The sequence below is a fragment of the Candidatus Hydrogenedentota bacterium genome (genome assembly GCA_019637335.1).
Classification (GTDB): Bacteria; Hydrogenedentota; Hydrogenedentia; order Hydrogenedentales; family JAEUWI01; genus JAEUWI01.
The window spans coordinates 1-57,671 of the sequence record JAHBVV010000035.1; the positions used below are offsets into that span (position 1 = coordinate 1).

At 64.3% G+C, this 57,671-nt stretch carries 41 protein-coding genes and 2 pseudogenes; 21 read left to right on the forward strand and 22 right to left on the reverse strand.

Annotated elements, in window-relative coordinates; translation table 11 throughout:
- The first annotated feature begins 281 nt into the window (after window positions 1-281).
- The 4 genes from KF886_24160 (at window position 282) to KF886_24175 (ending at window position 4,955) form a co-directional block, all read left to right on the forward strand.
- On the forward strand, window positions 282-1,517 hold the full coding sequence (locus tag KF886_24160; GenBank protein MBX3180456.1) for a hypothetical protein: 1,236 nt from the start codon (window positions 282-284) through the stop codon (window positions 1,515-1,517).
- Between the two features lie 74 nt (window positions 1,518-1,591).
- Window positions 1,592-2,059: a bifunctional nuclease family protein gene (locus KF886_24165; GenBank protein MBX3180457.1), complete on the forward strand. Its 468-nt coding sequence runs from the start codon at window positions 1,592-1,594 to the stop codon at window positions 2,057-2,059.
- A 606-nt stretch (window positions 2,060-2,665) separates the two neighbouring features.
- Window positions 2,666-3,838 carry a Gfo/Idh/MocA family oxidoreductase gene (locus KF886_24170; protein ID MBX3180458.1) on the forward strand — a complete coding sequence of 391 codons (1,173 nt, stop codon included), beginning with the start codon at window positions 2,666-2,668 and terminating at the stop codon, window positions 3,836-3,838.
- 151 nt (window positions 3,839-3,989) lie between these two features.
- Complete coding sequence (locus KF886_24175) at window positions 3,990-4,955, forward strand: sugar phosphate isomerase/epimerase (GenBank protein ID MBX3180459.1); 966 nt, start codon at window positions 3,990-3,992, stop codon at window positions 4,953-4,955.
- 36 nt (window positions 4,956-4,991) lie between these two features.
- Here the strand turns inward: KF886_24175 and KF886_24180 are convergent, their stop codons facing one another.
- The 6 genes from KF886_24180 to KF886_24205 form a co-directional block, all read right to left on the reverse strand.
- Window positions 4,992-5,642, reverse strand: coding sequence for a response regulator (locus KF886_24180; GenBank protein ID MBX3180460.1), 651 nt, complete (start codon window positions 5,640-5,642; stop codon window positions 4,992-4,994).
- A gap of 10 nt (window positions 5,643-5,652) precedes the next feature.
- On the reverse strand, window positions 5,653-6,099 hold the full coding sequence (locus tag KF886_24185; GenBank protein MBX3180461.1) for a response regulator: 447 nt from the start codon (window positions 6,097-6,099) through the stop codon (window positions 5,653-5,655).
- 20 nt (window positions 6,100-6,119) lie between these two features.
- On the reverse strand, window positions 6,120-7,622 hold the full coding sequence (locus tag KF886_24190) for a PAS domain S-box protein (GenBank protein MBX3180462.1): 1,503 nt from the start codon (window positions 7,620-7,622) through the stop codon (window positions 6,120-6,122).
- A 548-nt stretch (window positions 7,623-8,170) separates the two neighbouring features.
- Window positions 8,171-9,673 (reverse strand): PAS domain S-box protein, encoded by a 1,503-nt coding sequence (locus KF886_24195; GenBank protein ID MBX3180463.1) that lies wholly within the window; start codon window positions 9,671-9,673, stop codon window positions 8,171-8,173.
- 193 nt (window positions 9,674-9,866) lie between these two features.
- Complete coding sequence (locus tag KF886_24200; protein ID MBX3180464.1) at window positions 9,867-10,619, reverse strand: YebC/PmpR family DNA-binding transcriptional regulator; 753 nt, start codon at window positions 10,617-10,619, stop codon at window positions 9,867-9,869.
- Window positions 10,620-10,786: 167 nt separating this feature from the next.
- Window positions 10,787-12,331 (reverse strand): hypothetical protein, encoded by a 1,545-nt coding sequence (locus KF886_24205; protein ID MBX3180465.1) that lies wholly within the window; start codon window positions 12,329-12,331, stop codon window positions 10,787-10,789.
- A gap of 1,166 nt (window positions 12,332-13,497) precedes the next feature.
- Here KF886_24205 and KF886_24210 point away from each other — a divergent pair.
- Window positions 13,498-14,448 (forward strand): hypothetical protein, encoded by a 951-nt coding sequence (locus KF886_24210; protein MBX3180466.1) that lies wholly within the window; start codon window positions 13,498-13,500, stop codon window positions 14,446-14,448.
- A 383-nt stretch (window positions 14,449-14,831) separates the two neighbouring features.
- On the forward strand, window positions 14,832-17,732 hold the full coding sequence (locus KF886_24215; GenBank protein ID MBX3180467.1) for a carboxypeptidase regulatory-like domain-containing protein: 2,901 nt from the start codon (window positions 14,832-14,834) through the stop codon (window positions 17,730-17,732).
- A gap of 898 nt (window positions 17,733-18,630) precedes the next feature.
- Here the strand turns inward: KF886_24215 and KF886_24220 are convergent.
- Together KF886_24220 and dapB are read right to left on the reverse strand one after the other, a co-directional pair.
- Window positions 18,631-19,530 carry an alpha/beta hydrolase gene (locus KF886_24220; protein MBX3180468.1) on the reverse strand — a complete coding sequence of 300 codons (900 nt, stop codon included), beginning with the start codon at window positions 19,528-19,530 and terminating at the stop codon, window positions 18,631-18,633.
- 504 nt (window positions 19,531-20,034) lie between these two features.
- Window positions 20,035-20,832 (reverse strand): 4-hydroxy-tetrahydrodipicolinate reductase, encoded by a 798-nt coding sequence (gene dapB / locus KF886_24225; protein ID MBX3180469.1) that lies wholly within the window; start codon window positions 20,830-20,832, stop codon window positions 20,035-20,037.
- A gap of 250 nt (window positions 20,833-21,082) precedes the next feature.
- Here dapB and KF886_24230 point away from each other — a divergent pair, with 250 nt between their 5' ends.
- The 5 genes from KF886_24230 to KF886_24250 all read left to right on the forward strand — a co-directional run bounded on the left by KF886_24230 (window position 21,083) and on the right by KF886_24250 (window position 26,126).
- Window positions 21,083-21,790: a hypothetical protein gene (locus KF886_24230; protein MBX3180470.1), complete on the forward strand. Its 708-nt coding sequence runs from the start codon at window positions 21,083-21,085 to the stop codon at window positions 21,788-21,790.
- Between the two features lie 345 nt (window positions 21,791-22,135).
- On the forward strand, window positions 22,136-23,074 hold the full coding sequence (locus KF886_24235) for a radical SAM protein (protein ID MBX3180471.1): 939 nt from the start codon (window positions 22,136-22,138) through the stop codon (window positions 23,072-23,074).
- A 20-nt stretch (window positions 23,075-23,094) separates the two neighbouring features.
- Window positions 23,095-24,249 (forward strand): iron-containing alcohol dehydrogenase, encoded by a 1,155-nt coding sequence (locus tag KF886_24240; GenBank protein MBX3180472.1) that lies wholly within the window; start codon window positions 23,095-23,097, stop codon window positions 24,247-24,249.
- A gap of 136 nt (window positions 24,250-24,385) precedes the next feature.
- The gene (locus KF886_24245) at window positions 24,386-24,712 is read left to right on the forward strand and encodes a flagellar biosynthesis anti-sigma factor FlgM (GenBank protein ID MBX3180473.1); all 327 of its coding nucleotides are present in this window, start codon (window positions 24,386-24,388) and stop codon (window positions 24,710-24,712) included.
- A 196-nt stretch (window positions 24,713-24,908) separates the two neighbouring features.
- Window positions 24,909-26,126 (forward strand): hypothetical protein, encoded by a 1,218-nt coding sequence (locus KF886_24250; GenBank protein ID MBX3180474.1) that lies wholly within the window; start codon window positions 24,909-24,911, stop codon window positions 26,124-26,126.
- Between the two features lie 27 nt (window positions 26,127-26,153).
- Here the strand turns inward: KF886_24250 and KF886_24255 are convergent, their stop codons facing one another.
- From KF886_24255 to KF886_24265, 3 genes are read right to left on the reverse strand one after another with little or no spacing between them, the layout of a single operon-like run.
- The gene (locus KF886_24255) at window positions 26,154-27,395 is read right to left on the reverse strand and encodes an HDOD domain-containing protein (GenBank protein ID MBX3180475.1); all 1,242 of its coding nucleotides are present in this window, start codon (window positions 27,393-27,395) and stop codon (window positions 26,154-26,156) included.
- Window positions 27,373-28,485: a response regulator gene (locus KF886_24260; protein ID MBX3180476.1), complete on the reverse strand. Its 1,113-nt coding sequence runs from the start codon at window positions 28,483-28,485 to the stop codon at window positions 27,373-27,375. The genes KF886_24255 and KF886_24260 overlap by 23 nt, the downstream gene beginning before the upstream one ends.
- Before the next feature lie 13 nt (window positions 28,486-28,498).
- Entirely contained in the window at window positions 28,499-29,752 is a 1,254-nt protein-coding gene (locus KF886_24265) for a PAS domain S-box protein (GenBank protein MBX3180477.1), read from the reverse strand.
- Between the two features lie 206 nt (window positions 29,753-29,958).
- On the opposite strand from KF886_24265, the gene KF886_24270 reads away from it, so the two are divergent.
- The 4 genes from KF886_24270 (at window position 29,959) to KF886_24285 (ending at window position 35,787) form a co-directional block, all read left to right on the forward strand.
- The gene (locus tag KF886_24270) at window positions 29,959-31,134 is read left to right on the forward strand and encodes a radical SAM protein (protein MBX3180478.1); all 1,176 of its coding nucleotides are present in this window, start codon (window positions 29,959-29,961) and stop codon (window positions 31,132-31,134) included.
- A 44-nt stretch (window positions 31,135-31,178) separates the two neighbouring features.
- Window positions 31,179-32,105 (forward strand): ribokinase, encoded by a 927-nt coding sequence (locus tag KF886_24275; protein ID MBX3180479.1) that lies wholly within the window; start codon window positions 31,179-31,181, stop codon window positions 32,103-32,105.
- An 18-nt stretch (window positions 32,106-32,123) separates the two neighbouring features.
- Complete coding sequence (locus KF886_24280) at window positions 32,124-33,557, forward strand: DUF1501 domain-containing protein (GenBank protein ID MBX3180480.1); 1,434 nt, start codon at window positions 32,124-32,126, stop codon at window positions 33,555-33,557.
- Window positions 33,558-33,636: 79 nt separating this feature from the next.
- Window positions 33,637-35,787 (forward strand): hypothetical protein, encoded by a 2,151-nt coding sequence (locus tag KF886_24285; GenBank protein MBX3180481.1) that lies wholly within the window; start codon window positions 33,637-33,639, stop codon window positions 35,785-35,787.
- A 152-nt stretch (window positions 35,788-35,939) separates the two neighbouring features.
- Here KF886_24285 and KF886_24290 read toward each other — a convergent pair whose 3' ends face one another.
- Window positions 35,940-36,134, reverse strand: coding sequence for a hypothetical protein (locus KF886_24290; protein MBX3180482.1), 195 nt, complete (start codon window positions 36,132-36,134; stop codon window positions 35,940-35,942).
- Between the two features lie 363 nt (window positions 36,135-36,497).
- Here KF886_24290 and KF886_24295 point away from each other — a divergent pair.
- Window positions 36,498-36,915 (forward strand): annotated as a pseudogene (locus tag KF886_24295) (MGMT family protein).
- On the opposite strand, the gene KF886_24300 reads toward KF886_24295, so the two are convergent.
- The 8 genes and pseudogenes from KF886_24300 to KF886_24335 all read right to left on the reverse strand — a co-directional run bounded on the left by KF886_24300 (window position 36,867) and on the right by KF886_24335 (window position 44,440).
- Entirely contained in the window at window positions 36,867-38,273 is a 1,407-nt protein-coding gene (locus tag KF886_24300) for a TonB-dependent receptor (GenBank protein ID MBX3180483.1), read from the reverse strand. The pseudogene KF886_24295 and the gene KF886_24300 sit on opposite strands and share 49 nt — an antisense overlap.
- A 196-nt stretch (window positions 38,274-38,469) precedes the next feature.
- Window positions 38,470-39,495, reverse strand: coding sequence for a Holliday junction branch migration DNA helicase RuvB (gene ruvB, locus KF886_24305; protein ID MBX3180484.1), 1,026 nt, complete (start codon window positions 39,493-39,495; stop codon window positions 38,470-38,472).
- Window positions 39,496-39,501: 6 nt separating this feature from the next.
- Entirely contained in the window at window positions 39,502-40,107 is a 606-nt protein-coding gene (ruvA, locus tag KF886_24310; GenBank protein ID MBX3180485.1) for a Holliday junction branch migration protein RuvA, read from the reverse strand.
- A gap of 105 nt (window positions 40,108-40,212) precedes the next feature.
- The gene (locus KF886_24315) at window positions 40,213-40,464 is read right to left on the reverse strand and encodes a DUF2442 domain-containing protein (GenBank protein MBX3180486.1); all 252 of its coding nucleotides are present in this window, start codon (window positions 40,462-40,464) and stop codon (window positions 40,213-40,215) included.
- A gap of 5 nt (window positions 40,465-40,469) precedes the next feature.
- Window positions 40,470-40,727, reverse strand: a pseudogene (locus tag KF886_24320) (DUF4160 domain-containing protein).
- A gap of 1,349 nt (window positions 40,728-42,076) precedes the next feature.
- Window positions 42,077-42,301, reverse strand: a complete 225-nt coding sequence (locus KF886_24325) for a hypothetical protein (GenBank protein ID MBX3180487.1) — start codon at window positions 42,299-42,301, stop codon at window positions 42,077-42,079.
- Window positions 42,302-42,554: 253 nt separating this feature from the next.
- On the reverse strand, window positions 42,555-43,538 hold the full coding sequence (locus KF886_24330) for a metallophosphoesterase (GenBank protein ID MBX3180488.1): 984 nt from the start codon (window positions 43,536-43,538) through the stop codon (window positions 42,555-42,557).
- A complete protein-coding gene (locus tag KF886_24335) occupies window positions 43,538-44,440 on the reverse strand; it encodes a sugar phosphate isomerase/epimerase (protein ID MBX3180489.1) in 903 nt (300 codons plus the stop codon). Before KF886_24335 ends, KF886_24330 begins: the two co-directional genes overlap by 1 nt.
- Window positions 44,441-44,638: 198 nt before the next feature.
- On the opposite strand from KF886_24335, the gene KF886_24340 reads away from it, so the two are divergent.
- Complete coding sequence (locus KF886_24340; protein ID MBX3180490.1) at window positions 44,639-45,919, forward strand: L-rhamnose isomerase; 1,281 nt, start codon at window positions 44,639-44,641, stop codon at window positions 45,917-45,919.
- A 9-nt stretch (window positions 45,920-45,928) separates the two neighbouring features.
- Here KF886_24340 and galK read toward each other — a convergent pair whose 3' ends face one another.
- A complete protein-coding gene (gene galK / locus KF886_24345; GenBank protein ID MBX3180491.1) occupies window positions 45,929-47,056 on the reverse strand; it encodes a galactokinase in 1,128 nt (375 codons plus the stop codon).
- Between the two features lie 170 nt (window positions 47,057-47,226).
- On the opposite strand from galK, the gene KF886_24350 reads away from it, so the two are divergent.
- Entirely contained in the window at window positions 47,227-49,527 is a 2,301-nt protein-coding gene (locus KF886_24350; GenBank protein MBX3180492.1) for a DUF4838 domain-containing protein, read from the forward strand.
- A gap of 53 nt (window positions 49,528-49,580) precedes the next feature.
- Here KF886_24350 and KF886_24355 read toward each other — a convergent pair whose 3' ends face one another.
- Window positions 49,581-51,494, reverse strand: coding sequence for a DUF1080 domain-containing protein (locus tag KF886_24355; GenBank protein ID MBX3180493.1), 1,914 nt, complete (start codon window positions 51,492-51,494; stop codon window positions 49,581-49,583).
- A gap of 1,458 nt (window positions 51,495-52,952) precedes the next feature.
- Between KF886_24355 and KF886_24360 the strand changes: the two genes are divergently transcribed.
- The 3 genes from KF886_24360 to KF886_24370 all read left to right on the forward strand — a co-directional run bounded on the left by KF886_24360 (window position 52,953) and on the right by KF886_24370 (window position 57,320).
- Complete coding sequence (locus KF886_24360) at window positions 52,953-54,047, forward strand: hypothetical protein (GenBank protein MBX3180494.1); 1,095 nt, start codon at window positions 52,953-52,955, stop codon at window positions 54,045-54,047.
- 348 nt (window positions 54,048-54,395) lie between these two features.
- Window positions 54,396-55,454, forward strand: coding sequence for a hypothetical protein (locus KF886_24365; protein ID MBX3180495.1), 1,059 nt, complete (start codon window positions 54,396-54,398; stop codon window positions 55,452-55,454).
- Between the two features lie 639 nt (window positions 55,455-56,093).
- Window positions 56,094-57,320 (forward strand): hypothetical protein, encoded by a 1,227-nt coding sequence (locus KF886_24370; GenBank protein ID MBX3180496.1) that lies wholly within the window; start codon window positions 56,094-56,096, stop codon window positions 57,318-57,320.
- Window positions 57,321-57,671 lie beyond the last annotated feature (351 nt).

The window sequence follows — 57,671 nt, forward strand, 5'->3', positions numbered from 1 at the left end:
GAGTGCGTTGGCATCCAGTTCTTCTTCCGAATATATGGTCTGCACTACCGACAAGGCTCAAGGAATCTCGCATCCGCTCATAGCGTCGCCGCCCAGAAGTGAGAACCGAGCAATCGACTCCTATTTGCCGTCATTGTTGCCGATGTACCTGCAAACCGGATGAGCCGCTTATGCGATTGCCCCGCCGCGCCAGCACGTTCTCGCTAAAGCCTCCCCGCCGTGATGCCGATAAAGCCGTTGCGACGGATTCTGAACAGACGACAACCGGGGAGTGCGCTGCCATGGGAATTCTGGCGATTTCTGGCGGGCTGCCGCCGCTCGGCATGCCCAATACGATACCTTCACGCTTGTTCGCGGGCGCCCAGGCCGCCAAAGGGGCCCCGCCACCCTCCGGACGCCCCCAACCCGAGCGCGCCGCGGTCAACCTTCCCGATCTGGCCTACTCCGCCCGAGAGACCCGCCAGCGCTTGAGCGCCAGCCTTTCCGCGACCACGTTGGCCGGCGATGCCGCCGGAAACGCCGAGTTTACCTCGCTGCAGCTCGAATTCGATTTTTTCCGGGAGACCCGCGCCGAGGAGCTCGCGTACTTCCGGCGCCGGACCGACGCCGCGGGCGATCGGCTGGAGGCGGGGCAGCGGGCGGACTTCTTCGCCGCGCGCGAGGAGATTTCGGCGCGATTCTCGTTCTCGATCGGCCTGTCCGGCGCCGCGCTGAACGGTTTCGCCGGGGCGGCGGAAGGCGCGGTGGACGCCCGGGAAATCATCGAAAGGCTCCTTGAAATCGCGCGGGGCCTGCTTGAAAAGGCGGACGAACTGTTCGAAAAGTTCTTCGCGCCGTTGGACGGCGGCGATCCGGCCTATGCGGCGCGATCTCTGGATGCGCTGTTCAGCGCGTTCGCCTCGGAGATCCAGGCAATCTTCTCGGGTGAACGCGGATTGCCGTTCGCCGGCGCGCGCCAACTCGAGTTCCGGTTCGAGTTCAGCGCCTCGGTCACGGTCACCCAGGCCACCGTGCAACAGGGCGACCCCATCGTGCTCGACCTCGATGGAGACGGTATTGAGCTGACCACCTACCAGCAGGGGGCGCGCTTCGACCTGATCGGCTCCGGCCGCGCGCAGCAGGTGGCCTTCGTCCACGGCGGGGACGCCTTTCTCGCGCTTGACCGGAACGGCGACGGCGTCATCAACAGCGGCCTGGAGCTCTTCGGCGAACAGCACGGCGCCCGCAATGGGTTCGAGGAACTCCGGCGCTTCGATGACAACGGCGACGGGGTCATCGACCGCCGGGACGCGGTATTCGATTCGCTGCTGCTGTTCCGAGACAACGGCAATGGCGTCACCGAGCCGGGAGAGTTGTTGTCGCTTGCCGAGGCCGGAATCGTCTCGATCAGCCTCGACTACGCGGAGGTGGACAAACGCGCCGCCGGGGGCAACCGGATCACCCAGATCGCGTCCTTCGCGCGCGCGGACGGCAGCCGGGGCGTCGCCGCGGACGCACTGCTGAATTATATCGTCTGATCGAGACGCTTTTCCGGAAAGCGTGGGGATCCTTCGCCATTTCCTGTATAATCAGGTGAACGAAGGAGGTCCGTATGCTCGAAGTCGAGATCCTGGGGGTCAGCCAGGCCGAGGAACACCAATACCCGCTCGTATTGCTGCGCCACGAAAACAAGGTGCTGCCGATACTGGTGGGGCTTCCGGAGGCCAGCGCAATCCAGATTGGCCTCCTGGGGGAAAAGACCGCCCGCCCCATGACGCACGACCTCATCTGCAACCTTCTCGTCGGGTTGCGCGGTGAGGTGACGTCGGTCAACATCTACAAGCTCGAAAACGAAACCTTCCTCGCCCACCTGAACGTCGAGCAAAAGGACGCGGACGGCCAGGTCGAGCAGATCCTTCGCGTCGACACCCGCCCGAGCGACGGAATCGCCATTGCGGTGCGGGTCGGCTGCCCCATCATGGTGGCTGAGGAAGTTATGGAAAGCGCGGCCCAGGACGCCTCCATCCTCGGCGACGCCGACGACGACGACACCGACAGCGACGACGACAGCCCCTTCTGACGCGCCCGAAGAAAGCGGTATTCGGCGGCTCGCCTCCGGCGCGTTGCGGGCGGGCCGTCCGCCCGCATCGCGCCGAAGGCGCGAATCGTATAAACGGCGGTGATCCGGGTTCAGTCGTCTCCCCGCTCTAAGGCGCCGATATCGCAAACACGCCATGCACCTCCGGTGCATTGCAGGCGGGGACGCCTGCGCTCCCAGCCTGGCGCGCTCTCGTCGTAGTATCTCGGCATGACAAGAATGGGCTGGCGCTACTTCAGACCGCTAAAGTGTTACCAATCCGCCAAAGTCTTTCACGGCTTGCAACGTCGCCCGAGGCAGAATCACCCTGTGAATCAAGCGTAATCTGCCGGTAATCCTCCTGCGACCGATATCAATTTCTCTCCGGTTGCGGCCGAATGCCGCCCGGCGCCAATTCGAGGTTCACACCCTCATGCGCCGCCACCGGTTGCGTCTGGAACCAGTCGCCCGCGCGCGAACACCGAGCGCGCTTGCTTTATTCCCGCCAAAGCGCTACATTTAAGGCGGGGAACGGGGAAGGGGAATGTCCGCGTCCAAGTTGAATTCGTCGGGCTCGAATACCACACAACGTATTGCCGGAGGTGTATTATGGCAAAGAAAAAAGAAGTGAATGTGGCGGTTGTCGGCGCAAGTTTTATGGGGAAAGCCCATAGCAATGGCTGGCGCAAGGTCGATATGTTTTTTGACGCGCCGGTGAAACCCGTCATGAAGGTGCTCTGCGACAAGGAGCAGAGCCTGCTCGACGCCAACGCGGAGAAGTGGGGCTGGCAGGAAACCGCCACGGACTGGAAGGCCCTGCTGGAGCGCGACGACATCGACATCATCGATATCTGCACGCCCAACTTCCTGCATCCGGAAATCGCGGTCGCCGCGGCAAAGGCCGGCAAGCATATTGTCTGTGAGAAGCCCCTGGCGAGTTCGCTGAAGGAAGCCGAGGCCATGCAGAAGGCCGTGGACGCCGCCGGCGTCAAAAACATGTGCGCATTCAGCTACCGCTTCGTGCCCGCCATCCAGACCATCAAGAACCTGATCGACAAGAACCAGCTCGGCGAGATCTTTCACTTCCGCGCGGCCTACCAGCAGGACTGGATCGTCGATCCCGAGTTCCCGATGGTGTGGCGCCTGAAGAAGAAGCACACGGGTTCCGGCGCCCTGGGCGATATCGGCGCCCACATCACCGATCTCTGCCAGTTCCTCGTCGGCGATATTGCCGAAGTGACTTCCGCGCTCGAAACCTTCATCAAGAAGCGTGTGGTCGCGGAGAGCGACACCGGCGCCTGGGAAGCCAAGGGCAGCAAGAAGTCGAAGCAGTACGACACGGTGGACGTGGACGATGCCGCCATTTTCCTCGCCCGGATCAAGAACGCCAATACCCTCGCCACCTTCGAAGCCACGCGCTTCGCGCCGGGCCGCCGCAACTACAACAACATCGAGATTTACGGCAGCAAGGGCTCGGTGATCTGGAATCTGGAGGACATCAACTACTTCCAGTATTTCAATCGGAGCGACCCCGATCTGCTCCAGGGCTTCCGCCGCGTCTCGGCCTGCGATATCGGCCATCCCTTCACGGCCGCCTGGTGGCCCCCGGGACACACGATCGGCTACGAGCACCTTTTCGTTCACGAGTTGTATGAGTTCGTCTGCGGCCTGAACAAGAAGAAACCCAACTTCCCGACCTTCGAGGATGGGGTGAAGTGCCAGCGGGTTCTCGAGACCGTCGAGAAAGCCGCCAAGACCCGGAAATGGGAGAAAGTGGAATAACGTTGCCCCGGGGCGCTACCTTGGAGAGCCCGCCGTTTCCAGGGACACGAGAGACGGTGGAGACGCCGGCGTGGGTGCGCTGGTTGTCTCCGCTGTCGCTGCAATAACGCGCCACGGCGACGGCCCAAATCTAACCGAAGGAGAAAACACGATGAAACTCGGACTGCTGACCGTCATGTTCGGGAAGGAGCCCCTCGAGAAGGTGCTGGAAATCATCCGGCCCCTGAACCTCGACACCGTGGAGCTCGGCACCGGAAATTACCCGGGTGACGCCCACGCGCCCCTTCAGGAACTCCTGAAATCCAAGCCGAAGCGCGACGCGCTGCTCGATCTGCTCAAGCGCGAAGGCAAGGAAATCAGCGCGCTGAGCTGCCACGGCAACTGCCTCCACCCCAACAAGGCGTTTGCGAAAAAGTGCCAGCAGGTCCAGACGGACACCATCAAGCTCGCCGAAAAGCTCGGCGTCAAGACCGTCAACGACTTCTCCGGCTGCCCCGGCTCCGATCCGAAGGCGCAGCAGCCCAACTGGGTCACCTGTGCCTGGCCGCCGGAATACCTGGACATCCTCGATTACCAGTGGAACCAAATCGTCATCCCTTACTGGAAGAAGCAGGCGAAGTTCGCGAAGGACCACGGCGTGCGCATCGCCTTTGAGGCCCATCCCGGCTTCGTGGTCTACAACACCGAGACCCTGCTTCGCATCCGCAAGGAATGCGGGAACAACCTCGGCGCCAACTTCGACCCGAGCCACTTCTTCTGGCAGGGTATGGAGCCCATCGAGGCCGTCAAGGCGCTCGGCGGAAGCGCCATATTCCATGTCCACGCCAAGGACACCAAGGTGGATCCCGCCAACGCCGCCGTCAACGGCACGCTCGACACCAAGCACTACGGCCTCGAGGCGCAGCGCAGCTGGCTCTTCCGCACCTGCGGCTATGGCCACGGCCACGAATGGTGGAAGGCCTTCTTCTCCGCCCTCCGCGTCGCCGGCTACGACGGCCCCGTCAGCATCGAGCACGAAGACAGCCTCATGTCCAGCATGGAAGGCCTCACCAAGGCCGTCACCTTCCTGAACGAGTGCCTGATCCGCGAGAAACCCGGCGCCATGCACTGGGCCTGAGGTCGCCAATGGATACACGATACGGGGAGCGCCGAGTTATGGGCGCTCCCCATTTTCGTCATCCAGCCTCGCTTGGTCTTCCTGCGCGAACTTTTCCAACTCTATGTCCAGGCACGACGGGCACAGTCCGTGTGTGAAACGGGCGCCGGTGTGCTGGCTCACATAGGCTTCGATTGAGTGCCAGCAACCTGTGCGATCACGAACTTTCCTGCAATAGGCGCAGATCGGGATGATGCCGCGTAGAGCCTCATTGTTACTCAGTGCCGTCCGCAAGAGTCGGCTCAATGATTCCGATTCCGACACCTTCAACCTCAATTGAGTCCGCAGCTGGGACTGCTTGATCGCGCAGCGGACCGCCCGCCGCAGTTCCCGCCTGCCGAGACCTCGCTTCACCAGGTAGTCTTCCGCACCGGCTTTTATCGCCTTGACAGCCAGTGCTTCGCTGCCGTGAGCCGTGCACAGGATCACCGGGACTTCCGCATTCACCGGTTGCGGGAGAAAATCGATCCCGTTCCCATCGGGAAGCCGATGATCGAGCAGGATACAATCGGGAATGTGTGATTGAAGCATCTCGGCGGCGCCCCGGAGCGAATCCGTGAATACGAGCATATAGGCATCCCCGAGATGCCTCTCCACAAGCTCCCGGTAAATCTCATCGTCTTCGACAACCAGAACCGTATTCTGCATGTCTTAACTCCTACGCTAGTTCCACAACGTCGATATATCGGCTGAGCATCTGGATAACCGGGCCGAAATCGCCGCCAGATTGATATTTCGGTATGTATCCCGCGACAAACTTATCATAGGCCGCGCGCCGGTCCTCGTCACTGTGCGACGTAGTCATTACGAAGACTACGATACCGCGGAACGCGCCGTCCTTCCGGAGTTCCCCGAGGAATTGCAGGCCGCCCATCTGCGGCATTCTCAGGTCCAGCAGCACAATAAGCGGGGGCGTTATAACGGGCGGAATCTCGCCCCGCAGCACGGCAAGCGCTTCCACGCCATTGCTGGCGCGACGTATGATGAAGGGGGCTCCGGCCCGCTGCGCCGCACGGATTACACGTTCCGCATCCACATCGTCATCCTCCACCAAAAGCAGGGTTGGCGTTGCCTTCTTGTCCACTTCTATTTCTCCGCTGGCCATGCCCGTGTTCGGCGCGACACCTAAACGCCGCCCGTCCTGGGCCATTCAACTTCGAATGCCGCACCCGCGCCGGGGACCGACTCGAGGTGTATGCTACCGCCAAAGGTGTCCAGAATCTTCTTGACGATGGCCAGGCCCATACCGCTGCCCTCCACCTGATCGCGCGACCGCAACGTTTCGAACATCATAAACACACGGTCGTGAAAGGCCGGGTCAATGCCCGGCCCGTCATCCGCCACCGTAAAACGGTAGCAGTTCTCTTCCTCAACGCAGAGGACCCGAATAAGTCCGCCGGCTCGATTGTGGTGCTTGATTGCGTTGCCAATAAGGTTTTGGAGAATGTGTCGCAGCGGAGTTTTGAGCGTATAAAACACAGGCAGATCCGGGTCGTACTCGACCCGGAAGCCGGGTGGTGCGTTTAAATCCGTGACGATCTCGGCGATGAGTTGGCTCGTGGAAACTTGCTCCGCGTCCTCCAGCTTTCGGCCTGCCCGGGAGTATTGCAGCAAGTCGTCCAGCAGCGTCCGCAGCCGCGCCGCCCGCTGCTGGATCTGGGTCAGGTGGCGCAGCGAATCCTCGGGCAGGTACGGGGCCGCGTCCTCCACAACCCACGCGGCCAGCTGCTCGATCCCCTCCAGCGGGGACCGCAAGTCATGCGATGCTACATACGCAAACTCGTCCAACTCACGGTTGCTCCGTTCCAGGTCCGCCGAGTAGCGCACCAGCGTTTCCTCGGCGCGCTTCCGCTCCGTGATATCCATGATCGATGCCAGCACCAGCAAGCCGTCATCGGTTTCGATCGGGCTCAGCCCGATTTCGATTGGGATTTCCGTGCCATCTTTGCGCAGGCCATGGAGATCCCGGCCCTGGCCCATGGGCCGCGTTTCCGGATCCCGCTGGAATAACTCCCGAAAGCCAGAGTGCGCATCCCGCAAACGCTCTGGCGCCAGCGCATCGATGTACTGGCCAATGAGTTCGTCCAAGCGATAGCCGAAGATCGTCGCACACGCGGTATTCGCTAGCAGGATTTTGCCACCGGTGTCCACCATCACTATGCCGTTCGGCGCCGCTTCGATCACCTGGCGGAACCGCGCCTCCGAACGGGACTTGGCATTCAGCGCACGGTTCAACTCGGCGTTTACCGTACTCAGCCCCGGCAGGGCCAGGGCCCTCGGCAACACCGGCAGCAGCGCGAACACCGTCGCCCACGAGACCGTCGCCGTGATGAATTTGACGGTCCCCGAGAGCCGGTAGGCGGGCCACCAGAATATCACCGCATCTAGCAGGTGCGTGGCGCCGCAGGAGAAGATGAATGCCGCGAAAAGCCAGAAGATGGGGAGAAACGGAACGTCCTTGCGCCGGAGGATGAAATAGGCCAGTGTGGCCGGGATGGCCATGTAGGCGCCCCAGATCGCGATATCCGACCCGATGTGCAGCCAGCCGTGGCCCGATGTCCACGTGCCACAGGTCCAGCGCGCCGGGAAATCCGACGTCTCGAAGACATTCCAAAGGAAATCGAGCATGGCCCTCACTCCCTGGCCTCAATCTGCACGTCCCGCGACTGCTGCCTGCGCTGTGAGGAACGGCTTTAACGCCAACCAAGGCCTTATTCTGCACGAAATCGGCGGTCGATTCCAGCACGCAAGCTCCCGGCCGGGACGGCCGTAAAGTCAATGCGTTCCACACAATCGTCTTGCAGGGTATCACACCGCTGGACGAGTAGGTCTGGGATTCCCTGCGGAAAAGAGCACGATGACAGCCTTGTGCCCAATCAGAGCGCGAATCGAGGTCCACATCCTGATGTGCCACGCCCCGCCGTACAGACAGATAGCCGGAATTAGTCATTCCCGCGATCGGGTGTATCAGGAAACGCGATCGCGCAAGACTCCAGATCCCGCTACATTCCCGGATGCGCCGGAATGGCGCTATGGGACCGAACCACAGAAATGAAGTAAAGATATGAATTGTGCAATCGAGATCAACAGTTCCGTGTGTGAATACGTCGCCGTGGAAAAGCGTTATGAAACCGTAGAGTTTTGCATTTCCCTTGGATACTGAGTTCACAGCACCGCTATTTGGAAATCCGCCGCGGCCACCGGAACCGGAACGTGGATCCCGCGCCGGGGGCCGACTCGAGTGTGATATCGCCGCCATAGGCGCCCGCTAGTTTTTTGATGATGGCGAGCCCCATGCCGCTACCCTCCACCTCGTCTCGCGGGCGGAGCGTCTCGAACATCCCGAAAATGCGATCATGGTACGCGGGATCGATCCCCGGCCCATCGTCGCGCACCGAGAATGTGTAGTAATCCGCCTCCTCGGAGTAACCTATCTCGATGCGGCCGTTCGTACGCTCATGGTGCTTGATCGCGTTGCCAATCAAGTTCTGGAAGATGTGCCGCAGCGGGGTCCGCAATGTATCGAACACGGGCATCCCATCCGCCACCGCAATTTCAAATTCCGGCGGCGGATTCAGATCCGACACGATCTGCGCCACCAGATCGCCGGTATCGACCAGGCCCGACTCTCCGCCCTGCCGGCCCGCCCGCGAGTATTGCAGGAGGTCGTCCAGCAGGTTCTTCAGGCGTTGCGCCCGCTGTCCGATGAGCTCCAGATGGCGGCGCGATCCCTCGGGCAGGTGTTCCGCGGCGTCCTCGGTGATCCACACCGCGAGCTTCTGAATCGCCTCCAGGGGCGATCGCAAATCGTGCGACGCCACATAGGCGAACTGGTCCAGATCCCGGTTGCGCAGCTCCAGCTCCCCGGTGTAGCCCGCGAGCATCTCCTCCGACAGCTTCCGCTCGGTGATATCGACCACCGAGGCGAGCACCAGCTGGTCGTCGTCGTAGGCGAGCGGGTTCAGGCCAATTTCGACCGGCACCTCCCGCCCGTCCCGGTGGCGTCCGTACAGATCGCGCCCGTGGCCCATGGGGCGCGCTTCGGGCTGTTGCATGTAGGCCGCCCGATGGTCCGGGTGCCCGCCCTGGAAGCGCTCCGGCACCAGCAGCTCGATCGACTGCCCAACCAATTCCTCGCGCGCGTAGCCGAATATCTCCGTGGCCGCCGTGTTGGCCAGCACGATCGTGCCGCGTTCGTCCACCATGATCATGCCGTTGGGCGCCGCCTCGATCACCTGGCGCAGCCGCGCTTCCGACTGCTGCGCGCTTTCCAGCGCCTGCTGTAGTTCGTTGTTCACCGCGCCGAGGCCCGGCAGCGCCAGGGCGCGGGGCAGCACCGGAATCAGCGCGAACACGGTCGCCCACGACACCGCCGCCGTCGCCAGTTTCACCGCTCCGGAAAGCCGGTAGGCCGGCCACCAGAAGATACCCGCCTCCACCAGGTGGCTCGTGCCGCAGGAAAAGATGAAGGCCACGAACAGCCAGAAGATCGGGAGGAAGGGGATGTCCCGGCGCTTCAGGATGAAGAACGCCAGGGTCGCGGGGATGGCCATGTAGGCGCCCCAAATCGCCACGTCCGAAACCACATGCAGCCACCCGTGCGGGGCGGTCCAGTTCCCGCAATGCCACCGCGCGGGAAAATCCGACGTGTCAAACAAATCGCGAAAGAAACCGATCACGGCGCTGCCCTCCTGGGAATACGTTCAGCCGGGCTCTCGGCGGGACTGCCCTCCCGGCCGGCACTGCACTATGACAATACACCCGACAGCCGCAATTTGTCCAGCGCCGCCACAGGGCGCGCCGCGCGCCAATAAAAAGGGCCCCGGCGGTCGCCCGCCGGGGCCCTGTCGCGTGTCGTAGTCCGCCGCGCCGCTACTCGGCCATCGCTGCTTCCATCGCCTCGTCCGAAAGCTCCACATTGTTGAACACTTCCTGGACGTCGTCATCGTCGTCCAGCATTTCCATCAGCGAAAGCAGCGACTTCAGGGCCTTCCCCTCCAGCTCGATCGTCGTCTTCGGGACCATCGTCAGCCGCGCTTCCTTCGGTGTGATCCCCATGCCCTCCAGCGCCGAGGAAACCGCGTGCAGATCGGCGAAGGCGGTGTAGATCTCGTAGTCGTCCCCCTCCATATCCACGTCCTCCGCACCCGCCTCCGTCGCCTTCTCGAAGATCGCGTCGTCGTCCAGGCCTTCCTTGCCTACCGTAATCAGCCCCTTCTGCTCGAAGTTCCAGCTGACCGCGTTCGTTTCCGCCATGCTGCCGCCATACTTGCTCACGGCGTGGCGCACATTCGCCACCGTGCGGTTTTTGTTGTCGGTCAGCGTGTCGATAATCAGGCCCGCGCCCGACGGGCCGTACGCCTCGTAGCGCTGCGACTCGTAGGTCACGCCCTCAATGTCGCCCGTGCCCTTCGCAATCGCGCGCGCGATATTGTCCTTCGGCATGTTCTCCGCCTTCGCCGCCAGCAGCACGGTCCGGAGGCGCGGATTCATGTCGGGTTCGCCGCCGCCCAGCCGCGCGGCGACCGTGATTTCCTTCGCGAGCTTGGAGAATATCTTGCCCCGCTTCGCGTCGGCCGCGCCTTTCTTGCGCTTGATGGTGCTCCATTTAGAGTGACCGGACATGCACTACAATCTCCATATGAAGTTGGGGTTAGGGGGATTAGACCGCCGGGAAGTATAGCAAACCGGACCGAATTCCCGCAATGACAAGGCGCCCGCGCTCCCGGGGGAACCGCACGGTGTTCCAGTGCGGCGCACCCCGAACGCGGGCGATCAACTTCCCGCGGCTTTTATCGCGGCGGACGGCCCGGGGCCCGGACAGCCGCCAGCACCAGCAGGGCGAGCCCGACCAGGAACGCATCGGCAAGATAATCCTTCAGGCCGTCGAGAGCGCCCTTGAACGCAACGCTGCATCCAGGCCGCGGCTGGGGCCGTTGCGTTTCGCCCTCGCCCTCGCCCTCGCCCTCGCCTTCTCCTTCTCCTTCTCCTTCACCCTCACCCTCACCTTCACCCTCACCCTCGCCCTCACCCTCGCCTTCTCCTTCTCCTTCTCCTTCTCCTTCTCCTTCTCCTTCTCCTTCACCTTCACCTTCGCCTTCGCCTTCGCCTTCGCCTTCGCCTTCGCCTTCGCCCTCGCCTTCACCCTCGCCTTCCGCGCCGCCATGCACAAACGCATTCAGCTCCGACAGGCTCAGGAAGCCGTCGTCATTCAGGTCCAGCTGCTGGAACTGCGCCAGTGAAAGGCCAAAGGTCGGATCCAGCGCTTCCACCGAATCGAGAAGCCCGTTGTTGTCCGCATCCAGGCCGGCGAAATCCACGATGATCAGGGGAACGACCACCTCCAGGTCCGCCCCCGCGCCCGGGTCCACCGCGTCGATCGCGACCACCTCATACGCCACGGGGACCGGCTCGCCCGCAACCGTCATCCCGTCAATTTCGATGCGGTACACCACATCCGCCCCCGGCGGCGGCCCGCCAATCACCGGGTCCCACACCAGCGTATTGTCCCCGAAGCCAGACTGGAGCGGGTGCTGCGTCAGCGCCTTCTCCTCGCCGTCCTGAAACATCCGCACCGTGGCCCCCGAAAAATTGGCCTGCGGGTGTGAATACGACCACCGCGCGATGATGAACCGCTTCGGCACGAAGCCCATCGGCGGCCAGGCCGCGGGCATCGAGGCGCCGCTCGCCGGCCCCCCGTTGATCACCCAGAGCGCGTTTGCCGCGCGCTTCCCGCCCGCGCTCGCGCCCACCGATCCGCTTCCCATCACCGTCTGCCGCGGAAACAGGATCCAGCGCCGGTGCCCCGCGCCGATATTGCCCGCGCCGCGATCCTCCATGTATTGATCGATTGCCGCCGGTCCCGCCGACGCCAGCACCAGGTTGGATTTCGACGCCGCGTTCCGCCCGTTCTCCGTGTAGCAGGCAAAGGTGTTCGGCGGGTTGTGGCTGAGCTGGTTCTGCGCCGACATCATGATCGCGGCTTCCTGGCACAGCGCGTTCAGGCCCGGATCCAGCGTGATGTTCCCCGGCACCCCCGCCATCGCGCGGAAATAGTTGATGCGATCCGCCGTCGCCTGCACATACGCCGCCGAAGTCGTCCCCGGCGTGCACGTGTTCGCGTCGCCATTCCAACCCATCGCCACCTCCCCCGACGGCACGTACACATCGAAGTAAAAATCCAGCACCGACGCCCGGTCAAAGGGATCCACGCTCAGGCCCTTCGGCGCCGCCGGCGCCGGCTTCGTCCCGGGCCCCGGCGCCCCGACCGGCGGTTCCCCAAGCAACACCGGCCCGCCCAGCGCCGCCTGGGCAATCACGCCTACAAAAAAATACACGATCCCGTTCCTCGGCATACGCATCGCGCAACTCCTCGATAACCCTGCTTCGCTGCACTTCACAAAATTGGCCGATCCAGCCCAATCATACCACATTCCCGGCAAAGCCCACGGCCCGCCGCGCCAGGACCCGTGCCACGTGATGGCGCCCCGGCGCCTTCGCAATTCTTTAGCCGTCTGAAGTAGTCACCCACGTCGCACCCAACGGTGGCGGCTCACCGTGAACGAACACCGTCATCCCCACGAAAGTGGCTGTCGGTTTACTTAACTCACCCTACACTATGGAAGGAAGGAGCAGATTCGTCATCCTCGCGAACGCGGGGATCCAGCGACGCGATCGCGCAAACCTCCGAATCCCACTGGATTCCCGCTTTCGCGGGAATGACGCCATAGGGCGTTAGCACAAACTTGTAGGTTTTGACGCGTCCGCACCAGTTAAATCGACAGTCCCGAAAGTGGGGATCCAGAGACCGTGCAACGCTAACCTCCGAATCCCACTGGATTCCCGCTTTCGCGGGAATGACGCCATAGGGCGTTAACACAAACTTGTAGGTTTTGACGCGTCCGCACCAGTTAAATCGACAGTCCCGAAAGTGGGGATCCAGAGACCGTGCAACGCTAACCTCGGAAACCCTCTGGATTGCCGCCTTCGCGGGAATGACGAATACTTCCAGTGTGACTAAAGCGTCTCGTATCGGCGAACGCCTTACTTCAGACGTCTAAAGTATTACGCGCCTTCGTGTGCCTGGAGCAGTAGTTACCCAACGTCACCAGCGCCACCCCACCCGAGCGGCTCCCAGGGACTCACGCATTCCTGCCTCAGAAACCCAACGCCTCCCCCCGATCCTCTCTAAACCCACCAGGCCATCTCACTCACACAGACACAATCTCTCACCCAAAGCCCGCAGCCCCCCACCCATTCCCCACCACAAATTAGTCCTTGACAAATCCAGCCGTCTGTGCCATAACAGCACCAAGGCGGTAGTTCTACGCGGCACACGAAAACTCCCCCAGGCGCTTGAAACGTTGGAAAGGGCAACCAATGATCACGCAATCCCCCAGCCCGCCTGTGCTACGCTCCCGCCTCCGCGCGCACCCGGCGCCGCGCCCCGTACCGTCGGCCACCCCCCAAACACCATCCCACATCCCCCGAAGGGAGCCGTAACATGCTGTCAGCACTGCTCGTAGCCGCCGCCGCACTCACCGCCGCCGGCGACTCGCCCGATTGGGCCTTCGCAAACACCCTCCTCGCCGAGCACGAGCGCAACGCCGCCTTGTCGGCCGACTGCGCCTTTACGTTCAAGGAGTTCCGGTCGCAGATCTTCTTTAAAGGAAAAGTCAAAACGGAAGCGGACATTGAGGCGGTGGTCGAAGTGGCGCGTCGTGGAGAAGACTTGCTGGTGAAGCGCAATGAAACCACCAATGTGAAACGCGAAGACGGGTCGTTAGACACGCTGCGGCTGGATCTCGTCAAGAACGGGGACTACATTGCGCATTCCACCTCTCCGGGAACGCATATCGAGTTGTTCTACCATGATCGCCCCGGCCCCGCCTTTGACCCGAATCGCGGTGCAAACGCCATCCCGCGGGCGCTTGGCGTGGGCCCCCACAAGTGCGGTTTTGGCGATGGCCATTCGCCCCTGGCCGGCATCCTGTGGGCCGCCCGCGAAGCCGCCTCGGAACTCACCTGCAAGCCGGTCCGGGAAGGAGAGCCTCTCTACGCCCTCGAAATCACCCGGCCCAGCGGGGTGTTCAGCCGGATTATCGTGGACGCATCGAAGGGAGCCCTGATCGTTTCGGCCGTTAAACTGCAAGACGATCGGAAGCTATCCGAGCTGGAAGTGGTTCCAGGCAGATTTCAGGATCTCTGGTTTCCGAAATCCTGGAAACGGACCAAGTACGACAAGGCCGGGAATGTATTGGTGTATTCTTCGTCGGAATTGACGGATTTTTCGAATAGCGCGAGCAGTATAGACTTTACGTATGCAAGTATACTACCCTCGGAGGAAACGCCGGTCATCGTTTTTGATAACGCGGGCGAAATGGTCCATATGTACAGCGTGGACGGCGTATTGGTTGACCGGGCGTTGGCGGGCGTCGCGCGCCAGAGCAGATAATCCGATACTATAACGCTTTAGCGGTCTGTAGTGCGGAACAGTATGTGTTTTTGCCAATGGAGCCGGAGTGCATGGAGGGCCGGCGGCGCAATCTGCCGGCGGGCCGCCGGCGCTCCATAGCTGAATTGCGCCGGGGGCGCAATCTGCCGGCGGGCCGCCGGCGCTCCATAGCTGAATTCGCCGGGGGCGCAATCTGCCGGCGGGCCGCCGGCGCTCCATAGCTGTATTGCGCCGGGGGCGCAATCTGCCGGCGGGCCGCCGGCGCTCCATAGTTGCACGTAGCCTTTATTCGGCAAGTCGCTCTCGATTGGCCACGGTGCTTCGCTCGGCTAAAGTGTTACCGGATATTAAGTTCGGTCGTTGATGAACATCGAGGATGGACCATGTCGTTGCGTAGCTCCCGTTTCACCCTGTTGGTGCTCTCGATACCCATCGTGGTCGCCGCGCTTGTCGGGTTTTGGATGTGCCTCAGGGATACAGCGCCGCCGCAGACCGCCGACACGGAGAGCGAACCGGGCGCACTGGGCGAACCGGCCCCGGAGCCGCAGCCCGCGCAGGCGCCGTTGCCCACCGTCCCGATGCCCGGTCCCGTGGCGACGCCCGGGCAGTTTGCGGGACAGCTCTACGCCGACACCGGAAAGCCGCTGGCCGGCGCCGAGGTGAACATCCTTCTGCTGTCGCCGGCGGCGGGCGCGCCGCCGAATACGCCGGCCGAGCCGTTCCGCGTGGATCTGGACGAAGGCGGGCGCTTTTCCGCCGCCCTGCCCTTCGGCGCGTTCAGGGCGACCGTCGAGACCGGCGATCGCTTCGCCGAACACCGCTTTGAATTGTCCGCCGCGCGCCCGTCGGAATACTGGACGCAGATCGTGGGGTCCGCGGGCTGGATATCGGGCCGGGTGGTCGGCGCGGACGGCCAGGGCAAAGCCGATGTCCCCCTGGCCGCCATGCGCGACCGGACGGACTATGCCTACGAAAAACTGCGGATCCCCGCGGATGGCGGGGCCGTCAGCGATGAGACCGGCGCCTTTCAGATCCGCGTGCCCGCCTCGGCGCCGCACCTGTGGCAGATCGCGGCGCTCCGGCACGGCGCCGTCGCGGCGCTGTCGCCTTCGGTCACGCCCGGCGCGGACGGCGTCGTGCTGCGCCTGCCGGAGGACGTCACGCTCCGGGGCCGCGTCCTGGCGGCGGGCACGGAGGACCCCGTTGCGGGGTTCACGTTGCTTCTGGAATCGCGCCCCTTCTTTGCGGGCGCGCTGGAAGTGACGACCGGGGACGATGGCGGCTTCACCCTGGAGGCGCTGCCGCAGGGGCGCTACGCCATTGCGCCCGCGGAGGGGTCGGTTTTGCTCACCGGCGACACCGACATCGACACGTGGGGCATGGCCGAGATGGATCTCGCCCTGTTCACGAGTTTGGGCAGTACGGTGGAGGGGCGGGTCCTCAGCGCAGACGGCGAGGCCATGCCGGGCATTGAGGTGCGCGTCATGCGCAAACGGGATACGTGGCGAGGGGAAAGCGGGGACGGCGGCGCCTACCGCGTCACCGGCCTGCCGCCCGGCGAACTCGATATCCGGGCCTGGTCGGAAAGTGGCCTGTTGACGGAGCCCGCCACCATCGTGTTTGGCGAAGCCCCGGAGACCATCCAGAAGGACCTCATCGTCGCCTGTAATCCTGTGCGCGGGCGCGTCCTCCTGCCGGACGGCGCCCCGGTGGAGGGCGCGGTGGTGCAAGCGCGGAGCGAAGGCGCGCTCGTGCGCGCGACGTCGGGCGCGGATGGCGCCTTCGATCTACCCTGCGTGCCGGGCCACGAACTCTACCTGATCGCGAAGGCGGACGGGCGGGAAAGCGCCGAGTACGGCCCGATCCCGCCGGCGGAAGCGGCGGAGGGCGGCGTCGAATTGGTACTCGATTTCGCGTGGGACGGTTTCATCGCCGGGCGGGTGGTGGATGGCGGCGGCCGCCCGCTGCCCTTTGCGAAAGTCGCGCTGAACCCGGTCTCCGGCCAGCGGGTCCAGTTTTCCGCTTCCACAACCACCGACCGCAACGGCCTCTTCGCCCTCGTCGCCGGTACGCCGGAGGAGTATGAGATCAAGGTCAGTCCGCAAGTGTCCGGCTTTGGGGAACTCGTTGTAAAGGGCTGCGCGCTGCCGGTTACGCTGGGTCCCGGCGAGCGGCGCACGGGGCTTGTAGTGGAGTGTTCGTACCCGCGGGGCGCCATCGAGGGCACGGTAACCGATGCGTCGGGCCGGCCCGTCGGCGGGGCCACGGTCAACGCGCTGGGATCGGGCTCGAACGGCGTGGCCACCAGCCGGGGCGACGGCGCCTTCGGCATCGCCGGGCTCGAAGAACTCCCGCACATCGTCGTGGTCCAGCATCCCGATTTCGTCCTCGCGCGGCAGGACGACATCATCCCCGACGCGCGCGGCCTGCAATTCAGGCTGCAGCCCCGGCCCCTGCTGCGCGTGATCGCGGCGGACGCGAAAAGCAACGCGCCCGTGGAGCGGTTCAGCGCCGCCCTGCTGTCAACGGCCCAGCGATACCCGGTCTTCGGCCCCGCCGCGGTGTCCAGCCCCGAGGGCATCCTGGAGGCGCGGGTGGATACCGGGGCCCTGGAATCGAGCGTGACGCTTCAGGTGGTAAGCGAGGGCTATATGACGTACGAGGAGCCGGTGCGCTTGGATTCAAGCGCGCCGGAGCACGAGTTCCGCGTCGCCCTGGCGAAGGCGGAATTCACGCTGCACGGCGTAGTACGCGATCTCGGCGGCGCGCCCCTGCCCGGCGCCGCCATCCACCTCGACGCGCTGCCGCGCAACCTCGCCATGACCGTGGTTGGCGGCCCCCCCGGCTCGCCCGTTGGCGGCGCGGTTCCCGGCGCGATGCCCGGGTCGGAACCCGACGCCGTGGCGGATGCCGAGGGCCGCTTTGAACTCAGCCTCGCGGACGGTGAGCCGCGCACGGTCTTCGCCGCGTTGGACGGCTATGCGCCCGACTCCGCGACCGGCGTCCCCGGCGAGTCGCTGGTGCTTGAACTGCCCGAAGCGGGCGCCGTGGTGGTGTATGTGCTCAAGGGCGGCGAACCGCTCATGGGCGCGCGGCTCTCGCTCGCGCCCGACGGCCTCCGCGGCGGGACCCATCACAACGGCGCCCTGCAATGGACCGCCGTACGGCCCGGCCCCGCCACCCTCGAAGTCACCGAGAGCCGAGAGCCCGACGCCCCCGTTCAAACCGTGGAGATCGACGTGCAGGCGGGCCAGGTAACCGAAGTCACGGTGACGTTTCCGTAGCAAACCAACCAGGGGACGTACCGCCGCACAAACGCCCGAGCTCGCGACGCATACCTTCGCGTAATCCAGATCCCGCCTACCCGAGCGGCAGACGCCCCAACGCGGGGGTATGTCCCGGCCGGGGTAGCAGAAGACCAGCTGCGATTATCCGCCGACCCCATCCGGGATAGCCGCAAACCGCCGTCGACCCCATCCGGGACGGGCACGCGCCCTGGCGCTTTCGCGGAAGACACCCGCGCCCCTTGCTGGACGCCAGCCCACCCTGCGAACTGCCGGTTGCGAGCGCGAGTCCGTCCCTTGCGAGGGACGTACCGCCGCACAATCGCCGAACCCGGCGAGGCGCACCCACGCGTAATCCGGAACCCGCCTACCCGGGCGGCAGACGCCCCAACGCGGGGGTATGTCCCGGCCGGGGTAGCAGAAGACCAGCTGCGATTATCCGCCGACCCCATCCGGGATAGCCGCAAACCGCCGCCGACCCCATCCGGGACGGGCACGCGCCCTGGCGCTTTCGTGGATGACACCCGCGCCCATTGCTGGACGCCAGCCCACCCTGCGAACTTCCGGTTGCGAGCGCGAGTTCGTCCCTTGCGAGGGACGTACCGCCGCACAAACGCCCAAGCTCGCGACGCACCCACGCGTAATCCAAATCCCGCTTACCCGAGCGGCACACGCCCCAACGCGGGGGTATGTCCCGGTCCGGGGTAGCAGTAGACCGCCGTCGACCGCATCCGGGATGGCCGTAAACCGCCGTCGACCCCATCCGGGACGGGCACGCGCCCTGGCGCTTTCGTGGATGACACCCGCGCCCCTTGCTGGACGCCAGCCCACCCTGCGAACATCCGGTCGTGAGCGCGAGTTCGTCCCTTGCGAGGGACGTACCCGCTCCCCGCCAAGCTCACTCCAGCAGCCCGCGGACGCGCAGCCACGCAATCAGATGCCCCGGCCAGGTCGCGAAGGCGGCGTCGCCCCCGCCGAGCCCGAGTCCGTGGCGGCCCTTTTCGTAGATGTGCATCTCGGCGGGCACGCCGGCCTGGTGCAGCGCCAGGTAAAGCTGGACCGCATTCTCCACCGGCACCGCCTGATCCTCCGAGGTGTGCACGAGGAAGGCCGGCGGCGTGTCGGCGGTCACTTGCCGCTCCAGCGAATACCGCTCCACCAGCGCCGGATCGGGGTTCTCGCCCAGCAGGTTCTTCCGCGATCCCCGGTGGGTGAAATCGTCCCGCATCGTGATCACCGGATACACCGGAACCATGAAGTCCGGGCGCGCCGATTCCCGATCCGCCGGATCCGCCGCGCTGGGGTCGCCCGCCGCGTGCAGAATGCCCGTGCTCGCGGTCAGGTGGCCGCCCGCGGAAAACCCGAGGATGCCAATGCGATCCGGTCGCACGCCCCATTCCGCCGCGCGATGCCGCACCGTGCGAACGGCCCGCTGCGCGTCCTGAAGCGGAATCGGATGCCCGTAGTCCGGCGCATGGCGGTACTGCAACACAAACGCGGCAATCCCCTCGCCAATCAGCCACTGCGCCACCTGTTCGCCCTCGTGATCGATCGCCAGGTGGCCGTAGCCCCCGCCGGGGCACACCACAATCCCCGTCCCCGTCGCCTTCCCCGAAGCCGGCAGGTACACCGTGATGGACGGCTCGTGGCCGGCGCCGGTTCCGACCGCGCCCGGCGCGCCCGCTGGCCAGAGCAGCAACTTTTCACCCGTCAGCACCGGCGGATCCGCCGCAAGCACCGGCATCGCCACTGCAATCAGCATGGGAGCAATAATAATTGAAAACAGCCGACGCAACATGGAAAGCCATCCTTTCGTATCCGTTTATTCGTTGTACGTGCACCCCGGTCCATGTTGTGGACCGGCACATCCGAAGTAACCGTGCAGTCGATCATGACGCGATGCGTCACCCATTGAGGATGAAAATGGTCGGCGGCTTCGCCGCCTGGCAGGCGGGGACGCCTGCGCTCCCAGCCTTTGCCGCTTCCTTCTTTGGGATTCTGTAATCTGGTTTGTATGAGGCAGTTGTGGTGATGCTGAGGCGCTTTTGTTCGGAGCAGCCGATCATGACGCGATGCGTCACCTATTGAGGATGAAAATGGACGGCGGCTTCGCCGCCTGGCAGGCGGGGACGCCTGCGCTCCCAGCCTTTGCCGCTTCCTTCTTTGGGATACTGTAATCTGGTTTGTATGAGGCAGTTGTGGTGATGCTGAGGCGCTTTTGTTCGGAGCAGGCGTCCCGCGTGTACTCAGCGCCGGGCGCAACGGGATCGCGTACCTCGAGGCCCGATACACACCAAACCGCCTACCGGAGCCCGAGCACATCCTGCATGTCATACAGCCCCGGCTTCGCCTTCAACGCAAAGCGCGCCGCCGACAGCGCGCCATTCGCGTAGTGGTCCCGCGTGGCCGAGCGGTGCGACAATTCGATCCGCTCGCCCTGGCCAATGAAAAACACCGTGTGATCCCCGATCACGTCGCCGCCGCGCAGCGCGTGCACGCCGATCTCATCCCGGGGCCGCTCGCCGATCAGGCCCTCGCGCCCATGCACCACGTTTTCGTCGTAGCGCAGGCCCAGCGCCTCCGCCGCGTTCTCCGCCAGCCGCACCGCCGTGCCGCTCGGGCTGTCCTTCTTCAGGTTATGGTGGATCTCCATCACCTCGCAGTTATAATCCAGGCCCAGTTTCTCCGCCGCCACCGTCGTCAGGTAGAACAGCAGGTTCACGCCCCGGCTCATGTTCGGCGCATATACGATCGCCCGCTTCTCCGAGAGCCCGCGCAGTTCCTCCACCTGCGCCGCCGAAAGTCCCGTCGTCCCGATGACGGACGGGATCCCCGCCGCCGCCGCCGCGCGCACATGATCCAGGCACACCCCCGCATACGTGAAGTCGATCATGACGTCCGCCTTCGCCACCGCCTCCGCCGCGTCACCGCCCACCACCACGTCCTGGGGCCGCCCCGACTCCGCGCCCACATGCAGAATTGCGCCCGCGTTCCCCGGCGCGTCGAACGCGCTCCCAATCTCCGCGCCGTCCGCCGCCACGGTCATCTCCAGGATGCGGCGGCCCATCCGGCCCATCGCGCCCGCCATGCAAATCTTCATCAAAGCTGTTCTCCGGTGTCGTGGAATCCGCGCCCAGCCCGGCAAGCTATCCAAAGCCACACGCGGCAGGCAAACGCCGATTATACCCGCTGCCGCCCGCCCCGGGAAAACGCCGGCATCCGCAACGCCGAGAAGCAGGCCAGGCGTCCCGCCCTTCGCTTCCCGCCATATACTCGAATAAATGATGTACGATAAAGGTACTCAACCCAGGTTGCCGCCGCGTCGTGGGGACGCCGAGGAGGACGATTTCATGGACCAGGAAAAGGACACGCCGGAACGCATGCCCCGCCTTGGACTGCTGCGCGGGACCTTCTACGCCCTGTTCGGCGTGCTGCGCGCCGCCGCGATACTCGCCGCCATCGCGCTCGCCGGGGCCGGCCTCTTCATCGCCTACGACGTCTACCTCTTCCTCCGGCACATCGTCGAAGAGCCCCAGGGTATCGTGCGCGAGTGGCAGGTCGTCGTACAGGCCGATCGCGCCCCGGCGGCCGCGCCCTTCGAGCCCATTCCCGAGGCCGCCGCGCCTCCGGCGGCAAGCATGCCCGAAGCGCCCGAAGCGCCGGATGCTCCGGCGCCCGCCGAAGTGGGAGAAGCGAGTCCCGACGCGCCCGCCCCGGCGTCGCAGCCGGAGGAGGTCCCGGACGCCGCCGCCACCACGGAACCGCCCTCGGAGCCGGACGCCATCGGCGAGGCCGCGGACGCGGAGGACTGGCGCGAGGAACGCGGTCTCCGGCGCCCCGGATTGCCCGCGCCCCGCGCGCCGGAACCCCAGGTGTCCTGGATCGCCCTCGCGGAACGGGCCCTCGATTCGCTCGAAGCCGGAAACGTCAACTGGCTCCTGGGGCTCGCCCTGCTGGTCGCCTTCTGCTGGATCATTGGCAAGATCCCCGGCATGTTGGTGCTTGCGGGCACGCGGCTGCTGGTGGAACTGTTCAAATCGCTCCGCGACGCGCCATAGCGGACGCCCCCAGTGCAATCGCATTTAAACGCGATCTCGGTATATGGGCGTAAACTTGAGTCGATTTGGAACCTTGATTCAACGATAGTGAGCGTTTTGGAGCGCCGGCATCGGTGCCGGCAAGGTCAAGGATTCGCCGCAGGCGAAATGCCGGCGCTCCAATACGCGCCCTTTCTAACACTGAAGGTGGTTCATGTGGCGCTCGGCTCGAGTTGGAAGTTTAAATGCGATTGCCCTGGGACGCCACCGTCCGGCCCTTTCATGCGCCGCCGTCATGCGTTATACTGCGCGGGCAGCACGGGCCCGGCGCACTGGCCGCGGGCCCCAACCAGGAATACCGGATTCATGCCCGACACCACGGCCTCACCGACGCTCCATCCAAACGATTCCGATTGGCTGTACACGCCGGACGGTACGCCCCGGGGCTACATCCAGCCCGCGCTCCTGCGCGAGCTCTGGTTTCACACGGGAACGGCCTGCAACCTCGCGTGCCCCTTCTGCCTTGAAGGCTCGGCGCCCGGCAACCACCGGCTCCAGCAGGTGACCCTGGCGGAGGTGCGCCCGTTGATTGATGAAGCAACCGAACTGGGCGTCGAGCAGTTCTCCTTCACCGGCGGCGAGCCCTTCATCAACCGGGAAATCTTCGAAATTCTCCACTACGCGCTGGAGCGACGCCCCGGCATGGTACTGACCAATGGCACGCGGCCCGTCCAGAAGCGCTGGGACGATATTCTCGCCCTGCGCGGCGCCCGGCATCCGCTGCGCTTTCGGATCAGCCTCGATTACCCCGATCGCGATCGGCACGACGCCGGGCGCGGCGCGGGAAACTTCGCGCTCGCGCTCGATACCCTCGCGCGCCTGCACCAGGCCGGATTCACCGTCTCCATCGCCCGGCAAATGGACCAGGGCGAGGACACGCCCGCCGTTGAAGCCGCCTTCCGCGCGCATTTCCGCGCCGCCGGCCTCCCGGAGGACATCAATCAGGTCGCCTTCCCGGATTTCTACCTGCCCAGCAGCCACCCGTCCGGCGTGCCCCACATCACCACCGACTGCATGACCCGCTACCACACCGAAGCCTCCCGCGCGAACTTCATGTGTAATTTCAGCAAGATGATCGTGAAAGTGAATGGCAAAATGCGCGTCTACGCCTGCACCCTGGTGGACGACGACCCGGACTACGACCTCGGCGGGACCCTGGAGGAGGCCATGCCGCGCCGGGTCATGCTGCGGCATCACCGCTGCTTCTCCTGTTTCCGCTACGGCGCCAGCTGCAGCGAATCGTGAGCCCGCCGCCGGATAATCCCATGGATTCGTTCTCGTACCACATGCCGGCGGAGGTGGTTTTCGGCGCGGATGCCCTCGACCGTCTCCCGAAACTCCTGGCGCCGTACCAGCGCCCCGCCATCGTGTGCGGCCGCGCGTCCGCCCGCCGGAGCGGCGCCCTCGATGCCGTCCTGGCGCGGGCCCCGGGCGCGATTATCCTGGATGGCGTCGCGGAGAACCCCGAGACGGAAGCCTGCGACGAACTGGCCAGCGCATGCCGCGAGGCTCGGGCGGATGTTCTCGTCGCGCTCGGCGGCGGTAGCGTGCTCGATGCGGCCAAGGCCGTCGCGCTTCTGGCCCCCAACGGCGGGCGTTGCACAGACTACTTCGATCCGCCAGCGGACCCGATCAACCCCCTGCCGCTCATCGCCATACCAACCACCGCCGGCACGGGCAGCGAAGTGACGCCCTACGCCGTGCTGGTCGATTCGCACGCGCGGCGCAAAAAGACACTCAAACACCCCGGCCTCTTCCCCGCGGCGGCCCTGCTCGATCCCGCCCTGACCTTGTCGATGCCGCGCGATGTGACGCTCGCGACCGGCCTCGACGCCCTCAGCCAGGGGATGGAAGGTTTCGTGTCCCGGCGCGCCACGCCCATCACCGATCTCCTCGCGCTCGATGTCTGCCGGCGCGTCGCCGCCGCGCTGCCCTTGGCCTGCGCCGAGCCGGACAACCTCGGCGCACGCGGCGAACTCCTCTACGCCGCCATGCTCTCGGGCGTCGTCATCGCCCAGACCGGCACCACGTTGGTCCACGGCATGGGCTACTACTACACGCTCGAACACGGTATCGCGCACGGGGCCGCCAACGCGCTCCTGCTGCCCCCGGTGTTTCAATGGAACGCCGAGCACCTGCCCGGGAAGGTGGCCGCACTCGCCGAAGCCCTCGGAAACCCCTGCGCATCCAAGCCAGAATCCGCTGCAAAGGCAATCGCGACAGCGCTTTACCGCCTCTACGAAGCCCTCGAATTCGCGCCCGCGGCCCGGGACCACGGCGTATCGCGTGACGCCGCGATCCAGTACGCCGCCGACATCGTCCAGGATCCCTACCGATTCAAGAATCAGGTCGGAAATCCCGATAAAGAATCGGTCCGATGGATATTTCTGGCGTCCTGGGCGGGCGAATCCGCATCATAGTGGAACGGTTGCGGCCCGTGACGCCGATCAGACCAACTTTTTTCGCAATCGCGCTAAAGTCTGGCGTATGATTGCCGATAAGCAGAATGTGATGATCAGGTAAGTGCCCCGGGTGGGCGCCTGAGGAGTAAGTAACATGGTTGGTATACAAGGACTTGGAGGCCCCCCAGAGCCGAAGTCTGGTGGACCGGCCAAAGTACGCGGTGATCGCGACACGGCCACCACGGCCACCCCGACAAGCGGTGGCGCGACGCCGGCTTCCCCTGGCGAGGATAAAATTCGCATCAGTTCCGAGGCGCAGGCCGCAGCGGAAGTTTCCCGGCTCGTCCAGGCGAGCGTTGTGCAATCCGACATCCGCAGCGAGCGGGTGGAAGCGGCCCGGGCCCGGCTGGAGCAGGGCTCCTACAAGGATCCCGCCGTCGTAAGCCAGGTGGCGGACAAGATCCTCAAGTACCTCGGCTGACGGGTACCCAGACAAAACAGCGATTCTCAGGCGTGTCCCGCGTGGATGCGCCTGTTCCATTTTCGGGCGCGCCCGCGTCTTGAGGAACGCCGCCCCGAACCTGCTACCATCGGGACAGGGCGGAACTGTGTGCGCCCGAGGAGGGTTCCATGATCCCACACCATACCCGGAGCAGCGGGCCGGATGCGGAGCGCCCATGAAGCCCGAACTCGTCTGGCTGCCAGACATTGAATCCGAATACCTGCTGGCCTGCCTGCTGCGCCGGTTGCGGCCCGATGCTCCGGTCACGGTCCTGGCGGCGCCCGCCCTCGCCCACATCGTAGAGCGCGCCGCCGCGGGCGTATCGCGCCCCAACGTTAGGCCCGTCGCGGTGACGCCCGGCGATCCGCTGCCCGACGCGGTCGCCGCGATACGTGCGCCGGATTGCGTCCCGCGGGTGATGGTCCCGGCGTCGCTGGATCAGGTTCCCATGCGCTACCGGCCCGCGCTCATGCCGGAAGTCGCCACGCACTATCCATGGATTCGCCAGTTGTGGTCCTGGGGCTTTCGCGAGATAGCCTTTGTGGGGCATGGGGAAGAGCACGTGTTGTCTGTGCCCTTTCTGCTGGACGCTTTCCGCGATCGCCATGAGGGCCAGCGCTGTTTTGTCCTCGGAAATGGCCCCAGCCTTAACGCGATCGACATGGCCCGGCTGAAAAACGAGATCACGCTGGGATCCAACCGCTGCTTTCTCGGTTACGAGCAGTGGGGATTCCCCTGCACCTACTGGGGCGTCTACGACAAGTACCAGATCGAGCAGTACCACCTGGAATACGAGGCCGGCGTTCCCCACGACACCATCAAGTTCTTTCCGGCGGAATACCTGCCGGTGCTGCGCATAGCGAACGGCTGCCCGGTCAACAGCGTCTGGCCGACCGGCGTGCCGCGCGCGTTTTCCGCGGATCCGGCGCAGACCTTCGTCGGGTTTACCGTTTCCTACATGCTGATCCAGATCGCCGCGTGCATGGGTTGCGATCCGATCATCCTGGTCGGCATGGACCACCGCTACGAGCTCGACCGGCGCGGCTATGTCCGCGCCCTGCGATCGGCACGTCGCGCGGCGGCCCGGCAGTTGCGCGGCGGTCGGGTGTATGGCGTGGCCAACGCGGCCTGGCGCGCCTGGCGCAAGGGCGGCGGCCCCGCGCCGGACCCCGCGCTGTGGTCCACCGAAAACGCATCCGCGCCCACGCACTTTACGGAGCGCTACACTGCGGGGGGAAAGAACCGGTTCCTGCCGCCCGAGCCGGAAGAAGCCGAACGGGACTTTGACTGCGCCCAGGCCTGGGCCGCCTCCAACGGGCGCCGGATCCTGAACGCCACGCCCGGCACCGCGCTGGAAAGCTTCCCGAAAGCCGACTTTGATTCCTTGTTCTGAAGCGAATCGCGCGGTTAGAGCGGCGGGCTAAACCGCGGACGGCTTGCAGCAATCCTGCCACGTGTCAATGCGATCGGCGAAACCCAGGCGCTCCAGATACGCGGAGTCCGGCGCGACTTTCACCGCAATGGAAGCGTCGGAGTCCTCGCAGAAACAGTTGGCCATGTGGACGGCTGTGAGCGCGGTGAACGGGGCCGCCTCGTCCAGGGCGCGGCCCGGCTCCAGCAGGCTGTAGTCTTCCGGCGGCGCGCCCGACGGACCCAGGTGGAAGGCGATGGCCTCGATCACGGGATCCGGCAGGCCCCAGAGTTCGAGGAGATAGCTCCCAATCTGGGCGTGCGTAACCCCCAGGACTTCCCGCTCCGCGTCGGCGAGCGCCATGGGCCGCTCGTCGGCCAACTGGATTGCGCGGCCGAACGCGTCCGTGAGCTGGGTGGCCAGAATTAACTGGCCCACTTCGTGGAGCAGGCCGGCGGTGAAGGCGCGATCGATGATCTGGCGATCGCTCGTCTCCTCCCGCGCGATGTTCCGCGCGGCCTCCCCCACGGCGAGGCAGTGGGACCAGAGGCTCTCCAGGCTGAAGCCGGGGGGCAGTTTTTTGCCCACCGGCATATCAAAGACTTCCGCCATCAGGACGACGTTCTTGAGGTTCGCCAGCCCGAGCATGGAACAGGCCTGGAGCAGATTCGAAATCGGATTCCGCAGCCCCATATAGGCCGAATTCACAATCTGCAACACCTTCGCGCTGATGGCCGCGTCCTGTTCGATGAGCTTGCCGATCTCGCTCACCGACGCGTCCTCCCGCACCATTTCCTGGAGGACCCGCTGGTAGATCACGGGCAACGCCGGCAAGCGCCCCATCTGGTGCAGCGTCTCCTTCATCGGGCCCGCGTTCAACTGGTTGCGCAGCGCAAACGCGCGCGACACCGCGTTGTACAGGCGCTGCGGCTCGCACGGTTTGCCCAGGATCTGGTGCGCCACGTTCGAAACCTTGAGGATGAGCTGGCTGTCGGTCGTGCCCGTGAGCACGAAACGGACCGTGCTCGGGAACTCGTCGCGCACGGTCAGCAGGAAGTCCGCCCCGTTCATCCCGGCCATATTCAGGTCGGTCACAACCACGTCAAAATCCGGGAATTTCCGCATGGCCTCCAGCGCTTCGTCCGCGGACTGCGAGAAGCTCATGCTCCAATCGCGGGCGACCGTGCGCAGCATGCGCTTGAGCCCGTTCAGGACGTTTATTTCGTCGTCAACGAATAGAACTCGTTTCATCGGGTCCCACCATAGTTTCCGTTTCCGCGTGCGCCTGCCGTATCGCTTCGAATTCCTCCACAATGCGCTCGAACGCGTCGAAGACATCCGGTGCGAAGTGCGTTCCGCGCGCTTGCCGCATAATATCCAGGGTCTGCGCCACGCTGAAGGCGGGCTTGTAGGCGCGTACCGAGCGGAGCGCGTCGTAGACATCCGCGATGGCCACGATCTGGCCGGAAATCGGGATTTCATCGCGTGCAAGGCCGCGGGGATAGCCCTCGCCGTCCCAGCGTTCGTGATGGGTCATGGCAATTTCCGCGGCCAGTTGGCGGAGCCCGTTGTCCTGTTGCTCTGTGTCCCCGTCGGGGGCATCGCCCGCGCCGCCGTTGGCCCCAAAGTGCGCATGCGGCTCTTCCAGCAGGATGGCGGCCCCGATCTCGCAGTGCCGCTGCATGATCGATCGCTCGTCCGGCGTCAAGCGGCCCGGCTTGAAGAGTATCCCGTCCGGTACGCCAATCTTGCCGATATCGTGCAGCGGGCTCGTGATAGAAAGGGCTTCGCGGTAGGCCGGGGAAAGCGCCAGCGCCCGCGCCAGGGCACAACTGCAATCCGCCACGCGCAGCACGTGCGCGGCGGTGCGCTCGCGGACCTTCTGCTCGAGGATGGCGTTCTGGTTCCGAAGCCGGTCCCCGTACTCCTTGATCCGTAAAGCGCTGCGGACGCGCGCCGTGAGATCGTCGAGATTCACCGGCTTATTCAGGAGGTCCGTGGCGCCGAGGTCAAGGCCGCGCCGTTTCAGGTGGCTCTCGGCGTTCCCCGTCAGGATAATCACCGGGATGTCCCGTGTCGATTCGTCCGCCTGAAGCTCCTGAAGCAGGTCGAAGCCCGTCTTGCGGGGCATGCTCACGTCCGTCACGATCGTGTCGATACGCTGCCGGCGCGTCAGTTCGATGGCCTCGTCCGCGCCCCCCGCGAAGAAGAGTTCCCAGGGCTCTCGCTGGCCGCGCAACAGCCGCCGGAGCCCCGCCAGGAAATTGGGCTCGTCGTCCACGAACAGAACATGCTTCTTTCGCGCTGTTGCTTCCGTTGTGCTCGTCTCGTTGCCAGACAAACGTGGTCCTCGCTCAGCCCGCGCCCGCGGCCTGCTTGCCCTGAAGCGGAAGGCTCAGGGTGAATAGTGTACCTTTTCCCGGAGCGGAATCCACGCCAATCGATCCGCCCAGGCGATCCACCACGACCGCGTGCACGAGCGCGAGGCCCTGGCCGGTTCCCTTGCCGATATCCTTCGTCGTGAAAAACGGCTCAAAGATGCGTTGCAGGTTCTCCGGCGGGATCCCGCAGCCGTTGTCGCCAATGCCGATTTCAACGCGATCGCCCGCCTCGCGAGTGAAGATCCGGATCACCCCGGGTTCCCGCTTGCCGCCGCCCGCCGCCGCTTCCTGGATCGCGTGCGAAGCGTTCACGACCAGATTCAAGAGCACCTGATTGAATGATCCGGGATAGCACGGTACGGGCGGCAGGTCGGAGGCCAATTCCAATTCGACCGTGGCCGCGTGCTTCCATTCTCCGCGCGAAACCGCCAGCGTGTTCTCGATGGCGCGATTGACGTCAATCGAGGACCAGTCCTCGTCGCCCGGGTGGGCAAATTCCTTCATGGCCCGAACGATCGCGGCTACCCGGTCGCGCCCTTCGATCGATTGATCGATGGCCAGGGGTAGCTCATCGCGCAGGAAGTCCAGGTCGATTTCCTCGCGAAGCCGCTGAAGCGCGTCCCGGTCCGGATCCGTAAGCCCGGCCCGCGCGCACGCCGCTTCCAGCGCATCCACCAGGCGAAGCAGGCCCGAAACCCCATCCTTGAGGAACTGGATATTGTCGCCCACATACTGGATGGGCGTGTTAATCTCGTGCGCGATGCCCGCGGCGAGCTCGCCGATGGCCTCCATCTTCTGGAGATGCCCGAGCTGCGCCTCAAGCCGCGCCTCTTCCGTCGTGTCGCGGATGCAAAGGCAGTACCCCACCAGGCCACCGGTATCGTCGCGCACCGCCGTGGTCACCCCGCGCGCCCAGCGGTCCACGCCATCGCGATGCCCTATGGCAATGCGCCCGGACCAGCGACCGTCCGTCTTGAGCGCCGCGCGGATCTCGTCGCAGAGCGCGCGGTCGTGCGCCTGCGCGCGCAGCACTTCGATCGAGCGGCCAAGGAGATCGTCCGCCGCGCGGCCCGTCAAGTGGACGAGGGCGGAATTCACCCACGTAAACGTCCCATCGATGTCTGTCAAACCCACGGCGACATCGGACTGCCCTATCGCAAGCAGTAACTGCGATTCCAATTCCGCGGAGAGGGCTCCCCCACCCTGACCATTGTTCGCGTGTTCCATAGCTGGCTCCCTGCATTCACGTAGCGGCGGTCCATGACCGCCCGCTTCCCCTCGTGTAACGCACCCAAACCCGTATCAAGCATACCACACCACGCCGCCGGGAGGTAATTAATTGACAGGCGATTTTTTCTGTTCGTAACAGCCCGCCGGTCGGTGTTAAAATGGCGGGCGTACACCCGCGGAATGCCGTCCCTGAAAGGAAAGCCATGCGCGACAGCAGCGAAAGCAGCCGGTTTCGTCTCGCGCGGCTCTATGACGCCGCGCAGCGCATGTACAGCGAGGCTCCCTACCGGTATATGCGCTCCGGCTACGCCTTTCCGGCCTGGCACTACTTCATCGAAGTCACCCGCCGCTGCAATCTCCGCTGCAAGATGTGCCAGTACATCGACTGGCTCGAAAACGTGCCCGTTAAGGAGCAGAAGCGGGGCGAGTTGAGCACAGAGGAGTGGCTGGAGGTCCTCGGCCAGATTCAGCGCTTCAGCCTCGTCACCTTTACGGGCGGCGAGGTCTTTGTCCGCAGCGATTTCATGGAACTGCTGGCCTTCGCCAGCCGCCGTTCGCGCACCCACTTCATTTCCAACACCACCATGCTTCCCGAGGAACGCGCCGAGGCCATCGTCGCGCTTGCGCCGCGCCGGACCGGGGCCGCCGGATTCAATTTTGCCGGCACGTCCATCGAGGGCCCCGGCGACCGGCACGACGAAATCCGGAAAATGCGCGGCGCCTGGGATCGCAGCATGGCCGGGATCCGCGAATTGCGGCGCTGCAGAGAAGCCAGCCGGAAATCCTGCCCGCACATTCATGTGACCACCGTCATCCAGCAGGACAATGTGGACGTGCTCCATTTCATGCCGCGCCTGGTCGCCGAGGCGGGCGCCGATGTGCTCAACCTGGTCACCGAAACGCGCATGCACGACCTGCCCGGTTTTGGCGAAGTCGACCCGTCGATCTACCGCCACGAAGACGTCCAGTGGCCCCACATTGACCGTTCGCTGCTCGCCGCGGCGCTCAACCGGACCCTGGACGAAGCCCGGGCCGCCGGTATTGAGGTGCGGCTTCCGCGGATGCCGCGCGAGGACTTGCTGAGTTACTACGATGGTTCCGGAATCGACCTGAAAGCCTACGAGTGCCGGAACGCCTGGAATACCCTGATCATCGGACGGACCGGCGACGCCTATCCCTGCTGGATGCAGTGCGTCGGCAATGTTCGCGAAAGCACGCTCAAGGAATTGTGGAACAACGCCGCTATGCGCTCGTTCCGGCAGACCTGCCAGCAGAAGCTCTTTGCGCCCTGCCCGGGCTGTTGCTTCCTGGAGCACCGTGGCGGACTCCAAACCGTGCGCGTCCCGTCTTCCGAAACGGCCACGCTGCGCGCGACCTGAGGCCCGTGATCGATTCATTATGCAAGCAAAGGAGAGGTTGAGGAATGGCCCGGAGGAACATCCTGGTGCTGGGAAGCGCCAATATCGATCTGGTCGCGCGCGTTTCGCGCATACCTCGGCCGGGCGAGACCCTCATCGGACAATCCTTCGCCACCATCTGCGGGGGCAAAGGGGCCAACCAGGCCGTCGCGGCGGCCCGCCTCGGGGCGGGCGTCACGTTTCTGGGCTGTGTCGGCGCCGACGCCTTCGGCGATCAGCAGAAGGCGAGCCTGAATGCCGCCGGCGTCGATCTGTCCCTGCTGAGGACCACCGGCGATGCGCCCACCGGCACCGCGATCATTGAAGTGAGCGACGCCGGCGAGAACTCGATTGTGGTTGTCCCCGGCGCGAACTTCGCCCTCACCCCGGCGGATGTCGAAGCGAGCCGCGCCGCCTTCGAAGCGGCGGACGCCGTGCTCATGCAGCTCGAAGTGCCCGTTGCTGTCGTCGAAGCCGCGCTGGAACTCGCGCGGCGGACCAACACGCTCTCCATACTGGATATCGGATCGGATCAACCCATTACCCCGGAGATTCTCGGGAAGGCCGACGTAATCAGCCCGAATACCAGCGAGGCCGAGCGCCTCACCGGGCGCACCATCGATACGCCCGACGCCATCCGGGAGGCCGCCCGCGCGATGATCGGCTATGGCGCGCGCCATGTCGTCATGAAACTCGGCGATCGCGGTTCGCAGGCCTTTGGGCCGGGAGGGGAGTGCGCCGTTCCCGCGTTTACTGTGGATGTCGTGGATACCACCGCCGCGGGCGATGCGTTCACGGCCGCCCTCGGCGTCGCCTGGGATCCCCGCGACCTGAATTCAACCCTGCGTTTTGCGAACGCCGCCGGCGGCCTCGCCGCCACCCGCGCCGGCGCCCAGCCCAGCCTCCCGGACCGGGCCGCCGTCATTGCCTTGCTGGAGCGCGCCTCGGACTGAGGCGAAAAGGAGAACGCGATGGACCCGATCGAGGAGCACGGACGGCTGCTGACCCGCCGGCAGTTCTTTGGCCGGGCCAGCGCCGGCATCGGCGCCGCCGCCCTCGCCTCCCTGATGGCCGGCGCGACCGCCCACGCAACCGCGCCGCCGCACCACCTCGCGCCGCGCGCGAAACGGGTTATCTTTCTCTTCCAGTCCGGCGGCCCGTCCCAGATGGAGCTCTTCGACTACAAGCCCGCGCTCGAACGCTTCCACGGCCAGGAACTCCCGGCTTCCATCCGCATGGGCCAGCGCCTCACCACCATGACCTCGGGACAAAGCGCGCTGCCCGTCGCCGCGTCGAAGTTCGCCTTTCACCAGCGCGGCAAGAGCGGCCTGTGGCTCAGCGAGGCGATTCCCCACCTCGGCGGCGTGGCCGATGATCTCTGCGTAATCCGCTCAATGCACACCGAGGCCATCAACCACGATCCCGGCATGACCATGATGCAAACCGGCAGCCAGCAGCCCGGACGCCCCTCCTTCGGGGCCTGGCTGAGCTACGGCCTCGGCAGCGAAAACGCGAACCTGCCCGGCTTCGTCGTGCTCGTGTCCTTTGGCAGTTCGAAGCGCCCCGCACAACCCCTCCGCCAGAATCTCTGGGGCGCCAGCTTCCTGCCCTCCGAACACCAGGGCGTCTCGATGCGCCCCGCCGGCGACCCGGTCCTCTATCTGAACAATCCGCCCGGCGTCGACGAAGCCGCGCGGCGGCGCATGCTCGATACCGTCGCCACGCTGAACCAGTCGCAATACCAGGCCTTTGCGGATCCCGAGATCAACGCGCGCGTCGCCCAGTACGAAATGGCGTACCGCATGCAGATGTCCGTCCCGGAACTCACAGACATTGCCGGTGAACCCAAGTCCGTGCTGGATCTGTACGGGCCGGGCGTCGAACAGCGCGGGACCTACGCGGCCAACTGCCTGCTCGCGCGGCGCATGGCCGAGCGCGGCGTCCGCTTCATCCAGCTCTACCACCGCGGCTGGGATCAGCACGGCAACCTGCCCAGCGACCTGGCGGCCCAGTGCGCCGATACCGACCAGCCCACCGCGGGCCTCATCAGGGACCTGAAGCAGCGCGGTCTGCTGGAGGACACCCTGATCGTATGGGGCGGCGAGTTCGGGCGCACCGCCTACTGCCAGGGCGGTCTCACGCGCGACAACTACGGCCGCGATCACCACGGCCGATGCTTCTCGCTCTTCCTCGCGGGCGGCGGCGTTCGGGGCGGCCTGGCCTATGGTGAAACCGACGACTACGGCTACAACATCGCGCGCAACGGCGTGCACGTCCACGACCTCCATGCAACGCTGCTGCACCTGCTCGGGATCGAGCACGAGCGCCTCACCTTCCGGCACCAGGGGCGGGACTACCGCCTCACGGATGTGCACGGCCGCGTTGTCCGAGATATTCTGGTATAGATTGGGGGCATCTTTCGATTCAGATTTACGGTGGCGCTGGATGGCCACCTCAACACTCCAACATGTCGGGAATCATGTCATGAAACAGAAGTACGTGCGTCTCCATGTCCTGTTCGCCGCCCTGTGCCTGCCGCTGCTGCTGTTGGCGGCGGGCGCCGCCACCGCGGCCACCCCCTTCGGCGATCCGGGGACTATTACCGAATACGAAATCGCCGCCCCGCACCCGGAGGCCGATTCCACCGTCGCGCGGGTGGTCCTGACAGCCGGCACGGTGGATGCCTGGGATGGCGCGCCCGGCCAGTGGCTGCGGATAGAAACGACGTCGTACAACGGCGGCAGCCTGCGGTTCTGGTTGCTCAGCGCGGAATGGCCCTCCGAAAACCTGGGCGAGGCGCGGGCGCAAGTTCTCCGTTACATCGTACAGCAAGGGGATCAATCCCCGGTGGAGTATCGCCACGCGGTGTCGAAACGCGCGGTGCTCCCGTCCAACGGGGCCTGGGCGTATCTGCTTCCGCGCCCGGCTGGGGAAGACGCCGTGGCCCTTCTCGGCCACCGCTACGCCCGGAGCGCCTCCAGCGCCGGATCGCCCGCCGCGCCGCCCGCCGATCCCAAACTCCACCTGCTCCGGCCCGATGTGCTGACCGGCGTGCCCCACAACACCCGCCAGGCCGATGAAACCCGCCGCTACGACGACTCCGAATACGAGTACATCCCGCTCGTTCAGGACGATTTCGACACCATGGCGGATACGGGCCTGAACTGTTACCGGGCCGAACCCGACCTCGTTCCCTGGTATGAGGAGCGCGGGCTCTTTTACTACGGCGGGCTGGATCTCCCCTATCCCGGCCTCCTCTACAACCCCCTCTACCTCGGCCCGGGCCTCTTCCTTGACGAGCCCGCCGTCGTAACCCGCGACTACGCCATCCGCCCCCGCCTGCGCGAGGATCCCGCGTTCCGGCGCGACATTAACCCGCAGGCCGCCATGGAGGCCTTCGAGGAGCACTTCACCAAAGTCATGACCGAGGGCGCGCCCATACAGTACATGAAGCGCCTCGCCGATCGCCCGGATATCGACACGGGCGACATGCAGTTCCTCCAGGCCAGCCTCTACACCTGGGAAACCATGGTCAGCTCCGCGGCCTACCAGCTGCTCTACGACCCCGTCTCGCCCGGCGCCATCGTGTTCGAGCCGCCGGGACACATCGGTGTCCGCCGCACCACGCCCGCCTGGAATATGAGCTACGGCTGTGAAATTCCGATCACCGGCCGCGACCATTTCATCGACGTCATCATCGGTTTCGTACGGGGCGCCGCGCGGGCCAGCGACAAAGAGTGGGGAATCAGCATCTACGGCAGCGTGGACCATGCCGACGCCGGCGCTTTTATTTCGCGCGCCTACGAACTCGGCGCCACGCGGTTCTTCTACTGGGACAGCGCCCGCCTCGCCTGCGTGCCCTTCGGCGAAGTGCTCGACCACACGCGCCATCTCACGCGCCAGGCGACGATCTACCCCAACCGCGATCTGGACCGCCTCAAGCACGCCGCCGAAGTCGCCATCCTCTTTCCCGCCGGCTACAATCTCGGGCACGTCTTCATGGGCAAGGGGATGCTCTGGGGCGTCAGCGAATTGAACCTGGAGCGGAAAAACCGCGCGGGCGTCACGTACCGCACTGTGATGGGCAACCTGTTCACCGAGATCGAGCGGTGCCTGCGCATGGGCATCGCCTTCGACCTCCTGTGGGACCTGCCCGCCGTGAGGCCGCGGGGCTATCGCGAGGTCGTGCGTATTCGGGAGGAGGGCGCCGTGGAAGTCACGGTGAACGGCGTTGTCGAAGTGCTTCCCGGACCCCGGACCCCCGAGCGCGCCGGCGGCGCGGGGCCAGGTCTGGAGATTGACGCCCCCGAGACCGCCCAGGCCCCCGCTGCCATCACCGTCACCGCGCGCGTCGTCGAGGGCGATGCGCCGGTCTACTATTCCCCAATTCCGGATCTATCCGGCGTCCACCACAACGAGCGCGTTCTGTGGGAGGTCTACGGCCCCGAAGAAGAGGATCACTTCCACCGCGTTCCGGTCATCGAAGCGGGAGATGTCACGCAAACCGGCCCGAACACGCACGACGTGGAGGCGACCCTCAACATCGAGAAGCCCGGCCGCTACCGGATTCGCGCCGCCACAACCGATCTCGCGGGCCGCTCCGCCGTCGTCTGGCGCGACCTCGAAGTCCAGTGATGCCCCCAAGAATGGAGAGGGTGCGCGGCGCGGTGGTGTGAGCCGCGCCACGCACCAGAGGGGGGGTGCCTGGAATGGTCCGCCTTGGGAAGCGGACTTGGAGGCGCCGGAATTGGACTGTCTGCGGGCGGCTGTTCCACCGCGCGCGAACCTCAGAAGAGCTGGAGCACCGCCGCGGGCTGATCCGCGTGGACCAATACCCAGCTTTGCTGGTAGATCACGAATCCAAAGACGCAGAGCGTCGGCTGGCTGATCCGCGTGAAAACCTTCATCCCGCGAAACCTCGCCAGATACCACGCCATGATCGGGGACTGTGTACGTACGGCCTGCGTCGCTGTCGGATTCATCTTTTTCTACCCTCCTCATCGGTTCCGCGCTCACCCGCGGGTTGGTTTCTGTCAACAATTTCCTATAGGCAAATTCCATGCCAATCAGAATAAAGAAACCCATAAACCTTTAATATATAGTGATTTATACGCATTGCATTGTGGGTGGGGCCTTGGCGGGAGCAGAAAACACGTCCGAACAGGGTCCAAAATTGTACGAAATATGCACCCGAGATTTCCGGCCGTACAAATTTGTGGCCCCCGCCTCACTCCCCCGCGTCACGCGGGCGCCGCGCCGCCGTCGCCCGGAGCCAGCGGTTGCTTGAAAGCGCTGCGTATTGCGGGGCGTGGCGTGCGCGGGAGGCGGTCCGCTATGCTGTGCTCATGCGAAACTTCTATGACGCGGTGTATACGCTGGTCCGCGACATTCCGCCGGGGCGGGTGATGACGTATGGCCAGATAGCGACGATCCTGGGCGCTCCGCGGGCGGCGCGGGCGGTGGGGTACGCCTTGCGCGCGCTTCCGGAAGGAACCGATGTGCCGTGGCAGCGGGTGATCAATCACCGGGGCGGGATCAGCGCGCGGGGAGAGGCGGCGCGGCCGACGTTGCAGTATGAATTGCTGGCGGAGGAGGGGGTGGCCTTCGGGGCGGACGAGACGTGCGATCTGCGGGTGTACCGCTGGGAGCCGGCGGACCCGGAGGCGTATCACTTCACGCCGTCGGACGAATTGCCGTTTTAGGAGGGCGCCGCGTTATTCGGAGTCGAAGTTAAACAGGCGCCGCTTGATGATCGTATCGTAGACCACCTCGGGAACGCTCTCCTTCCAGTCGCGGCGCCCCTGGCGGATCTGCTTGAGTATATCGCGCGACTGTATGCGGAGAACGCACTCGTCGGCGCCGTCCAGCGGAACGATGTGGCCGTTTTCCATGAGGTGGCGCAGCAGGAGGCGCACCTTGTTGGCCACGCGGAGGTTTTCCAGGGTGACCATCTCGCCGTCTTCGCCCAGGACGGGATAGACGTAGAGGCGGATGTTGCCGGAGAAGAGCTTGCCGAAGGCCTCGAGGATGCCGCCTTCGAGATCGGTGTAGTACTTCTCGTTGAAGATGTCCTGGATGTTGGGCACGCCCAGGACGATGCCGATCTTGCGCTTGGTGAATTCGTTGAGGTAGCTGCGGAGGCGGAAGAAGCGCAGGTAGTTGGAAATGAGGACGGTGAAGCCGAGGGCGCCGAGCATGTCGACGCGGGCGAGGAAATCCTGGGTATCGATCTCGCCTTCGTTCATGAGGCTGGCCATGGTCAGCTCGGCGAGCACGATGGTGCAGTTTTCGTCGGTGCCATCCTCGTTGATGAACTGTTGCCTGCCGCAGCGCGCCATGTCCATATTGACGTTGGTGACGGGGCGGAAGCTGCCGCGCAAGACGAGGCAGTTCATTTTGTAGAGGGTGTCCGTGGGGGTGGAGACCTCGCCGTGCGGCGAGAACATGACGGCGTTGGTCATGCCGGACTTGACGAGGTGGAGCGCCATGAGGCGGTTGTCGACATCGTCAAAATAGGGCCCGCGGAAATCGACGGAATTGATTTCGATGCGGCCGGGCTCGAGATTGTCGACGAGCGATTCAATCAGCCGGGTGGGCGTCCGGTAGTGGTAGAACATGCCGTAGAGCAGGTTTACCCCGAGGACGCCCAGCGCATACTGCTGCTGGCGGTTGGCGGAGTCGAGCATGCGCACGTGCAGGATCAGATCGCTCGGGGGGGCGCCCGGATAGAGTTGCGCGCGCACGCCCATCCAGCCGTGGCACGGGCCGCGGGTCTTGTAGCCGGCGGCCTTGACGGTGTCGGCGATGGCGAAGAAGCAGCTGTTCTTCGGGCGGGTGTCTTTCAGGCGCTCGGTCAGGAGGTTGAACTCCTTGTCGAGCATTTTTTCGAGGCGGCTGCGGCTGACGTAGCGGCCGCGCTCCTCCTCGCCGTAGATGGCGTCGCTGAACTGCATGTCGTAGGCGGACATGGTCTTGGCGAGGGTGCCGGCGGCGCCGCCGGCCTGGAAGAAGAAGCGTGCGATTTCCTGGCCCGCGCCGATTTCGGCGATGGTGCCGTATTTGTGGGGGTCGAGATTGATCTCCAGCGCCTTCTGCAAGGTGCTGTTGATATCTTCTCCCATTTGCGTGCTCCTTTCCTGTACTGGGGCGGAAGGGGGTGACCCGGGGAGGGTTGGATGCGATTGTACTTCGCCGGTGGCGGGTATCATTGTCCAGCCTTGCGGGCGGGCGCCCGCGATCGAAACTGACCAAGCAGCGTGTCCCCGACGAACACCCTGAAGCTACAAACAGGGCGCCATTATGCGGCAGGGGCGTCGGCTAAAACAACTCGGGCGATTCGTGGCGGGGCGGCGGGGTGCGTCCCAGGTGCTTCCAGGCCAGGGGGGTGGCGACGCGGCCCTGGGGGGTGCGCTTGAGGAAGCCGAGCTGGATCAGGAAGGGCTCGTGGACCTCCTCGAGGGTCTGGCGCTCCTCCCCCACGGCGACGGCGAGCGAGGCCAGTCCGACGGGACCGCCGCCGAACTTTTCGATGGCGGTGCGCAGGATGCTCCGGTCCATGTCATCGAGGCCGAGGCTGTCGATCCGCAGCAGTTCGAGCGCGGCGTCGGCCATGGGGCGCGTGACGACGCCGTCGCCCTTGACCTGGGCGTAGTCGCGTACGCGGCGGAGGAGGCGGTTGGCGACGCGGGCGGTGCCGCGGGAGCGCGTGGCGATTTCGAGGGCGCCGTCCTCCTCGATGGGGACTTCGAGAATGCGCGCGGCGCGGAGCACGATGTGCTTCAGCTCCTCGGGCGAATAGAACTCGAAGCGGCAGGTGTCGCCGAAGCGGGCGCGCAGGGGCGGGGTCAGGAGGCCCGCGCGGGTGGTCGCGCCGATGAGGGTAAAGGGTTTGAGGCCGATCTTCATCGAGCGCGCCGTGGGGCCCTTGCCCAGCATGATGTCCACCTCGAAATCTTCCATGGCGGAGTACAGCGTCTCCTCGACGGCATGGTTAAGGCGGTGGATCTCGTCGATGAAGAGGACGTCGAAGGCTTCGAGGCTGGTGAGGATGGCGGAGAGGTCCGCCTGGCGCTCGATGACGGGGCCGGAGCTCTGCTTGATGTCGACGCCCATTTCGTTGGCCAGGATCCGCGCCAGGGTGGTCTTTCCGAGGCCCGGCGGCCCGCTCAGAAGCAGGTGGTCGAGCGGCTCGTTGCGCCCCTTGGCGGCGGCGATGGCGATGGCCAGCTTATCCTTGATGGGCTCCTGGCCGGGAAACTCGCTCAGGCGCTGCGGGCGGATCTGATCCTCGGCGATGGTGTCCTCGCCCTGGGCGGCCGGGTTGATGATTTCGTCGTGCGCCATGGCCGGTTACACCTTCGCCAGCGACCGGAGCGCGGCCCGGACCACGTCCTCGTCGGTCGCGCCTTCGCCGAGCTGCTTGCGGGCGGCGGCGGTGGCCTTTTTCGCCTCGGCGGGCGTGCACCCGAGCGAGATGAGGGCCTCGTAGGCGTCGTCGCCCTCCGGTGCGGCCTCCGCCTTTTCGGGCTCACCGATAATCGCGTTGAGGTCGGGGTTCTGCTTCAGTTTGGTCTTCATTTCGAGGACGATGCGCTGCGCCATGGCCTGGCCGACGCCGGGGATCTTCGTGAAGGCCTTCACATCGTTCTCCAGCACGGCCTGGCCGAAGGCCTGGACGGAGAGTCCCGAGAGGACGTTGAGCGCGACCTTCGGGCCGACCTTGTTGATGGAGAGCAGCGTGGTGAAGAGGGTTTTCTCCTCTTCCTTCAGAAAGCCGAAGATCTGGAAGGCGTCCTCGCGGATATGGCAGTAGGTCAGGAGCGTGACTTCCTGGTGGACGGCGAGCTTGCGGTAGACCGTTTCGGGCACGGCAATCTCGTAGCCGGCGCCGCCCACATCCAGGGCGATGTGATCCAGGGATTTTATTGCGACCGTGCCGCGTAAGAAGGCGAACATGGGTTGGTTGGGCCTCGGTAATGTGGTTTCCTGCGGCCTACTGTACTGAATATAAATACAGATTTTCAATTCACATCGGCTACCGAGGGAAAACAGCCCGGGAGTTCAGCGGGTCGCTTCGACGGTGGCCTCCAGCAAGGCCCGCAGAAATTCGGGCGCGAAGTCTGCGCCGTTCTCCCACGCGAGGGTATGTCCCGCAAGGTGGAAGTTGCGGAAGTACGCTGGATTGTTGAGTGGCTCGAATATCTCTCCGTCCAGTTCTCCCGCCAGATCGACCTCGCCGGAGGCGCCGTCGTTAAACGTCAGGTGGACGCGAAAGTCCCCAAGGTAGGATGCATCAATAACCCAAGGTATCATCAGATTCACTCCAGTGGCGCTATCTTCTTTAAAGGCCGGCGTTGCTGCGCCAGGACCCAGTTGTCGCGCAATTCGTCCTGCCTTGCAGCATACCACTCCAAAACCAGGTTAAGCGCGCGACGTGGGAACCTGCCCGAGACAATCCCAGTTTCGATTTCCACCGTAATCGTATACTCGCCATACTCCGCGTGGAAGTGGGCAGGCGGATGGTCTTTGTAATAGAGGTAGATGGTGATTCGATGAAATCTACATATTTATAACAGTTTTGCCGTCTGAAGCAAAGTAGAACTTCAACCACGAAGGTCACGAAGAAAAGCAGAGAAGAGCTTTGACCGCAGAGAGCGCAGAGGGTGTTGTTGTGCGCGTACGGACTGGTGCGGTTGGTTGAATGAGGGCGAGTTTTTAACCACGAATGGACACCAATGCACACGAATGCGCCGGGAGCAGCGGCTGGCCGCGATCAGGAGCTGTGACCACGGATTACACAGCGCAGCCTCTGGCCGCAACCAAAGTAATGATCACCACGAAGTGCGCGAAGGTCACGAAGAGAAAGAGAGACGGTAGCACTTTAGCGGAACGAAGCACCCAACGCCTTGGAGGCGATTTTCGGTCAAGACGGGCGTGAATAGCAGGATCGCGGACATTTTCGCCTCGGCGGACCTTCGGCACGTCCGCGGCAACGGGAGCTCGGGAAATAAAGTGAGGTAAGTGGTTTGGAATGGAATCCCGGCGTCCCAAGGAGCGGAAAGCATTGGGGACCCGCGCCTCTTCAAGTACACATCGACCACGAAATGTCTTGCGCTCGTCCCGCCGCGGAGATGAATGTCCGCGATCCTTTGCGCCTTTCGGCGCTGAACACAGCCGGGACGCCCGCCTCCGGCGCGTCATGGAGCTGTGCCACTTTCCTTGCGAGGTGGTTTTGCTGGGGTGAGGGGAACTTTTTGGAGGTGGGCTCACGTTGCCGCAGGCAAGAATGCCCGCGATCCTTTAGCCGTGCATCCTCTCAAATTGCCGGAGTGCCTGGGACTATATATGCTCGCTACTTCAGACGGCTAAACTGTTACGAATATCGTTTCTTCAGCGCCGGAGGCGCCGATCATACCAGCCTGTTCCGCAGGGCCAGGAAGAATGCCGACTTCCCCACAGACTTTCAAGACGCGTTGCGTCACCCATTACGGATGAAATCGTGCCCCTGACTCTTGGCGCTGTTCTGGAGTCTCGCACGCTCAAGCCTTCGCGGCGGAGCCGCGGAGCTTGAACGTGGCGCCCGTGGCTCCCTTTGAAATTTCAGCAGAAACCCCCATAAAAAAAGGGCGCCGCCGGGACCAAGGGGGGATCGTGCTTCAGGTCGCCGGCGGCATGCAGGGGGTTGAGGAAGATCGTTCAAATGTCGTTTTTGGGACCCCTTGCATCCGGTTAAGGAGGGCGCCGCCGGGACCCAGGGGGATCGTGCTTCGGGTCACCGGCGGCATGCAGGGGGTTGAGGAAGATTGTTCAACTGTTGGGCCGGGCTCCCTCGCTCCAGGTTAAGGAGGGCGCCGCCGGGACCCAGGGGGGATCGTGCTTCGGGTCGCCGGCGGCATGCAGGGGGTTGAGGAAGCTCTTTCAACTATTAGTTCGGGCTAAACCACCCGTTCTGGTTAAAGGGTATGTGGGCGTATTCGCGCCGGAACTGGCGGGCCTGTTTGGCCAGAGCCAGCCCCAGCTTCCAGAGGCTGTGGTTATTCGACAACCACGCCTCCAGCGCCTCATTGTCCAGACTGTCGACGGAGTTCGCGTCCTCTTGGCTTTCCTCGCGGTAGTCCGCGTCCCAGCTTCCGAAGTCGTCGAAGTCCATTGGTCACCGTCCTTGTGTCGTCTTTCGGCTGCTCTGTCCGCCGTTGACAAGCGAATTATGCCCTGAAAATCATGAAGAAAGATTAACAAAACGGGAACAATTAAATAAAACCTGCACGGAGCGGTGAGTAATTCAATTAAATCGATTATATTGGAGTGTGTCTAAGTCGAACTTTTGCGCAAAAACCGGCTTCTTGCCTTGGGAAGGGTGCGAATCAGCACATGCGGCAGGTTCCGGGGGATCGTCGGGCGGGTCAGGCGTTCCGGGCATGGTGGAGGGTGTGGATCGTGACCTCGGGCGGACAGAAGAAGCGTACGGGGACCATGCTGCAACCGGCGCCGGCGGAGGTGTAGCCCTGGAGCTGGTGGTAGGTCCAGGGGCCGCTGTCCATGGCGCGGGGATGCTGGGCGTTGCGGAGCGGGGCGAAGCCGCCGGGCAGGCAGATCTGCCCGGCGTGGGTGTGGCCGCAGAGGACGTAGTCGATGCCGCAGGCGAGGGCTTTGCGGTAGGTTTCGGCGGTGTGGGAGAGGAGGATGGTGGTTGCTTCCTGGGGGATGCCTTCCAGGGCCCTTTCGAGGTTTTCCGTTTCGTAGTAGTGGGGGTCGTCGATTCCGGCGAGGTAAATCCGGTCGCCGCCGCGATCAATGGTTGCGTGCTCGTTGAGGAGCATGCGCAGGCCCATGGCCTCGAGTGGGGACGCCATGCGGAGGCTGTCGTGGTTGCCGAGAATGCCGTAGGCCGGCGCTTTCAGGACTTTTACCACGCGGGCGGTCTCTTCCATGGCGCGGTCGATCGGTCCGAAGGTCTCCGCGCGGTAGTCGCCGGTGATGACACAGAGATCGTATTCGAGCGTTTCGAGGAGACTGCAGAGCGCGGCGGTGATCCCGGGGTCGATATCGAGGTGGAGGTCGCTGAGGTGGAGGATGCGAAAGCCCTCGAAGGCCGGGGGGAGGCGGCGGAGGAGGATTTCGCGTTCGACGAGGCGATGGCGCCGCGCGTTCCAGTTGCCCCACCAGTAGGTGAGGCTGGCGCGCAGGATAAGCTGAAGGGTGATGCGCAGCACGGGGAAGTTTTCGGGGTGGAACCGTGTCCGGCCCCCCCCGAAAACTTCCGCGGCGTGGAAATGCTCGACGTTCATGCGTTGGCGGTAGTGGTGCGCGCCGAGGCGATCGCGCAGGCGCGGGAATTCCAGGGGAATGCTTTCACCACCGTCAGGGATGGTGGGCTGCTGATTCATCAGGCCGTGGCCGCCCCCTCGGCGAAAAGCGTCATGCGCCGGGACAATTCGCGCAGCCAGGCATCGTCGCCCCGCCCGAATTCCTCGGTCACCCAGCCGGTATAGCCGATATCGGCCAGGGCCTGGCGGACAACGGGCCAATTCACGTCGCCCTCGTAGGGGAGGTTGCTCCACTCATAGGACTTGCGGGTGAAGTCCTTGACGTGGATGCGGCGGATGCGCTTTCCGAGGGTGCGGATCCAGTCCTCGGGATAGCCGAAGATAACGACATTACCGATATCGAAGTAGGCGTGCACCCAGGGGGATTCAAACTGGTCGACATAGGTGGCGAATTCGAGGGGGCTGAGGAGGAACTTATTCCAGACGTTTTCGACCGCGATGACGACGCCGAGTTCCTCGGCGAGGGGGATCATGGGGCGGATGTTTTTCTGGGAGTTCTCCCAGGCCTGGGCGTAGCCGACTTCCTCGTTCACCACGGCGGGGACGAGCAGCACCGTGTCGCATCCCATGGCGTGCGCGGTCCGGAGGGCCTGGGCGATTTCGGCCTGGCCCTTTTTGATGACCTCGGGGTCGGGGCTGGACATGGGCGCGCCCCAGCCGCCGTAGGTGATGGAATGTACGGGCACACCCGCTTCCCGCGCCTGATCACCGCGGATTTTGGCGGCGTCGAGGTCGTCCATGGGGTAGGCCTCGATGCCGTCGAAACCGGCGTCCTTCGCCAGGGCGAATTTTTCCGGATCGGTGGGGAGATCCGGAAGTTTGTTGTATTGGAGAGCCTTCTGGAGGGGCGGGAAGCTGGCTTCTGCCGCGGCGCGGCTTGCGGAAGCGGCCAGGGCGATGCCGGCGCCGGCCGCGGCGGTGTGCTGGAGGAAGCCGCGCCGGTTCATGGCGTAGGGGGACATAGTCATCATCCTTTTCTTGGAGAGTCGTGTGGAGCGGGCGCCCGGAATGACGCCCGGGGCCGCGCGCGCTGGCCCACAGTCTGCGATGATCGGGCTTTGGATTGCAAGGTTTCGCGCGGGCGCGGGCGGATGCACTACAATAGCGGGCGGTTGCCGCGCCTGGTGGTGAGAGCGCGGCCAAGCACGCTGGAGCCCGCCATGGAATACACCGCACCCGGGGAAACTTCGATTAATCAGGCCTATACGATTGCCCGCGAGCGCTATGCGGCGCTGGGCGTGGACACGGACGCCGCGCTGGAACGGCTGGCCGGGATACCGATTTCGCTGCACTGCTGGCAGGGCGACGACGTGGGCGGCTTCGAGCGGGTGGAGGCGGCGAGCGGCGGGGGGATTCAGGCGACGGGCAATTACCCCGGGAAGGCGCGTACGGCGGAGGAGCTCCGGCGGGACGTGGAGCAGGTATTGCGGCTGCTGCCGGGGAAACACCGGTTCAACCTGCACGCGATGTATGCGGAGACGGGCGGACGGGCGGTGGCGCGGAACGCGATCGGGCCGGAGCATTTTGCGGGCTGGATCGCCTGGGCGAAGGAACTCGGGCTGGGGATGGACTTCAACCCGTCCTGTTTCGCGCACCCGATGGCGGACACGGGCTTCACGCTTTCGAGCGCGGATCCGGGCATTCGCGATTTCTGGATCGAGCATTGCATCGCCTGCCGCACGATCGGCGCGGCGATCGGGGCGTCGCTCGGCAGCGCGTGCGTGACGAATGTGTGGATCCCGGACGGGTTCAAGGACATTCCCGTGGATCGGAACGCGCCCCGCGAGCGATTGCGCGCGGCGCTCGACCGCGTGTTTGCCGAGAAGCTGAATTCCGCGCACCATTTGGACGCGGTGGAGGCGAAGCTCTTCGGGATCGGGTCCGAAAGCTACGTGGTGGGGTCGCACGAGTTTTACCTGGGCTACGCGATCACCCGGGGGACGTTGCTCTGCCTGGACGCGGGGCATTTTCACCCGACGGAGACGATCGCGGACAAGCTGACGTCGGTGCTGGGGTACCTGGACGAGGTGCTGCTGCACGTGAGCCGCGGGGTGCGGTGGGACAGCGATCACGTGGTGCTGTTCAACGACGACACGCGGGCGATTGCGGAAGAGATCATCCGGCACGGTTTCGAGAAGCGCGTGCACATCGGGCTGGATTTCTTCGACGCGAGCATCAACCGGATCGCGGCGTGGACGATCGGCACGCGATCGACGATCAAGTCGCTGCTGGCGGCGCTGCTGGAGCCCACGCCGGCGCTTCGCGGGCTGGAGGACGCGGGGGACTACAGCGCGCGCCTGGCGATGCTCGAAGAGATCAAGACGCTGCCCTTCGGCGCGGTGTGGGACTACTACTGCTTGTCGAAGGACGCGCCGGTTGGGGCGTCGTGGATGGCGGAGGTGAAGCGTTACGAGCGCGAGGTGCTTTCCGCGCGATCGTAGCGTTCACGGTTATCCGGACCCCTGCGCGGGCGGGCTGGCGAAGCTGGAAGGCGCGCGGCCGAAGGCGTGCTGGAAATCGGCTTCGAGCCGGGCGCGGACGGTGTCCAGCTGCGCCCGCCGCACGAGGGTTACGGTGGACCCGCCGAAGCCGCCGCCGGTCATGCGCGCGCCGATGACGCCGCCGTCCATGCCGATGCGCCGGGCGGAATCCACGAGGCAATCGAGTTCGGGGCAGCTGACGGCGTAGTCGTTCGCGAGGGAATCGTGGCTGGCGTACATGGCCTCGCCGAGTGCGGGCCAGTCGCCGGATTCGAGGGCGGTTGCGGCGGCGCGTGTGCGGGCGATTTCCGAGATGACGTGGCGCGCGCGTGGGTAGTGGATGGCGCCGAGGCGATCGCGCGCGGCTTCCAGGATTTCGGTTGTAACACCCCGCCAGGAGGTTGCGCCCAGTGCTTTCAGCGCTTCCGCGCATTGTGCGCGCCGGGCGGCGTATTCGCCATCGGCGAGGGCGTGGGACACGCCGGTGTTGGTCACGAGCACGACGACATCCGGGTGGGCGAGGGGGATGTGGCGTGTCTCGTGGCTAACGCAGTCGATGAGGAGGAAGCATCCCGCGCGGCAGAGGACGGAGGCCATCTGATCCATGAGGCCGCAGGGCACGCCGGCGTAGCGGTGCTCCACTTCGCGGCACAGGAGTGCCTTGTCGAGGGGCGGCAGGCGGCAGCCGGTGATCGTCTCGAGGAGGGTCATCGCGGCGACTTCGAGGGCCGCGCTGCTGCTGAGCCCGGCGCCGGCGGGGAGGGTGGAGTCAATGCGGGCCTCGAAGCCTGGAAGGGCCGCGCCGGTTTCACGGCGGAAGACTTCGATCGCGCCGAAGAGGTAGCGGCCCCAGTGCGGCAGGCTTTCGCGGGTGGAGAGGCCGGGTTCGATGCGCACGGTTTCGTTCGGCTGACTGGCGCTTGTGAAGACGCAGGCCCCGTCCGCGCGCGGCTCGGCGCGCATGGTGATGGCGCGATCCAGGGCCATCGGCAGCACCCAGCCGTCGTTGTAGTCGATGTGCTCGCCGATCAGGTTGACGCGGCCGGGCGCGCGCGCGGCCCAGGTTGCGTCGGTATGCGTCTCGGGGTCGGGATTCACGGGGCGGTTCCATCCGGCGGGATTGCCGGGCCCCTGTAGTGCCACGCGGGTTGTGCGGATGTCAACAGGCGCGGCGCGCTTGTGCCTGTCGCTCGGAATGTGCGCGCGCGAGCCCGCGTAGGGCAGAATAGGGGCCATGCAACCGCGCTGTGTTGCGAAAGGAAGTCACCATGCGATTCAACGTACCCCGATTGTTCCCGTGCGCCCTGCTGGCCGCGCTGTTCCTGCTGCTTTCCCCCGCTGCTCTGGCCGGGCCCGCCATTGTGGTGGGCGCGGATGCCTCTCCGTCGACCCGCTACGCGGCGGAGGAGCTCCAGCGCTTTTTGGGGCAGATGTCCGGCGAAACACTGCCGCTGCTTACCGACGCCGAGCCGCTGCCCGAGGCGGCATTTATCGTGGGCGTCAACGCGCATACCCAGGCGATTTTGAAGCGGGAAGGCGCGGGGGCGGAGCTGGCGCGCGCAATGGCGGGGCTGGGGGTCGAAGGGTATGTCTTGCAGACGGTGGGCCCGCACCTGGTCATCGCGGGCAGCGACGTGCGGGGCGCACTCTACGGGGTCTACGACCTGCTGGAGGAGCATTATGGGTGCCGCTGGTTCACGCCGACGGTTTCGCACATCCCGTCGATTGACGGGGTGACGATCCCGACGCTCAGCAAGCGGGTGGTTCCGATCCTTGAGTCGCGCGAGCCCTTCACCGCCGACTGCCAGGACGGCGACTGGGCTGCGCGCAACCGTATGAACAGCAGCGCGGCCCGGCTGGAGGAGAAGCACGGGGGCAAGGTGCGCTTCGGCAACGGGCTCTTTGTGCACACCTTCGATGTGCTTATGCCGCCGGATGAATTCTTCGACGAACACCCCGAGTACTATTCGCTGGTGGGCGGCGAACGTCTCAAGGACCGGACCCAACTCTGCTGCACGAACGAGGACGTGATCCGGATCTGCACGGAGCGGATGCTGGAACGCATTGCCGCCGACCCGGACGCCTTTGTCTACTCGCTGTCGCAGAACGATTGGCTCAACTGGTGCGAGTGCGCGGAGTGCACAGCGGTTGCCGAGCGGGAGGGCTCCCAGATGGGGCCGGTGCTTCACCTGGTGAACCGGGTGGCCGATGCGGTGGCGGAGCGGTTCCCGGACAAGGCCATTGAGACCCTGGCGTACCAGTACACGCGCAAGCCCCCGGTCCATATGCGGCCGCGCCCCAATGTGATCATCCGCCTGTGCAGCATCGAGTGCGACTTCATGCAACCGCTCGCCACGAGCGACTTTCCGGATAACGGCGCGTTCGTGCGCGATTTGGAGGGGTGGTCCCAGGTGTCGGAGCGGCTGTGGATCTGGGACTATGTCACGAGTTTTCGCAGCTATTTGTGCCCGTATCCGAATTTGCGGGTGCGGGACGACAACATCCAGCTGTTCATCGCGAACAACGTGAAGGGGATCTTCGAGCAGGACGTCTACAACACCCTCGGCGGCGAGTTCTCCGCCCTGAGCGGTTATCTCAACGCCAAGCTGCTGTGGGACCCGCAGTACGGCGAGGACCGGGCCATCAACGAATTCCTGGAAGGCGTCTACGGCGCGGCGGCGGGGCCGATTCGCGCCTATATCGACCTGTTGCACGACCATGTGGCGGAGAATAACATCCATGCGGACATCTGGGTTGACGCGCGCACCGCGCCCTTCCTCAACGACGAGATCCTGGCGCAGTCCAGCGCCTTGTGGGACGAGGCCGAGCTGAAGGTGCGGGACACGCCGGAAGTTCTTGCGCGCGTTCAGGAGGCGCGGCTTCCGGTGGAGTACGCCATCCTCGATCGGGCCAACGCGTCGGGGATGGCCGGGGTGCGGGTGGACCACGACAATTTTACCGCGTCGGTGGACCCGGCGTTCAGCGAGCGCGTGCGCCATTTCTTCGCGGTGGCGGAGCGGGCCGGGGTGACCCGTATGGACGAGAACCAGACGACGCTGGCCGATTTCCAGAAGACCTTCGACAAGACGCTGCAAGGCGATACGCTACAGTTTGAACCCAATCCCGCCGTCGCGATTGAATCGGCGGCGCCCGGCATTCGCTATGGATACTACGAGGGTTCCTGGGATGTATTGCCCGATTTCGCGGCGCTGACGCCCGCGGCGGAAGGCGTCGCGCCCGTTATTTCCATGGACATGCGCCAGCGGGACGAGGAGTATGCGCTCCGCTTCAGTGGGCTGGTCGAGGCGCCGCGGGACGGCATGTATACCTTCTACACGGAGTCCAACGACGGCAGCCGGCTGTATATCGACGGGGTCGAGGTGGTGGACAACGATGGCCTGCACCGCGCCGAAACCCGGGCGGGCACGGTGGCGCTGAAGCAGGGCTTGCATCGCATTGAAGTGGGCTACTTCCAGGCCGGCATGCGCTACGCGTTTGACGTGTACTGGTCGGGGCCGGGATTCGAGCGGGAGCGGATCCCCGCCGCGCGGCTGTTTCACGAGGAGTAGGCCCGGCTGGCGAGAATGGGCGCGCGCCCGGTGAGAAGCGCCGGCGCGTGGCCCTACCGCGCCAGGGCCGCGGCGCTACCGAGTTCTTTCAGCAGGTAGAACGGGGTCTCGTTGCCGCCCTGCTGGCGCGCGAAGAAATTGAAGACCATGATGCCGTCGGCGCCGTCGAGGTAGCTCTGCCGGGCGTAGTCGCGGTAGGGCTGATCTTCCCGTTCGTACTCGATGGAGGCGTAGATGGGCATTTCGGGCGGCAAGAGGTCACGGTAGGCGCGGATGGGGAGGGGGTAGTCGTTGCGCAGGTAGTGGCTGACAATGACGAAGTCGACGAGGCCCTCGCGGGCCCACGTGACCGGGTCGAGGCCGATGGCAAGATTCTGTTCGGGCCGGGCCATGATGCGCGCGGACAGGAGCAACGGGCGTCCCCGTTTTTCGCCGGCGGCTTTGATCAGGGCGGCGACTTCGCGCATCCACTGGGTCATTTTTTCGACGTGCTGCTGTTCTTCGCCCTGCGGGAAGTAGAGGGGGAAGCGCTGGAAGTCGAGTTCGATTCCGTCGGCGTCGTAGTCTTCCGCCAGTTCCTTGAGCTCGGCGAGTTTCTGGGCGCGGACTTCGGGGATGGCGAAGTTCAGGCCGGAGGGGAGCCACGTGCCGACGATGGGGTTGACGCGCGGTCCGAGGATCTCTTCGTAGATGGGCAGGAGGGGGTCGCCCACCTTGCCATTGCGCCACTCGGGATGTTCTTTCCAGAACGTGGAGAGAATCATGCTGTCTTCATCCTCTGTGGAGTGGACATCGTTGAGGCGGTAGGAGATGAAGGTTTCCATGCCCTTTTCCTTCGCGCGATCGAGGACGAGCTTCAGGGGGTCGTGGCCGGCGTCCATGAGGGCGCGAAGGTTCTGCACGCCCAGTTCGGAAGTAACCAATTTGTTCTCGGTTTCCGGCGCGATCTTCCTGGCGATGGCCTCGCTGATCTCCTCGCCGACCATCTGGGAGACCTTGGTCGGGTAGTTGAGGACCATGCCGAAATTGGGCGAGTAGGAATACGTGGTGGCCCCGTTTTCCGCGACTTGGTCGATATATTTGTAGACGTCCTCGGCGGACATGGGGTAGGGATCATAGATGATGAGGTTGTTGCCGTCGCTGTTGTAGATGAGCCGTTGTTGGCGGATGGGGTGGATCGGCGCGATGGGCTCCAGGGCGATGCGGCGGAACCAGACTTCGCCGCCTTCGATCTGGATCTGGATTTGTCCCGCGCGGGGGCGCACGTCGTAGACCTTGTTTACGATTACGCCGTTCAGCACGAGCGTGAGCGTGTCGCCATCGGCAATGACCTCGAACTGGTTCCACTCGCCCCGGGGGCGTTCGAGGTCGCGCGCGCCCCGGTAGCCCGCTTCATCCTTCCAGTCTGGATCGCGGCCCCACCAGTTGATGCGGCCAAAGGTGACCACCTGCATGCGGCCATCGGGCTGAAAAAGCCAGTTCCCGCCCTGTTTTTCCTCGGCGACGGGGACGGTGGCGCGGTAGCTGTCGGAGCCATCGCCCAGGACGAGAATGTCGCCCGTGCCGCCTTCAATCATCTGGGCGGCGTGGGCGTATTTCCACAGGCCTCGGAAGCCGCCGTCCTCGCCGCGGGCGTGTATCTGAAAGCCGCAGTCCAGGGCCTTGCCCTCGCGATCGCCGTAGCCCGTTTCGCCCCATTTGAACTCGGCGATGAGGCGGTAATTGGCGTAGGCCTTCTCCGTGCTCAGGCAGCCGCGCTCGTCACCCGCGATGTGGAGCAGGCCATCTTCCACGCGCACGACATTGCCCGGGTTCTCGCCCACGTCATGGCCCTTGAGCGCGGGGTACCAGTTGGTGAGATCGCGGCCGTTGAAGAGTTCGAGCGTCTCGGTGGGGACGATGGGCTCGATGGCGGTTGCGGCGGCGGAGGCGAGCGACAAACAGAGGGCCAACAGGCGAATCGGCATGGTGTTTCTTCCTTCGGTTGCTGTGTCTTTTCCAGCATGACGCATGGCGTGCGGGGTTCGCAAGGGGGCGGGTACCCCTTGGGGACTGCCTCTGGCTGGCACGCGGGCTATCGTATTGTCCAATGGCGCCAATCCAGCCGGTGGCTGTACCCGCAGAGCCCGGGTCAGCGACGGGACAGCCGCGCCGGTTGTTGGTGTTGTGGGTTGGTTGGGCTCGCTATGGGTCGCGCGCGGGCTGTTGGTATCGGAGGTGATGGGGTGCCGCAGTCCCTGGGGGGCGCCTGGGGTGGTTTTTGTCGCGGGCTCCAGTTCCCTTGGGGACTGCCTCTGGATGGCAAGTGGGCCAACGCAATGTCCAATGGCGCCAGTCCAGCCGGTGGCTGTACCCCCAAAAACCCCAGGGCGGATGGGGCTTTACGGTGCGGGGGTACGGTGCTATTATGGAGGCCGGGAGAGGTGAGCGAGGAGGATGATGCGGATGGGCGGGTACAGGCCCCCGCGAATTGGGGGTGGTGTTGGGCGCATTCGCGGCGTGGGTGGCTTTTGTCGCGGGCTCCAGTCCCCTTGGGGACTGCCTCTGGCTGGCACGTGGGCCAACGAAATGTCCAATGGCGCCAATCCAGCCAGTGGCTGTACCCGCAGAGTCTTTCGGCGGGTACAGTCCCCCGCGATTTGGGGGTGGTGTTGGGCGCTTTCGCGGCTTGGGTGGTTTTTGTCGCGGGCTCCAGTCCCCCTGGGGACTGCCTCTGGCTGGCACGTGGGCTATCGTATTGTCCAATGGCGCCAATCCAGCCGGTGGCTGTACCCCCAAAAACCCCAGGGCGGATGGGGCTTTACGGCGCGGGGGAACGGTGCTATTATGGACGCCGGGAGAGGTGAGCGAGGAGGATGATGCGGATGGGCGGGTACAGGCCCCCGCGAATTGGGGGTGGTATTGGGCGCTTTCGCGGCGTGGGTGGTTTTTGTCGCGGACTCCAGTCCCCTTGGGGACTGCCTCTGGCTGGCACGTGGGCCAACGTATTGTCCAATGGCGCCAATCCAGCCAGTGGCTGTACCCCCAGAGCTTTTCGGCGGGTACAGTCCCCCGCGATTTGGGGGTGGTGTTGGGCGCTTTCGCGGCTTGGGTGGTTTTTGTCGCGGGCTCCAGTCCCCTTGGGTCAGCGACGGGACAGCCGCGCCGGTTGTTGGTGTTGTGGGTTGGTTGGGCTCGCTATGGGTCGCGCGCGGGCTGTTGGTACGTGGGGTGATGGGGCGCCGCAGTCCCTGGATTTGGGCGCTGTCGCGGCCATGATGATTCAGTCGCAAGCGGGATGAAAGGGTGGAACAGTGCGGAGATCCATTGGCGTTTTTGGTATTGCATGCGCCTGGGCAGTGGCGCTGTGTGGATGCCCTTTCTCTGAAAGCGAACCATGTCAGGACACAATCCCCGCCGTCTCTGAAGTCCCAATCGGGGTCGACATGTTTGCCAGCGCCTGGGATATTCAGTCTGCGGACGACGGAGGATTTGTCATTGCCGGCAGAGCGTATGAGGAGGGCGTGGCCAACGCTCGTGCCTATATTATGAAGGTGGACGGAACGGGAGTTCTTCAATGGGCGACGGGCTTCGGGGAGGACGGAAACTACGATGGGCTTGCCGTTCAACCGGCAGGAGACGGCGGGTATCTTCTGGCTGGCATGGTCAATGGACTTCTCGGCTTCGGAAAGGAACCCATCGGCGACCCAGGTATTTTGATTGCGAAAGCGGATGCGGCGGGGAATGCGGTGTGGTCGAGGGCCATCGAGATTAGTGGGTTCGACGTGGCCTACGGATTGTGCGTGAATCCGGATGGCAGTTTCCTGGTGGCCGGCCTCACCGAGGGACGGGGGCTCAACTTCGCCGATGCATTCCTGATGAAATTTGATGCGGGCGGCTCGGAAATATGGCGACGTCAATTCACCCAGGATGACGGTTTGAGCTCAGCGCTGGATGTCATTGCAACTCACGATGGCGGATATGCCTTCGTTGGCGAAGCCATCGGAAGCCTATCCCTCTATGTCGTTAAGACCGATGCATCCGGGAACGAAGCGTGGAGTTATAAGGGATTCGATTCGGGCCCACTACTAGGGAGCGGAGAAGGGATCGTGCAGACCCGAGACGGCGGATATGCCGTGGCGGGCAGAAGAATAGATGCCTGCTTCGTAGCGAAACTGGATGCTGATGGGAACCTGCTCTGGGCCGCCGATGTGCCCGGGGCTCCTTACGCCGAGGGCTTCGACATCGTGGAACTCGCGGACGGTAGTCTCGTTGTCGCGGGCAGAAGCCATTCGAGAGGTGCGTTTGCCGGCGCGCGCGCGTGCATTCGCTACTTCGCGGCGCGGCTCAGCGAGGAGGGGGAGGTGCGATGGACCGGTCGGCTCGGGCGGAACATTGACAGTGGCACGGCCTACGCGGTGGCGGTCGGCGCCGATGGCAATGTGGCCCTGGTGGGGGACAATGCCGCCCGTGGCTTCTACTTGATAACCACGGACGCCGGCCAGTTCACGGGGAACGGTGGCGAGGGCGCGGGAGAGTAGGTATCCGAATAAGGACTAGCGTGGCGACGTGACGCGGTGCGCCCGTATGGAATTGCCGGCTGGTACGCAGTCCGTTCGAACGCATATGCGCCGGAAGAAAAACAGGGAGAGTCTCCATGCAGGATTCCGATTTTGAACTTATTCCACTTGTCTTCTTCTATCTTGTGCAGGGCATATTGTTTCTTGCCTTCCTGCCTGTCAACATAATGAACTTCATTTGGGATACGATAGTCGCCAGTCTTGGACTCCCTTAAGCGATTTGGGAGTGACCGTGTTTGCAACACCGGTGGGGCCCCAGCGCTGCGGCTTGCGCGGCCTGGCGGCGCGGGCCAGCCCGGAGGGAATTCTATGCGGCGTTACCTGGGAATCTGGATGACGGGTGCGGTGGCCGCGGTCCTCTTGGGCGGATGCGAGGAGACGTGTGAGAACACGATTTCTCCCATCGCCGAGGTGTATATAGCTTCGGATTTGGGCTATGTCGCGCGGGATATCCAGCCTGTGGAAGGGGATGGCCATATTATCGCGGGCTTCTTGGCGGTGGATAGCACAAGGAGGCCCTATGAAGACGCGCTGCTGATTAGGACAGGCGCGGATGGGGCCCTCCAGTGGACGCGGAGCTACGCTGTGCCGGGGGCGGACGCGTTGGAAGAGGCGCGCAGCGTCCATCTCGCGGGCGATGGCGGCTATGTTGTGGTGGGGAATTCGGGTGGCCCGGTGTGGGAGCCAGAGGGGCTGTTTCAGCTTCCAATCCAAATTCTCGCGTTCAAGGTCGACGGCCTGGGCGAGGAACTTTGGATGCGGACGGTGAGAGCTGCCAGATTAACCATCGCGTATGGTTCATGTATGAATGCCGATGGGAGCTTTGCAATTGCAGGATGCTCCGGGGAGCAGATCCCTGGTGACAGGGGCGCACTGTTGATCAAGATGAACCCCTACGGCCGCGAGTTGTGGAGGCGAACGTTCCTTGCTGGCCCGGCGCTTTCCGCGACGGACGTCATTTCCACCACCGACGGCGGGTACGCTATTGTGGGTTTCGTGGAGTACTTTTCCAGACACCCGCGGAGATGGGACCTTTATGTTGCCAAATTGGACGAGGAGGGCAATCGGGAATGGGACTTCCTGGGTGGCGACAGGTTGGGGATTGCCCGTAATTGGTTTGGAGAGAGCATCGTTCAAACGAACGACGGGGGCTACGCCGTGACGGGAAGGACTTACGATGTCAATGATCGCTTTGGGGCTACCAGCAACCTATTCGCGGCCAAGTTCGATTCCGGCGGCGATCTCGTTTGGACATCGACCGCGCCGGGCCCGTTAACCACCGCCGGTTATGCGCTGATTGAGGATACTGACGACAGCCTGGTGGCGCGGGGCATGCCTACTCCTTTGGTTCTTTCAATGGCTGTCTGAGATTCTACGGAATCCGGTTTGACAACGACGGAAACGTGGTGTGGTCTGGGCGTTTCGGAGGCCTCGACGGCGAATCCGCGTATGCGATAACCCGGAATGCCGACGGAGACTTCGTTCTAACCGGTGGGCGTGGGCCCCACGACTCTACCGACCGTTCACGTATTCACCTTGTAACAACCAATGCCCGGGAGTAGCTTTGACGGGTACAGGCTTTCATGACGCTTCGCATCCCGCATTAAGGATGAAAATGGACGGCGGCTTCGCCGCCTGTCAGGCGGGGACGCCCTCCACGGCTCGTCTTCGACCTGCGCTCCCAGCTATTGCCGCTCCCTTGGGAGAGATGCTGTAATCTGGTTTGTATGAGGCAGTTGTGGTGATGCTGAGACGTGTTTTTTCGGAGCAGCCGATGCGTGTGATCGCTACACTCTCGGGTTCAGAAGGAGCGGCGGAGGCGCCGTGATGACGTTGGCCACGATACTGCGGGCAACGTGAAGAAAGGTATGGTACTATGATTCCGCTGTTTCTATATGAAGTGCTTGAACTGATCTACCTGATCATCTACCTGTACTTAATAAACTTCCCACTGCTAGGCCTGCTGTTCGGCTGAACGGCGGGGCGGGCCAGCCCGGAGGGAATTCTATGCGGCGTTACATGGGAATCTGGATGACGGGTGCGGTGGCCGCGGTCGCGGTCGCCCTGGGCGGATGCGCGAAGCCATGTGTCAATACGGTTCCGGCACTGCTTGAACGGCAGGTGGTTGCCCCGACTGGTGGTGGGGCGTGGGCCATTTCTCCGAGCAACGATGGCGGCTTTATCGTTGCGGGTTTCCGGGTATCCCAGATTTCGTCTGCGGGTGACGCGCTGGACAACCCGTATCTTGTCAAGGTGGCCGATGATCTCAGCGTGCAGTGGGAATCGGTGCTAAGTTCGAATGAGGACGCCCATATCTTAGGTGTACAACCTACCAGCGACGGGGGGTACGTTTACGCCGGGCTTACCGGGAGTAGCGTGATAGCGGGAAGAGTCGTTACGGATTTGCCGCGAATTCTGGTCGGAAAAGTCGATGGACTTGGCAACGAGTTATTCAGGCGGGTCGTTGAAGAAGGTCTCACGAGCGTGGCCCACAGCGTTCAAGTGAATTCGGATGATAGCTTCATTGTCGCGGGCGAAAGTGGTGAACAGGCCCTGAGCCATCGGAGTAACACGGGGATTGTAATAAAATTCGACAACAACGGCGATGAGATTTGGACGCGCCGATACGCTCGGGGATCGGCGTCAGGGATCGTGTCCGCCTGCCTTACACCGGGTGGCGGCTATGTGCTGGCCGGAGTCGCCGACCAGGCCGCATATGTTTTTGAAGTGGATGCCGACGGCGTGGTTTTGTGGGAATTCTTGTCAAGTGAGGAGGATGGCTTCGAGGACTTGTATATTGCAAGGAGTATTATTCAAACCCGTGATGGCGGTTACGCCCTCGTATGTGATGTCTTTAATCACGAGGATCGGATTGCCGTATTGAGACTTGACTCCATTGGGGAACCCGTCTGGGCGACCCGGGCGTCCGTGGAGACATTTGCCCGGGGGTATGACCTGGCTGAGGCAGGAAACGGGGATCTGCTTGTGGTTGGCGAGGCATCCCCCAATGCGCCTCCGATTGATGTGCGCAATTGTGCGCGGTCCCTGGTCGTGCAAATGGACCATTCAGGGCGCGTTCGTCAGACGAAACTACTGGGCATCAACTCATCAAGCGCCGCTATGGCGATCGCCGCTGAAGGAAGCAATAATGTTGTCTTGGCTGGATATACGCTCTCGAATCGGAGCTACACGCCTCGGTCTGTTTATCTGATGGTCACTGGCGTAGGGCCGTGAATTCCTCGACCGGGTATCTTGCTCATGGTATGCGTTCCCCCTGCTCCGCCTCTTGTTCGGCTGAGTTCCTCGGCGGGTACAGTCCCCCGCGATTTGGGGGTGGTGTTGGGCGCTTTCGCGGCGTGGGTGGTTTTTGTCGCGGGCTCCAGTCCCCTTGGGGACTACCTCTGGCTGGCACGTGGGCCAACGCAATGTCCAATGGCGCCAGTCCAGTTAGTGGCTGTACCCCCAGAACCTATCGGCGGGTACAGTCCCCCGCGAGTTGGGGGTGGTTTTGGGCGCTTTCGCGGGTTGGGTGGCTTTTGTCGCGGGCTCCAGTCCCCTTGGGGACTTCCTCTGGCTGGTACGTGG

Bases quoted from the DNA above. Each gene is read 5' to 3' on its own strand.
- KF886_24160 (MBX3180456.1), top strand. From the start codon at position 282: ATGGGAATTCTGGCGATTTCTGGCGGGCTGCCGCCGCTCGGCATGCCC.
- KF886_24165 (MBX3180457.1), top strand. From the start codon at position 1,592: ATGCTCGAAGTCGAGATCCTGGGGGTCAGCCAGGCCGAGGAACACCAA.
- KF886_24170 (MBX3180458.1), top strand. From the start codon at position 2,666: ATGGCAAAGAAAAAAGAAGTGAATGTGGCGGTTGTCGGCGCAAGTTTT.
- KF886_24175 (MBX3180459.1), top strand. From the start codon at position 3,990: ATGAAACTCGGACTGCTGACCGTCATGTTCGGGAAGGAGCCCCTCGAG.
- KF886_24180 (MBX3180460.1), bottom strand. From the start codon at position 5,642: ATGCAGAATACGGTTCTGGTTGTCGAAGACGATGAGATTTACCGGGAG.
- KF886_24185 (MBX3180461.1), bottom strand. From the start codon at position 6,099: ATGGCCAGCGGAGAAATAGAAGTGGACAAGAAGGCAACGCCAACCCTG.
- KF886_24190 (MBX3180462.1), bottom strand. From the start codon at position 7,622: ATGCTCGATTTCCTTTGGAATGTCTTCGAGACGTCGGATTTCCCGGCG.
- KF886_24200 (MBX3180464.1), bottom strand. From the start codon at position 10,619: ATGTCCGGTCACTCTAAATGGAGCACCATCAAGCGCAAGAAAGGCGCG.
- KF886_24210 (MBX3180466.1), top strand. From the start codon at position 13,498: ATGCTGTCAGCACTGCTCGTAGCCGCCGCCGCACTCACCGCCGCCGGC.
- KF886_24215 (MBX3180467.1), top strand. From the start codon at position 14,832: ATGTCGTTGCGTAGCTCCCGTTTCACCCTGTTGGTGCTCTCGATACCC.
- KF886_24220 (MBX3180468.1), bottom strand. From the start codon at position 19,530: ATGTTGCGTCGGCTGTTTTCAATTATTATTGCTCCCATGCTGATTGCA.
- dapB (MBX3180469.1), bottom strand. From the start codon at position 20,832: ATGAAGATTTGCATGGCGGGCGCGATGGGCCGGATGGGCCGCCGCATC.
- KF886_24230 (MBX3180470.1), top strand. From the start codon at position 21,083: ATGGACCAGGAAAAGGACACGCCGGAACGCATGCCCCGCCTTGGACTG.
- KF886_24235 (MBX3180471.1), top strand. From the start codon at position 22,136: ATGCCCGACACCACGGCCTCACCGACGCTCCATCCAAACGATTCCGAT.
- KF886_24240 (MBX3180472.1), top strand. From the start codon at position 23,095: ATGGATTCGTTCTCGTACCACATGCCGGCGGAGGTGGTTTTCGGCGCG.
- KF886_24245 (MBX3180473.1), top strand. From the start codon at position 24,386: ATGGTTGGTATACAAGGACTTGGAGGCCCCCCAGAGCCGAAGTCTGGT.
- KF886_24250 (MBX3180474.1), top strand. From the start codon at position 24,909: ATGAAGCCCGAACTCGTCTGGCTGCCAGACATTGAATCCGAATACCTG.
- KF886_24255 (MBX3180475.1), bottom strand. From the start codon at position 27,395: ATGAAACGAGTTCTATTCGTTGACGACGAAATAAACGTCCTGAACGGG.
- KF886_24265 (MBX3180477.1), bottom strand. From the start codon at position 29,752: ATGGAACACGCGAACAATGGTCAGGGTGGGGGAGCCCTCTCCGCGGAA.
- KF886_24270 (MBX3180478.1), top strand. From the start codon at position 29,959: ATGCGCGACAGCAGCGAAAGCAGCCGGTTTCGTCTCGCGCGGCTCTAT.
- KF886_24275 (MBX3180479.1), top strand. From the start codon at position 31,179: ATGGCCCGGAGGAACATCCTGGTGCTGGGAAGCGCCAATATCGATCTG.
- KF886_24280 (MBX3180480.1), top strand. From the start codon at position 32,124: ATGGACCCGATCGAGGAGCACGGACGGCTGCTGACCCGCCGGCAGTTC.
- KF886_24285 (MBX3180481.1), top strand. From the start codon at position 33,637: ATGAAACAGAAGTACGTGCGTCTCCATGTCCTGTTCGCCGCCCTGTGC.
- KF886_24290 (MBX3180482.1), bottom strand. From the start codon at position 36,134: ATGAATCCGACAGCGACGCAGGCCGTACGTACACAGTCCCCGATCATG.
- KF886_24300 (MBX3180483.1), bottom strand. From the start codon at position 38,273: ATGGGAGAAGATATCAACAGCACCTTGCAGAAGGCGCTGGAGATCAAT.
- ruvB (MBX3180484.1), bottom strand. From the start codon at position 39,495: ATGGCGCACGACGAAATCATCAACCCGGCCGCCCAGGGCGAGGACACC.
- ruvA (MBX3180485.1), bottom strand. From the start codon at position 40,107: ATGTTCGCCTTCTTACGCGGCACGGTCGCAATAAAATCCCTGGATCAC.
- KF886_24315 (MBX3180486.1), bottom strand. From the start codon at position 40,464: ATGATACCTTGGGTTATTGATGCATCCTACCTTGGGGACTTTCGCGTC.
- KF886_24325 (MBX3180487.1), bottom strand. From the start codon at position 42,301: ATGGACTTCGACGACTTCGGAAGCTGGGACGCGGACTACCGCGAGGAA.
- KF886_24330 (MBX3180488.1), bottom strand. From the start codon at position 43,538: ATGAATCAGCAGCCCACCATCCCTGACGGTGGTGAAAGCATTCCCCTG.
- KF886_24335 (MBX3180489.1), bottom strand. From the start codon at position 44,440: ATGTCCCCCTACGCCATGAACCGGCGCGGCTTCCTCCAGCACACCGCC.
- KF886_24340 (MBX3180490.1), top strand. From the start codon at position 44,639: ATGGAATACACCGCACCCGGGGAAACTTCGATTAATCAGGCCTATACG.
- KF886_24350 (MBX3180492.1), top strand. From the start codon at position 47,227: ATGCGATTCAACGTACCCCGATTGTTCCCGTGCGCCCTGCTGGCCGCG.
- KF886_24355 (MBX3180493.1), bottom strand. From the start codon at position 51,494: ATGCCGATTCGCCTGTTGGCCCTCTGTTTGTCGCTCGCCTCCGCCGCC.
- KF886_24360 (MBX3180494.1), top strand. From the start codon at position 52,953: ATGTTTGCCAGCGCCTGGGATATTCAGTCTGCGGACGACGGAGGATTT.
- KF886_24365 (MBX3180495.1), top strand. From the start codon at position 54,396: ATGCGGCGTTACCTGGGAATCTGGATGACGGGTGCGGTGGCCGCGGTC.
- KF886_24370 (MBX3180496.1), top strand. From the start codon at position 56,094: ATGCGGCGTTACATGGGAATCTGGATGACGGGTGCGGTGGCCGCGGTC.